General features: G+C 70.3%; 48 protein-coding genes and 1 pseudogene. 26 read left to right on the top strand and 23 right to left on the bottom strand.

Translation table 11 applies throughout. The features are described from left to right. Nucleotides 1–195 precede the first annotated feature (195 nt). Entirely contained in the window at nucleotides 196–1659 is a 1464-nt protein-coding gene (locus QMG73_RS33240; RefSeq protein WP_281902360.1) for a phytoene desaturase family protein, read from the top strand. Between the two features lie 17 nt (nucleotides 1660–1676). Here the strand turns inward: QMG73_RS33240 and QMG73_RS33235 are convergent, their stop codons facing one another. Together QMG73_RS33235 and metF are read right to left on the bottom strand one after the other, a co-directional pair. Continuing rightward, nucleotides 1677–2348, bottom strand: a complete 672-nt coding sequence (locus QMG73_RS33235) for a CDP-alcohol phosphatidyltransferase family protein (RefSeq protein ID WP_281902359.1) — start codon at nucleotides 2346–2348, stop codon at nucleotides 1677–1679. A 23-nt stretch (nucleotides 2349–2371) separates the two neighbouring features. Then, nucleotides 2372–3289, bottom strand: coding sequence for a methylenetetrahydrofolate reductase [NAD(P)H] (gene metF / locus QMG73_RS33230; protein ID WP_281902358.1), 918 nt, complete (start codon nucleotides 3287–3289; stop codon nucleotides 2372–2374). Nucleotides 3290–3550: 261 nt separating this feature from the next. Between metF and QMG73_RS33225 the strand changes: the two genes are divergently transcribed. After that, nucleotides 3551–5035 (top strand): helix-turn-helix domain-containing protein, encoded by a 1485-nt coding sequence (locus tag QMG73_RS33225; RefSeq protein ID WP_281902357.1) that lies wholly within the window; start codon nucleotides 3551–3553, stop codon nucleotides 5033–5035. Between the two features lie 111 nt (nucleotides 5036–5146). Continuing rightward, nucleotides 5147–6130, top strand: coding sequence for a polyprenyl synthetase family protein (locus tag QMG73_RS33220; protein ID WP_281902363.1), 984 nt, complete (start codon nucleotides 5147–5149; stop codon nucleotides 6128–6130). A 63-nt stretch (nucleotides 6131–6193) separates the two neighbouring features. Here the strand turns inward: QMG73_RS33220 and QMG73_RS33215 are convergent, their stop codons facing one another. Continuing rightward, on the bottom strand, nucleotides 6194–6772 hold the full coding sequence (locus QMG73_RS33215; protein ID WP_281902356.1) for a hypothetical protein: 579 nt from the start codon (nucleotides 6770–6772) through the stop codon (nucleotides 6194–6196). A gap of 77 nt (nucleotides 6773–6849) precedes the next feature. On the opposite strand from QMG73_RS33215, the gene QMG73_RS33210 reads away from it, so the two are divergent. The 7 genes from QMG73_RS33210 to bfr are packed head-to-tail and all read left to right on the top strand — an operon-like array spanning nucleotide 6850 to nucleotide 11438. Beyond that, nucleotides 6850–7194: an Rv2175c family DNA-binding protein gene (locus QMG73_RS33210; protein WP_281902354.1), complete on the top strand. Its 345-nt coding sequence runs from the start codon at nucleotides 6850–6852 to the stop codon at nucleotides 7192–7194. Between the two features lies 1 nt (nucleotide 7195). Continuing rightward, on the top strand, nucleotides 7196–7510 hold the full coding sequence (locus QMG73_RS33205) for a lycopene cyclase domain-containing protein (RefSeq protein WP_281902353.1): 315 nt from the start codon (nucleotides 7196–7198) through the stop codon (nucleotides 7508–7510). Further along, nucleotides 7507–7827: a lycopene cyclase domain-containing protein gene (locus QMG73_RS33200; RefSeq protein ID WP_281902352.1), complete on the top strand. Its 321-nt coding sequence runs from the start codon at nucleotides 7507–7509 to the stop codon at nucleotides 7825–7827. The genes QMG73_RS33205 and QMG73_RS33200 overlap by 4 nt, the downstream gene beginning before the upstream one ends. Before the next feature lie 46 nt (nucleotides 7828–7873). Further along, on the top strand, nucleotides 7874–9808 hold the full coding sequence (gene pknB, locus QMG73_RS33195; RefSeq protein WP_281902348.1) for a Stk1 family PASTA domain-containing Ser/Thr kinase: 1935 nt from the start codon (nucleotides 7874–7876) through the stop codon (nucleotides 9806–9808). Beyond that, nucleotides 9799–10653, top strand: coding sequence for a deoxyribonuclease IV (locus QMG73_RS33190; protein WP_281902346.1), 855 nt, complete (start codon nucleotides 9799–9801; stop codon nucleotides 10651–10653). The genes pknB and QMG73_RS33190 overlap by 10 nt, the downstream gene beginning before the upstream one ends. A 57-nt stretch (nucleotides 10654–10710) precedes the next feature. Then, the gene (locus QMG73_RS33185) at nucleotides 10711–10902 is read left to right on the top strand and encodes a (2Fe-2S)-binding protein (RefSeq protein WP_281902344.1); all 192 of its coding nucleotides are present in this window, start codon (nucleotides 10711–10713) and stop codon (nucleotides 10900–10902) included. 53 nt (nucleotides 10903–10955) lie between these two features. Beyond that, a complete protein-coding gene (gene bfr, locus QMG73_RS33180) occupies nucleotides 10956–11438 on the top strand; it encodes a bacterioferritin (RefSeq protein ID WP_281902342.1) in 483 nt (160 codons plus the stop codon). Between the two features lie 7 nt (nucleotides 11439–11445). Here bfr and QMG73_RS33175 read toward each other — a convergent pair whose 3' ends face one another. Genes QMG73_RS33175 through QMG73_RS33160 form a run of 4 tightly spaced genes read right to left on the bottom strand, consistent with a single transcriptional unit; the run spans nucleotide 11446 to nucleotide 15277 of the window. After that, on the bottom strand, nucleotides 11446–12462 hold the full coding sequence (locus QMG73_RS33175) for a threonine aldolase family protein (RefSeq protein ID WP_281902340.1): 1017 nt from the start codon (nucleotides 12460–12462) through the stop codon (nucleotides 11446–11448). Continuing rightward, nucleotides 12459–13850 (bottom strand): class II 3-deoxy-7-phosphoheptulonate synthase, encoded by a 1392-nt coding sequence (locus QMG73_RS33170; RefSeq protein WP_281902338.1) that lies wholly within the window; start codon nucleotides 13848–13850, stop codon nucleotides 12459–12461. Before QMG73_RS33170 ends, QMG73_RS33175 begins: the two co-directional genes overlap by 4 nt. 22 nt (nucleotides 13851–13872) lie before the next feature. Next, nucleotides 13873–14460, bottom strand: coding sequence for a TIGR03086 family metal-binding protein (locus QMG73_RS33165; protein ID WP_281902336.1), 588 nt, complete (start codon nucleotides 14458–14460; stop codon nucleotides 13873–13875). 25 nt (nucleotides 14461–14485) lie between these two features. Next, nucleotides 14486–15277 (bottom strand): DUF6807 domain-containing protein, encoded by a 792-nt coding sequence (locus QMG73_RS33160; protein WP_281902334.1) that lies wholly within the window; start codon nucleotides 15275–15277, stop codon nucleotides 14486–14488. Between the two features lie 53 nt (nucleotides 15278–15330). Here QMG73_RS33160 and QMG73_RS33155 point away from each other — a divergent pair, with 53 nt between their 5' ends. The 5 genes from QMG73_RS33155 to QMG73_RS33135 are packed head-to-tail and all read left to right on the top strand — an operon-like array spanning nucleotide 15331 to nucleotide 21432. Next, entirely contained in the window at nucleotides 15331–16365 is a 1035-nt protein-coding gene (locus tag QMG73_RS33155; protein ID WP_281902332.1) for a LacI family DNA-binding transcriptional regulator, read from the top strand. A 45-nt stretch (nucleotides 16366–16410) separates the two neighbouring features. Beyond that, on the top strand, nucleotides 16411–16821 hold the full coding sequence (locus QMG73_RS33150; RefSeq protein WP_281902330.1) for an L-rhamnose mutarotase: 411 nt from the start codon (nucleotides 16411–16413) through the stop codon (nucleotides 16819–16821). Continuing rightward, nucleotides 16818–17978 (top strand): L-rhamnose isomerase, encoded by a 1161-nt coding sequence (gene rhaI, locus QMG73_RS33145; protein ID WP_281902327.1) that lies wholly within the window; start codon nucleotides 16818–16820, stop codon nucleotides 17976–17978. Before QMG73_RS33150 ends, rhaI begins: the two co-directional genes overlap by 4 nt. Further along, a complete protein-coding gene (locus QMG73_RS33140) occupies nucleotides 17978–20008 on the top strand; it encodes a bifunctional aldolase/short-chain dehydrogenase (protein WP_281902325.1) in 2031 nt (676 codons plus the stop codon). Before rhaI ends, QMG73_RS33140 begins: the two co-directional genes overlap by 1 nt. Beyond that, entirely contained in the window at nucleotides 20005–21432 is a 1428-nt protein-coding gene (locus QMG73_RS33135) for a rhamnulokinase (protein ID WP_281902322.1), read from the top strand. The genes QMG73_RS33140 and QMG73_RS33135 overlap by 4 nt, the downstream gene beginning before the upstream one ends. 120 nt (nucleotides 21433–21552) lie before the next feature. On the opposite strand, the gene QMG73_RS33130 is transcribed toward QMG73_RS33135, so the two are convergent. Beyond that, nucleotides 21553–24645, bottom strand: a complete 3093-nt coding sequence (locus QMG73_RS33130) for a rhamnogalacturonan lyase family protein (protein WP_281902320.1) — start codon at nucleotides 24643–24645, stop codon at nucleotides 21553–21555. Between the two features lie 31 nt (nucleotides 24646–24676). Beyond that, entirely contained in the window at nucleotides 24677–25831 is a 1155-nt protein-coding gene (locus tag QMG73_RS33125; protein ID WP_281902318.1) for a Glu/Leu/Phe/Val dehydrogenase dimerization domain-containing protein, read from the bottom strand. A 128-nt stretch (nucleotides 25832–25959) separates the two neighbouring features. Between QMG73_RS33125 and QMG73_RS33120 the strand changes: the two genes are divergently transcribed. Together QMG73_RS33120 and QMG73_RS33115 are read left to right on the top strand one after the other, a co-directional pair. Continuing rightward, the gene (locus QMG73_RS33120; RefSeq protein WP_281902316.1) at nucleotides 25960–26670 is read left to right on the top strand and encodes a class I SAM-dependent methyltransferase; all 711 of its coding nucleotides are present in this window, start codon (nucleotides 25960–25962) and stop codon (nucleotides 26668–26670) included. A gap of 59 nt (nucleotides 26671–26729) precedes the next feature. Continuing rightward, nucleotides 26730–27920 (top strand): cytochrome P450, encoded by a 1191-nt coding sequence (locus tag QMG73_RS33115; protein WP_281902362.1) that lies wholly within the window; start codon nucleotides 26730–26732, stop codon nucleotides 27918–27920. 268 nt (nucleotides 27921–28188) lie between these two features. Here QMG73_RS33115 and bioD read toward each other — a convergent pair whose 3' ends face one another. Both bioD and QMG73_RS33105 read right to left on the bottom strand, forming a co-directional pair. Then, nucleotides 28189–28917 carry a dethiobiotin synthase gene (gene bioD, locus QMG73_RS33110; protein WP_407676891.1) on the bottom strand — a complete coding sequence of 243 codons (729 nt, stop codon included), beginning with the start codon at nucleotides 28915–28917 and terminating at the stop codon, nucleotides 28189–28191. Continuing rightward, nucleotides 28914–30050: an 8-amino-7-oxononanoate synthase gene (locus QMG73_RS33105; RefSeq protein ID WP_281902313.1), complete on the bottom strand. Its 1137-nt coding sequence runs from the start codon at nucleotides 30048–30050 to the stop codon at nucleotides 28914–28916. The genes bioD and QMG73_RS33105 overlap by 4 nt, the downstream gene beginning before the upstream one ends. A 42-nt stretch (nucleotides 30051–30092) precedes the next feature. Here QMG73_RS33105 and bioB point away from each other — a divergent pair, with 42 nt between their 5' ends. Further along, a complete protein-coding gene (bioB, locus tag QMG73_RS33100) occupies nucleotides 30093–31088 on the top strand; it encodes a biotin synthase BioB (protein ID WP_281902311.1) in 996 nt (331 codons plus the stop codon). Continuing rightward, nucleotides 31082–31270, top strand: a pseudogene (gene bsaP / locus QMG73_RS33095) (biotin synthase auxiliary protein BsaP); the annotation flags it as partial. The gene bioB and the pseudogene bsaP, both read left to right, overlap by 7 nt. Before the next feature lie 126 nt (nucleotides 31271–31396). Here bsaP and QMG73_RS33090 read toward each other — a convergent pair. Continuing rightward, a complete protein-coding gene (locus QMG73_RS33090) occupies nucleotides 31397–32230 on the bottom strand; it encodes a GGDEF domain-containing protein (RefSeq protein WP_281902308.1) in 834 nt (277 codons plus the stop codon). 311 nt (nucleotides 32231–32541) lie between these two features. On the opposite strand from QMG73_RS33090, the gene QMG73_RS33085 reads away from it, so the two are divergent. Beyond that, a complete protein-coding gene (locus tag QMG73_RS33085) occupies nucleotides 32542–32748 on the top strand; it encodes a DUF397 domain-containing protein (protein ID WP_281902306.1) in 207 nt (68 codons plus the stop codon). A gap of 6 nt (nucleotides 32749–32754) precedes the next feature. Here the strand turns inward: QMG73_RS33085 and QMG73_RS33080 are convergent, their stop codons facing one another. The 5 genes from QMG73_RS33080 to QMG73_RS33060 all read right to left on the bottom strand — a co-directional run bounded on the left by QMG73_RS33080 (nucleotide 32755) and on the right by QMG73_RS33060 (nucleotide 38902). Continuing rightward, nucleotides 32755–33567: an SAM-dependent methyltransferase gene (locus tag QMG73_RS33080; RefSeq protein ID WP_281902304.1), complete on the bottom strand. Its 813-nt coding sequence runs from the start codon at nucleotides 33565–33567 to the stop codon at nucleotides 32755–32757. Further along, nucleotides 33564–34337 carry a helix-turn-helix domain-containing protein gene (locus QMG73_RS33075; RefSeq protein WP_281902302.1) on the bottom strand — a complete coding sequence of 258 codons (774 nt, stop codon included), beginning with the start codon at nucleotides 34335–34337 and terminating at the stop codon, nucleotides 33564–33566. The genes QMG73_RS33080 and QMG73_RS33075 overlap by 4 nt, the downstream gene beginning before the upstream one ends. 163 nt (nucleotides 34338–34500) lie before the next feature. Then, the gene (locus tag QMG73_RS33070; protein WP_281902301.1) at nucleotides 34501–36861 is read right to left on the bottom strand and encodes a glycoside hydrolase family 9 protein; all 2361 of its coding nucleotides are present in this window, start codon (nucleotides 36859–36861) and stop codon (nucleotides 34501–34503) included. Between the two features lie 225 nt (nucleotides 36862–37086). Continuing rightward, complete coding sequence (locus QMG73_RS33065; protein WP_281902299.1) at nucleotides 37087–38148, bottom strand: GNAT family N-acetyltransferase; 1062 nt, start codon at nucleotides 38146–38148, stop codon at nucleotides 37087–37089. 16 nt (nucleotides 38149–38164) lie between these two features. Continuing rightward, complete coding sequence (locus QMG73_RS33060; RefSeq protein ID WP_281902298.1) at nucleotides 38165–38902, bottom strand: ACT domain-containing protein; 738 nt, start codon at nucleotides 38900–38902, stop codon at nucleotides 38165–38167. Between the two features lie 569 nt (nucleotides 38903–39471). Between QMG73_RS33060 and QMG73_RS33055 the strand changes: the two genes are divergently transcribed. Beyond that, nucleotides 39472–40278 carry a hypothetical protein gene (locus tag QMG73_RS33055; RefSeq protein ID WP_281902297.1) on the top strand — a complete coding sequence of 269 codons (807 nt, stop codon included), beginning with the start codon at nucleotides 39472–39474 and terminating at the stop codon, nucleotides 40276–40278. Between the two features lie 1219 nt (nucleotides 40279–41497). Here QMG73_RS33055 and QMG73_RS33050 read toward each other — a convergent pair. The 6 genes from QMG73_RS33050 to QMG73_RS33025 form a co-directional block, all read right to left on the bottom strand. Further along, nucleotides 41498–42544, bottom strand: a complete 1047-nt coding sequence (locus QMG73_RS33050) for a LacI family DNA-binding transcriptional regulator (protein WP_281902296.1) — start codon at nucleotides 42542–42544, stop codon at nucleotides 41498–41500. 85 nt (nucleotides 42545–42629) lie between these two features. Beyond that, complete coding sequence (locus QMG73_RS33045) at nucleotides 42630–44039, bottom strand: GH1 family beta-glucosidase (RefSeq protein ID WP_281902295.1); 1410 nt, start codon at nucleotides 44037–44039, stop codon at nucleotides 42630–42632. Next, complete coding sequence (locus QMG73_RS33040; RefSeq protein ID WP_281902293.1) at nucleotides 44036–44899, bottom strand: carbohydrate ABC transporter permease; 864 nt, start codon at nucleotides 44897–44899, stop codon at nucleotides 44036–44038. Before QMG73_RS33040 ends, QMG73_RS33045 begins: the two co-directional genes overlap by 4 nt. A 13-nt stretch (nucleotides 44900–44912) precedes the next feature. Continuing rightward, nucleotides 44913–45788 (bottom strand): carbohydrate ABC transporter permease, encoded by an 876-nt coding sequence (locus tag QMG73_RS33035; protein WP_281902361.1) that lies wholly within the window; start codon nucleotides 45786–45788, stop codon nucleotides 44913–44915. Nucleotides 45789–45991: 203 nt separating this feature from the next. Further along, nucleotides 45992–47302: an ABC transporter substrate-binding protein gene (locus tag QMG73_RS33030; RefSeq protein ID WP_281902291.1), complete on the bottom strand. Its 1311-nt coding sequence runs from the start codon at nucleotides 47300–47302 to the stop codon at nucleotides 45992–45994. A gap of 345 nt (nucleotides 47303–47647) precedes the next feature. Continuing rightward, nucleotides 47648–48193 carry a plasmid pRiA4b ORF-3 family protein gene (locus QMG73_RS33025; protein WP_281902288.1) on the bottom strand — a complete coding sequence of 182 codons (546 nt, stop codon included), beginning with the start codon at nucleotides 48191–48193 and terminating at the stop codon, nucleotides 47648–47650. Between the two features lie 173 nt (nucleotides 48194–48366). On the opposite strand from QMG73_RS33025, the gene QMG73_RS33020 reads away from it, so the two are divergent. The 5 genes from QMG73_RS33020 to QMG73_RS33000 all read left to right on the top strand — a co-directional run bounded on the left by QMG73_RS33020 (nucleotide 48367) and on the right by QMG73_RS33000 (nucleotide 55625). After that, on the top strand, nucleotides 48367–49110 hold the full coding sequence (locus tag QMG73_RS33020; protein ID WP_281902287.1) for a pyrimidine reductase family protein: 744 nt from the start codon (nucleotides 48367–48369) through the stop codon (nucleotides 49108–49110). Between the two features lie 66 nt (nucleotides 49111–49176). Continuing rightward, nucleotides 49177–50922, top strand: coding sequence for an ATP-binding protein (locus QMG73_RS33015; protein ID WP_281902285.1), 1746 nt, complete (start codon nucleotides 49177–49179; stop codon nucleotides 50920–50922). Between the two features lie 16 nt (nucleotides 50923–50938). Then, nucleotides 50939–52090, top strand: a complete 1152-nt coding sequence (locus QMG73_RS33010) for an exonuclease SbcCD subunit D (protein WP_281902283.1) — start codon at nucleotides 50939–50941, stop codon at nucleotides 52088–52090. Next, a complete protein-coding gene (locus QMG73_RS33005; protein ID WP_281902281.1) occupies nucleotides 52087–54660 on the top strand; it encodes an AAA family ATPase in 2574 nt (857 codons plus the stop codon). The genes QMG73_RS33010 and QMG73_RS33005 overlap by 4 nt, the downstream gene beginning before the upstream one ends. Before the next feature lie 11 nt (nucleotides 54661–54671). After that, nucleotides 54672–55625, top strand: coding sequence for a hypothetical protein (locus QMG73_RS33000; protein ID WP_281902280.1), 954 nt, complete (start codon nucleotides 54672–54674; stop codon nucleotides 55623–55625). The last annotated feature ends 335 nt before the right edge of the window (nucleotides 55626–55960 follow it).

The following is a 55960-nucleotide window of genomic DNA, read 5'->3' as shown; positions in this document are numbered from 1 at the left end:
CGCCCTCACCCGCCTACACCTCGGCGGCTACCAAACCCCACTACCCGGCCGCAACTCTCCCACCTGACCCACACATCAGACAGGAGAGCCAAAAACACGTGGTTGGATCTCCTTTCCGCGTGCGTTTGCCCTTGATCGATGCGAATGCCCTTGATCGGCGTCCGCGCCCGCGGCGTCCGCGCGTAGGGTGCCAGCGTGCGGGTGGTTGTCGTCGGGGCTGGTGTCGGTGGGTTGGCCACCGCCGTCCGGCTCGCGCTCGCCGGGCACGACGTCACCGTGTTCGAGCGCTCCGAAACCGTCGGGGGCAAGCTCGGGCGGTACGCGCGGGACGGGTTCACCTTTGACACCGGGCCCAGCCTGCTGACGTTGCCGCAGGTGTTCACCGAGCTGCTCGGGCCGCTCGATCTCGTGCCGCTCGACCCGATCGTGCGGCACGCGTTTGCGGACGGGACGGTGCTGGACTCGTGCCGTGATCCAGACGTGTTCAGCGAGCGGATCGGCGCGTCGCTCGGTGCCGGTGCCGCACGCGAGTGGGCGGGGCTGTGGCGGCGTGCGGAGCGGGTGTGGGGCGCCGCGTGGCGAGACATCCTGCGCGCCGATGTCGGCTCCCCGCTGGCTCTGGCACCGCTCGCCTGGCGGCTGCGGGACCTGTGGGCTGTCCGCCCAGGTCAGACGCTACGCGGGCTGGGGATCGCCGATCGGCGGCTGCGGATGCTGGTCGACCGGTACGCCACCTATGCGGGCGCCGATCCCCGTCGGGCGCCGGCCGCACTGCTCGCCGTGCCGTACGCCGAGCTGACCTTCGGCGGCTGGTACCTGCGCGGCGGGCTGGCCGGGCTGGCCGACGCGCTGCTGGCCCGCTGCCTCGACCTGGGCGTCGTCGTGGAGACCGGCGCGCGGGTGACCCGGATCGAGGCGGCCGGTGGCCGGGTACGCGGCGTGCGGGTGGGCGGCGCGTCCGTGGCGGCCGACGCGGTCATATCCAATGTGGATGCCCTGACGACGTACCGCGAACTGATGCCCGCGCCGAGCCGCCTGGCCCGGCTCGCCGACCGGAGCCTGGCCGGGTTCGTGCTGCTGCTCGGCGTGCGCGGTGAATCCGGTGCGGCGCACCACACCGTCTACTTCCCGCGGGACTACGACGACGAGTTCGACGCGGTGTTCGGCGGGCCGGGGCGGCGCGCTCGACCAGTACCCGATCCGGCTGTCTATGTCACCGTGGCCGACGATCCGTCGGTGCGGCCGCCGGGGCACGAGGCGTGGTTCGTCCTGGTGAACGCGGCCCGGCACGGCACCGCGGCGGGTGCGGTGGACTGGCGCCGGCCGGGACTGGCCGAGGCGTACGCCGACCGGATCCTGGACGTACTCGCCGAGCGCGGTGCCGACGTGCGCGACCGGCTGGTCTTTCGCGAGATCCGCACGCCCGCGGACCTCGCCGACGGCGCGCACGCCCCCGGTGGCGCGATCTACGGCACGGCCGGCAGCCTGATGCGCACCCCGAACCGCGGCCCCGTGCGCGGCCTGTACCTGGTCGGCGGCTCCACGCACCCGGGCGGTGGCCTGCCGATGGTGCTCCTCTCAGCGGAGATCGTCGCCCGCGCGCTCCTCCGTGATCAGGGCGTCCCTCAAGTCGCTCTAACGACTTCAGGGACGCCCTGATCACGGCCCGAACCACGTCAGCGAAGCGCTTGCCTGACCGCCGCGAGTAGTTGAGCCAGCCCGAACACCGCCAGCGTCAGCCAGATCGCGCTCACCACGGTGATGACACCCGCGGGCAGATCGTGCTGTACCAGGCCGGACGCCCCGGCCAGCAGCAGCCCGGCGACGGCCAGGACGACGCGGGTGGGCCGCTCCCCGACGGTCACCACGCCGATCTCCCGCATGCCGGCGGCCGCCGCCCGTGCCCGCACGTACTCGTGCAGCCAGCACACCGCCCCGACCAGCACGACGAGCGGCGCGGACGCGCCCACCACCCAGAACGCCACCAGCCAGCACGCCTCGCTGATCCGGTCGGCGAGCGAGTCGTACAGGTACCCGAGCCGCGAGGTCCGGCCGGAGATCACCGCCACCGCGCCATCGACGCTGTCTGCGACCGCCGAGAGCAGCACGAACACCGCCGCCACCACGAGCCGCCCGGTCGACTGGCCGGCCAGCACCGGTACCGACACGGAGAACGCCAGGCCCGCGCCGGTCACCGCCGCCGGTGGTATCCCGGCACGCGCCAGCGCGGAGCCCATCGTGTACGCCGAGCGCAGCCACCGGCGCACCGCCGGACCGGCGCGGCGCGGGTCGAAGCCGCCGTGCAGGCGAGCCCACTCGACGGCGTAGCCATCCCAGTTACCCACCATCGATCAACCGATCAAGCGGGCTGTCAGATACGAGCACCGACCTGGAGGTGTTGCCAGACCTCGCGGGTCGCCGTCGACCTGTTGAGTGTGATGAAGTGGATGCCCGGCACGCCCTCGGCGAGCAGCCGCGCGCACATCTCGCTGCACTGCTCGATGCCCAGCTGACGCACCGCGTCGGGGTCGTCTGCCACCCGCTCGAACCGCGCCAGCAGCGCCGGCGGGAACGGCGCGCCCGATAGCTGCTCGGAGCGCTCGATGGTGGCCATCCTGGTCACCGGCATCACGCCCGGCAGGATCGGGGTGTCGCAGCCGACCGCGGCGACGCGGTCACGCAGCCGCAGGTAGTCGTCGGCGTCGAAGAACATCTGCGTGATCGCGAAGTCAGCCCCCGCGCGACACTTCGCCACGAAATGCTGGGTATCGGAGGCGATGTCGGGTGAGCGCGGATGCTTGTACGGGAATGCGGCCACACCCACGCAGAAGTCGCCCGACTCCTTCACCAGGCGCACCAGATCGTCGGCGTACAGGACGCCGTCGGGGTGCCGCACCCACTCGCCCATCGGGTCACCCGGGGGGTCACCCCGAACGGCGAGGACGTTGCGCACACCCACCCCGGCCAGCCGGCCGATCACGTGCCGCAGCTCGGCCACCGAGTGGTTGACCGCCGTCAGGTGGGCCATCGGCAGCAACGTGGTCTCGGTGGCGACCCGCTCGGTCACGGCCACGGTGGTGTCGCGGGTCGTGCCGCCCGCGCCGTAGGTGATCGAGACGAACGACGGGCGCAGCGACTCCAGCTCGCGAATCGCCTGCCAGAGCAGGCGCTCCCCCTCCGCCGTCTTGGGCGGGAAGAACTCGAACGAGAAGGTCGGCCCGCCGTCGCGGATCAGCTCGCCGATCGACGGCTGCGATCCGGGGAGGATGGAAGGGAGTCCGAGTGCCACGATGCGACTGTATCGGCTCTCGCCATCGCGACTCGCCCGCATCTCAGCTCGTGGCCCGCCGCCCCCGAAAACGTCGTACCCCCGGCGTAGAACTACGACCAGCACGGGGAGTCACGTCCGGCCCACGCGAAGGCCGGCCGTGATGGCGCGTCAACCCGTGCGGCAGCAACACGGGGGCGTCCGGCGGCGCTTCGATCGAAGCGCCGCCGGACGGTCGTGGGGTCAGCACCATCGAGCACATCGAGGCTGCTGGAGATGCACGTGTCCGATCGACAACATGTTCCCGACCCTGACGGCACACAATCCATCGCGCCGGAGATCTTCGGCGCTCGGCTGGCCGCCCTGCGCATGGGGCGCGGCTGGTCACAACTGCGCCTCGCCGAGCAGCTCTGTGCGGCGGCTGGCGTGCCCACGGTCAGCCGGCACGAGGTCTCGCGCTGGGAGCGCGGCGAACGCGTGCCCGGTGAGTTCTGGCTGGGCTGGCTCGCCGTGGTGCTCGACTCGCCGCACGCCGAGCTTGTCGCGGCGGCGGCGAGGGCACGCCGGAGACCGACACGCCGGCCGGCAGGCGGTTCCGGCACCGGCGGGCAGGCCGAGCTGCTGCGGCTGGCCCGCGCCTGGCTGGTCGACCCGGGTGGCTGGCCCGGGCCCGCCGACCGGTGGCCGGCCATCGAGCCACACGCACCCGCCGCGCGTCTCGCCGCCGTCGCGGTAGGGCTGGCGCGCGGGCTCGCGCCCATCGAAGCGCCGTCCGAAGGGCCGTTCGAAGGGCCGACCCAGGCGCCCGCCGCACCACCCTCGGGGGCGCCGGCCGAGACAGCCGGTGGCCTGGGCGCGGCCGTGGCCGAGCTGCGCCGCCTCGACGATCTCGTCGGGGGTGCCGACCTCGCCGGTCCGGCCAGCCGCCGGCTCGACGGCGTGCTCGCCACCATGGTCGAGGATGGCGTCACCCCAGCCACTCGGCACGGCCTGCTCGCACTGGTGGCCGAGGCCGCGCAGCTGACCGGCTGGGTGGCGGCCGACGCCGGCGACGTCGCGGGGGCGTTGTCGGCGTACCGGATCGCGCTGGTCACCGCTGGTGCGGCGGGTGACCGGCCGCTCGGGGCGCACGTGCTCGGTTCGGCGAGCCATCTGCTCGCGGCGAGTGAGCCAGGTGACGCGCTGCTCCTGGCCCGCATGGCACTGGCCGGCGCCCGGCGTGGCGCGTCCGCGTCCCTGCGGGCACTCCTGCTGCACAGGTTGGCCATCGCCGCCACCGGCTGCGGCGAGCGGCGCCTGGCACACGCGGCGCTCGCGGCGGCCGAGACCGCGAGGCGGCGGCGTGATCCGCGCCACGATCCACCCTGGCTGTACTGGCTGGGCGACACCGAGCTGTCCGCGCTGACCGGCCGTTGCCTGGCGGCGCTCGGCCGACCGCTGCGGGCCGAGCCGCTGCTCACCGCCGCGGTCACGGGTGCGACCGGCCCGCGGTCGGCCGCGGTCTACGGCGCCTGGCTGGCGCGGGCCTGCCTCGACCTCGGCGAGGTCGAGCGCGCTTGCGAGGTCGCGGGTGGCGCGCTGCTCGACGCGATCCGGTCCGGCTCCGCGCGGGCCGCGACAGAGGTCGATCGGGTACGCGTGCCGCTGGCCGCACACCGCCACCTTCCCGAGGCACACGCATACACCGAGTTCGTGGCCGTGTGCCGGCCGTACCTGCCGACCGCCGTGATCGGCACCACGCTCGCGGGTAAGGGGGTGAACGTCTAGCGTCATCGTGTGCGGGCAAACCAAAATTCGGCGGCGGCCGCCGACCTGGCCGGCGTGCGGTCCCGCGTCGACAAGGCATTGGCGGTGTTCCTCGCGCGGCGGCGCGAGTGGATGACCGCCGTCGATGACGCGCTGCGGCCGGTCGCCGACGCCCTCGACGATTTCGTACTCGGTGGCGGCAAGCGTCTGCGCCCGGCCTTCGCGTACTGGGGGTACCGCGGGGCCGGCGGAGTCGACTCCGACCAGGTCGTCGCCACCGTTGCCGCCCTGGAGCTCGTACAGGCCAGCGCGCTGATCCACGACGACCTGATGGACCGCTCCGACACCCGGCGCGGCCAGCCGGCGACACACCGGCGGTTCTCCACGCTGCACCGGGAGGCGAGCTGGCAGGGCGACCCGGACGGCTTCGGCGACTCGGTCGCGATCCTGCTCGGCGACCTGTGCCTGGTCTGGTCCGACGAGCTGCTCCACACGGGCGGGCTGCCGCCGGATACGCTCGCCCGGGTCCGCCCGGTCTTCGACGAGATGCGCACCGAGGTCACGGTCGGCCAGTACCTCGACGTGCTGACCCAGGCGACCGGCGACACGTCGTTCGAGCGGGCGAGCAAGGTGGCGCGGCTGAAGGCCGCCAAGTACACGGTCGAGCGGCCGCTGCTGCTGGGCGCCGCCATCGCCGACGCGCCCGCCGCCATCGTGGCCGGCTATTCGGCGTACGGGCTGGCGATCGGCGAGGCATTCCAGCTGCGCGACGACGTGCTTGGGGTCTTCGGCGACCCGGCGGTCACCGGCAAGCCGGCCGGCGACGACCTGCGCGAGGGCAAGCGCACGTACCTGATCGCGGCGGCCTTCGACGCCGCCGGCCCCCACGAGCGCGAGGTACTGGCCACGCGGCTCGGTGAACGCACGCTCGACGACGCCGGGGTGGCCGAGCTGCGCGAGATCATCACGGCGTCCGGCGCCCTCGACCGCACCGAGCGCCGCATAGCCGACCTGACCACCGAAGCCCTGGAGTCACTGGCATCCACCCCCGTCGCGCCAGACGCCCGCGAGCCGCTGATCTCGCTGGCGGCGGCCGCAACCGCCCGCCGCGTCTAGTGATCAGGGCGTCCCTGAAGTCGTTAGAGCGACTTGAGGGACGCCCTGATCACGAAGTGGGGGTCAGGGGGTTGGGGTGGGGTCGGGGTTTGGCGACTCCGTCTGCTGGGGTGTGGTCGGCGTAGGGCTCGGGTCCGGGCTGGTGACCACCGGCGGCGGCGACGTCGGGCGCGGAACCGGCGGGGTCACGCACGCACACGTCGGGCTCGGAACCGGCCGTGCCACGCCACCCGGCCCTGGCCGCACCGGGCGCGGGCTGGGCTTGCGTGGAGTGACGGTCGTCGTGCCCACCTGCGCGGTCGCGGGCGGCGTGCCGGGCCTCGCCGCCGGCTGCTGCGGCAGCTCCGTCTCGGATGACGACGGTGCCACGGCCGGAAGGGCATGAGGCTGGCCGGCCGGCTCGTCGGCGGGTAGCGCCCCGAGCCCGGTCACGACCGCGAAGTACGTGCCCGCGGCACCGGCCAGGGACAGCGCCCCGAACGTCGTCGCGGCGAGCAGCTTGCGCCGCGGGCGTTCGGTCGCCTCGTACTCTGGGTAGAGCACGTCGGTCGTCACGTCCGCGGATGCCGACTCCGGCCGCCGCGCCATGTCGTACTGCAGCGAACGCCAGGCGCCCGCCACCTCGCGGCCAACTCTCCTCACGGTCTCTCCTGTCGTAGAGGCGCACCCGGATCGGGGGTTGCTGGTGCCGGCCTCACCCCACGTGGCAGGGTGAGCGGGTGAGCGAACCCTTGCCGCCAACGGACTGGCTGACCCTGCCCGAGGTCGCCGAGCGCCTCGAGCTGACGATCAGCAAGGTCAACCAGATGGTCCGGGATCACACGCTGCTGGCGGTCCGTCGCGACGGCGTAAAGCGAGTGCCCGCTGAGCTGGTGGCCAACCACACCGTGCTCAAGCACCTCCCCGGCGTCCTCACGTTGCTGCGCGACGCTGGGTACAACGACGAAGAGGCGTTGCGGTGGCTGTACGAAGCCGATGACACGCTTCCGGGGGTACCGGCCGTGGCGCTCGGCACCCATCGCGCCACCGAGGTGAAACGGCGCGCGCAGGCGCTCGGATTCTGACGTGCGCCACCTGACGTACCTGGCCGTCCTCGCCGGCTGCCTCGGCGCCGCGCTGTGGCTGGAGCCGGTGCTGCGGGTGGGAGTACTGCGCCAGTGGCGGCGCCTGCTGCTGACGCTGCTGCCGGTGGTGGCGATCTTCGTGGCGTGGGACCTGGCCGCGATCGCCGCCGGCCACTGGACCTTCGACCCGGAGCAGACGACCGGTGTGGTCCTGCCCGGCGGGCTGCCCATCGACGAGCTGCTGTTCTTCGTCGTGGTGCCGGTGTGCGCCGTACTCGGGTTCGAGGCGGTACGCAAGGTGCTGCGAGACCCGTGACGTACACGGTGGCGGCGCTGCTCGGGGTCGCCGGTGCGCTGGTCGTCGACCTGTTCGTGCTGCGTACCCGGCTCGTGCGGCGCCTGGTCTTCTGGGCGACGTACCCGATCGTGTTGACCTTCCAGCTCCTGTCGAACGGGATCCTGACCGGGCGGGACGTCGTGCGGTACGACCCGGACGCGATCATCGGGCTCCGGATCGTCTACGCGCCCGTCGAGGACCTGTTCTTCGGGTTCGCGCTGGTGCTGCTGACCCTCTCGATCTGGACACGACTGCGCCCCACGGGCTCCGCCGGGACACGGAAGGGCGGCTGGTAGAGGTGGCTGGCGCGAACGGGCGACGGAAGACATAGACTGCCTGCCGATGGAGATACAGGTCGCCGACACCCTCTTGGGCACGCTAGTCGACGGGCGCTACCGCATCCGCGGTCGCGTGGCCCGTGGCGGCATGGCGACCGTATACATGGGCGTCGACGAGCGCCTGGAGCGCACCGTCGCCCTCAAGATCATTAACCCGGCCCAGGTACGCGAGGCCCGCTTCGTCGAGCGCTTCACCGACGAGGCCAAGACCATCGCGCGTCTCACTCACCCGAACGTGGTAGCCGTTTACGACCAGGGCACCCACGGCGGCCTGCCGTACCTGGTGATGGAGTTCGTCCGCGGCCGCACGCTGCGCGACGTGCTCGCCGAGCGTGGCCGGCTCAACCCGGGCGAGGCGCTCGCGATCATGGAGCAGATGCTCTCGGCGATCGCGGCGGCCCACCGGGCGGGCCTGGTGCACCGCGACGTCAAGCCGGAAAACGTGCTGGTCGCCGAGGCACCGAGCGGCGGCTCGACCAACCTGGTCGACAGCGTCGTCAAGGTCGCCGACTTCGGGCTGGCCAGGGCGGTCGAGGCGAGCGCCGACGACGAGGCCGGGCAGCTCATGGCCACCGTGGCGTACGTGGCACCGGAGCTGGTCACCAACGGTCACGCCGACGCGCGCACCGACGTGTACTCGGCAGGGATCGTGCTCTTCGAGATGTTGACCGGGCGCGTGCCTTACGACGGCGACCAGCCGGTACAGGTGGCATGGCAGCATGTCGACCGCGACGTGCCGCCGCCGTCCGCGCTGGTGCCCAGCCTGCCCGTGGTCCTGGATGATCTGGTGGCGCGGGCCACGCGCCGCGATCCGGGCGCCCGCCCGACGGACGCCGGCGCCCTGCTCGCCGAGGTGCAGCAGGTGCGCGACGACCTCGGCACCTCGTCGAACGCAAGCACCGCCGTCCTCCGCCAGGTGTCCGCGCCCACCCAGGTGATCTCGTCGGTGGCCACCGAGCGCCCGCAGTGGACGCGCCTGCCGGAGCAGAAGCCTGGCCGGCGCCGCGCGGAGACCCAGCAGGGCTTCGGCGCGAAGGCGCGGGCGCTGCGCGACCAGCTCATGGCGCAGAAGCGCGGCCGCACCGCTGTCGCGGCCGCGATCGTCACGCTCGGCCTGCTGGCCGTGGTGGGCGGCTGGTGGTTCGGCATGGGGCGCTACACGGTGGCGCCGCAGTTCACTGGCATGGCGAAGGCCGAGGCCGACGCGCAGGCCGTCAGGGGCGGCTTCACGATCAAGTACGCCGACGGCAGGTACGACGAGCAGGTCGCCAAGGACATGGTGATCTCGCAAGACCCGCCGGCCAGCGCCCGGATCGTCAAGGGCGGCACGATCACGCTGGTGCTCTCGCTCGGCCCGGAGCGCTACAAGGTGCCCGACGTGGTGGGCACCGACCTCACCCAGGCGAAGGTCGACCTGGAGCAGGCGAAGCTGGTGGTCAAGGAAGGCCCGAAGAAGTTCGACGACTCGCTGCCCGAGGGCGTCGTGATCGCGGTCGACCCGAAACCGGGCACCGAGGTCAAGGCGGGCAGCACGGTCACCGTGACGGTGAGCAAGGGCAAGGCGCCGATCACCGTGCCGAACGTGATCGGTAAGAACATCAACGAGGCCCGCACCATCCTCCAGCAACTCGGCCTGACGGTCGTCGAGCAGTACAAGGACTCGGATCGCGGGAAGGACGAGGTGATCGCGCAGAGCCCGACCGACGGCGCGGGTGTCGAGCGCAACGCCGAGATCAAGCTCGAGGTCAGCAAGGGCCCGCCCGCGATCATCGTGCCGCGCGTGGTCGACCTGCCCTGCCCGCAGGCGCAGCAGGTGCTCCAGCAGCAGCAGCTCAACTCGCGCATCGAGGGCAACCCGAACGGCGTCGTCCGGTTCCAGAACCCGGGGGAAAACAACCAGGTCGCACCCGGCACCGAAGTCGTACTGGGATGCTTCTGAGACGGGTCGGCTCGCACACTCCCACGGCTGGCGGTCTGGCGAAGGCGGCGCTGCCGTACGTCGACGGAGCCGGCTCCGAGGTCGCGCAGATCTTCGTGTCGAACCCGCGCGGCTGGGCGCTGTCTCCCGGCGACCCGGCGCAGGACGAGGCGTTCATCGCGGGCTGCGCCGAGCGTGACCTGCCCGTGTACATCCACGCGTCGCTGCTGGTCAACCTCGGCTCGCCGACACCGGCGACGGTGGAGAGGTCGACGGCGACGCTGGCGCACGCCCTGGACCGTGGAGCGGTGCTCGGCGCCTCGGGGGTCGTGTACCACGCCGGCAGCGCGGTGGACGAGGGGCACGCGACGGCCGCGCTGCGCCAGGTGCGCGAGGCGCTGCTGCCGCTTCTCGACAAGTCCGCCGCCAGCGGCGGCCCGAAGCTGCTCGTCGAGCCCAGCGCGGGCGGCGGCCGATCACTCGCCGCGCGTGTCGAGCAGCTGACGCCGTACCTGGAAGCCGTCGACTGGCACCCCTTTCTGGGCGTGTGCCTGGACACGTGCCACGCCTGGGCGGCCGGCCATGATCTCGCGGTACCGGGCGGCATGTCGGCGACGCTGGAGGCGCTGGTGGCCGCCGTCGGCCCGGACCGGCTCGGGCTGGTACACGCCAACGACTCCCGCGACGCCTGCGGCTCCACCCGCGACCGGCACGAGACCGTCGGCAAGGGCATGATCGGCGAAGCCGCGTTTGCCGAGCTCATGACGCATCCGGCCACCGATGGCGTGCCGGTGGTGGTGGAAACGCCCACCGAGGGTTTTGTCGGGCACGATGCCGACATCACATTGCTGAAGCGCTTGCGCTGACCCGCGCCTTTAGGGCACCCTTACTCAGGCCAGGCTAACCACAGTAAGGGCTTCCTCATGTACGTCTGCATCTGCGCTCGGGTTCGCGAGGGCGAAGTTCGCACCGCGATCCGCTGCGGCGCGCGTAGCGAGGAGTCCGTCGGCGACGCGTGCGGCGCCGGCACCGGCTGTGGCACCTGCCTGGACCGCATCTGTGACCTGATCGACGAGGAGAACGCCGCCGACACGCTGCTACCGATGGCTGCCTGACCAGCTCAGGGCGTAGGCTCACCCCCACACGTACTCATGTGGGGGTCTTCGGCATGCAAGGCGACGCTCGCGTCATCGAATTTCTCAACGAGCAGCTCACGGCTGAGCTGACCGCGATCAACCAGTACTTCCTGCACGGCAAGATGCAGGAAAACTGGGGCTACACCAAGCTCGCAAAGCACACCAAGCACGAGTCGATCGACGAGATGCGCCACGCCGAGGTGCTGACCGACCGCATCCTCTTCCTCGAGGGCCTGCCGAACTACCAGAAGCTCTTCGCGCTTCGCATCGGCGAGACCGTCAAAGAGCAGTTCGAGTGCGACATGAAGATCGAAGAGGAAGCGGTCGAGCGGCTCCGTCGCGGCGCCGAGTACATGCGCTCGATCGGCGACATCACGTCGGCCCGGATCTTCGAGGACATTCTCGCCGACGAGGAGCACCACATCGACTACCTGGAGACTCAGCTCGCCCTGATCGAAAAGCTGGGCGAGGCGCTGTACCTCCAAAACGTCACCGAACACCCCGAGGCCGGCTAGCTCCTGATCACGAGAGGACGCGGGTAAGGACCTCGGTCGCACGATCGAGAGCGGCGTCGTCGAGGTCGAGGTGCGTGACCAGGCGCGCGGTTCGTGGCCCGAGCACTGATACGAGTACGCCTTCCTTCCGGGCCGCGGCCGCGATGGTGGGCGCGTCGTAAGGCGCCTTCGTGAGGTCGAGCGGCACGATGTTGGTGCGCACCGCCCCGGCGACCACTCCGAACGGGGCCAGCGCCTCAGCGAGCCGCGCCGCCCGAGCGTGGTCGTCGGCGAGCCGCCCCAGGTGATGCTTCAGCGCGTACCGGCCCGCCGCCGCCAGCACACCGGCCTGCCGCATGCCGCCGCCGAGCCGCTTGCGGATGACCCGCCCGGCCGCGATCCGCTCCGACGTGCTGATCACCAGTGATCCGACCGGTGCGCCGAGCCCCTTGGACAGGCACACCGACAGCGTGTCGAAGAGCGCACCGTACTCCGCCAGCGCCACCCCGTCGGCCACGTGCGCGTGCCAGATCCGGGCGCCGTCGCAGTGCAGCCGCAGCCCGGCGTCGTCGGCGATCCGGCGCAGCTCGCGGAGCGTGGCCAGCGGGATCACCCCGCCACCGCCCCGGTTGTGGGTCTGCTCGACCGCGATCGCCGTGGTGGGCACCGCGTGGTACCCATCGGGCCGCACCATCGCGGCCACCTGCTCGGCGTCGATCGTGGCACCGACCGCCGGCCAGGTGCGCGTCGAGATCCCGCCCAGCGCGGCGGCCGCTCCGGTCTCGTACGTCACCACGTGCGCGTCGGCGTCGCACAGCAGCTCGGTGCCGCGCGGGGTCACGAGCTGGAGGGCGATCTGGTTGGCCATCGAGCCGGTGGGTGTGAACAGCGCCGCCTCGTGCCCGAACAGCGCCGCCACCTCGGCTTCGAGCGCGTTGACGGTCGGGTCCTCGCCGTACACGTCGTCGCCGACCTCGGCCTCGGCGATCGCCTGCCGCATGCCAGGGGTCGGCCGGGTGACCGTGTCTGACCGGAGATCGATCATCCCCGGAGCATCTCCGCGACCAGGAACGCCAGCTCCAGCGACTGCTGGGTGTTGAGCCGCGGGTCACACGCCGTCTCGTACCGGTCGGGCAGGTGCACGTCTTCGATCGCCTGCGCCCCGCCGAGGCACTCGGTGACGTCTTCACCGGTCAGCTCGATGTGCATGCCACCGGGGTGCGTGCCCAGGTTGCGGTGCACCTCGAAGTACCCGAGCACCTCGTCGACGATCCGGTCGAAGTGCCGCGTCTTGTACCCGTTCGACGACTCGATCGTGTTGCCGTGCATGGGGTCGCACTGCCAGACCACCTTGGCGCCGCTGGCGTGCACCTTCTCCACGATCGGCGGCAACGAGTCGCGCACCTTGTGGTTGCCCATCCGCGCGACAAGTGTGAGCCGGCCCGGCACGTTTTCCGGGTTCAGCTTCTCGCACAGCTCGATGGCCTGCTCGGGCGTGGTCGTGGGGCCGAGCTTGACGCCGATCGGGTTGGCGATCCGCGAGATGAAGTCGATGTGCGCCCCGTCGATCTGCCGGGTGCGCTCGCCCACCCACAGGAAGTGCCCGGACAGTCCGTACGCCCGGCCGCCCGCCACCCGCGTCAGCGCCCGGTCGTACTCCAGTGCCAGCGCCTCGTGCGAGCAGTACAGCGTGACCGTGCGCAGGGCCTCTTCGTCCTGCATGCCGCACGCCTGGATGAACGCGAGCGCCCGGTCGATCTCGCGGGCGATCGCCTCGTATCGCTCGCCGGCCGCCGACCGCCGGACGAAATCCTTGTTCCAGTCGTGGACGGCGTGCAGGTCGGCGAGGCCACCGCCCAGGTACGCCCGGAGCATGTTCATCGCGGCCGCCGAGTTCGCGTACGCCCGGATCATGCGCTGCGGGTCGGCCACCCGCGCCTCGGGCGTGGCGTCGAGCGAGTTGATCATGTCGCCGCGGTACGCCGGCAGCCCCAGCGAGTCGGTCGGCGACGAGCGCGGCTTCGTGTACTGCCCGGCGACCCGGGCGACCTTGACCACCGGCAGCGACGCGCCGTAGGTCAGCACGACCGCCATCTGCAGCAGCGTGCGCGCGTTTGCCGACAGGTGGCTGTCGGTGTTGTCGGCGAACGTCTCGGCGCAGTCGCCGCCCTGCAGCAGGAACGCCTCGCCCGCGCACACGAGCGCCAGCCGCTCCCGCAGCCGGTCGACCTCGTAGGGCGCCACGACGGGCGGCACGCTGTCGAGAACGGCGCACACCTCACCGACGACCGCCGGATCCGGCCACGGCGGCGTCTGGGCGCGCGGGAGCTCTCGCCAATTGTCGAGCCCAAAGGCCCTGACCTCGGCGGAGTCGTCGGTGGGCCGGCCGATCTCGAGCCCCGGATTACGAACCTGGTGCCACTCCTGGCGCATGCAGAAAGCTTAGGTCCCCCACCTAGCTCTTCGCTGGCTGCCCCCAGTCGGGATCGCGGCCGAAGGCGGCCACCAACCGCTCAAGCTCCCCCGGCGCGCTCCCCGACTCGACCCGCGGGGCGATCATGCCGGCTTCGCGGTACATCTGCTCCTGGCCGGCGAACCACTGCGCGCACGCGCGCACCACGTCGGCGTCCATGCGGGTGTCGGCGCCGATCGCCACGGCCAGGTCCCACCCGTGCACGACGTGCTCGGCGATGAGCTGGTTGACGTACTCCGCGATCGGCGTGTCGCCGTACGACAGGTGCACGGTCCGGTCCAGGGCGCCGGGCGCGGCGAGTTCGCGTACCGAATCGTCGCCCGCCTCCCGAGCGTTGCCGGCGGGGTCGGCGCCGAGCACGTCACCTTCGTAGCGGTCGCCGACCTCGGCGATGGTCGCGCCCTGGAAGAGCGGCGACGCCCACCGGTCCTCGTACACGACGTGATTGACCAGCGTGCGCACGTCCCAGTCGTCACAGGGGGTGGGCGCCTTCCATTGATCGTCGCGGACCTGCGACACCCGGCCCGTGAACTCCGCGACGCTGCGCCGGTAGACCTCCAGCAGTTCCATACGCAGATTGTTCACCCGCGACCGTTCATTGAATGGTTTCAGGCTCCAGAACGCCGTCCGCGACCAGCACGCGGTACCGGCGCCGCAGGGTCGTCCCCGCCGGGACGACCAGCGGCCGATCCCACGCGAGCGCCGCGCAGACGCCCGGGTAGCCGCTCACCCGGACGAACCAGTGGTCGTCGTCCGCGATTCCGGAAAAGACCAGCGTGTACTGGGAGCCCCGCACACCCACCCATGGCTCGACGCTGCCGTGTGTCTTTTCCTCGCCGTCCACTGTGGCCGTGAAAACCTCAGGCGTGCCGAGCGGAAGCCGCCAGAAGAAACCGCCATAGCCCGCGTTTCCGGGGCGCCCATTGGTGGCTGGGCTGCCGAGCGCGATGTCGCGCCCTTCCGGCGCCGTGAGCGTGAACCCGAAATCCAACGTCCAGCCCTGCGGGGCGGGCGCCGCCTCGATGACGCGCTCCTCGTTCAGCAGCGTCTCGCCGGCCGGGTCGAGCCACCGCAACCGGTGCGCCAGCTTCGAATCGGTGCGCTCGATCCAGCCGTCGTGCACCATGCGCCCGTGGTCTTCGAGCCACGTGTATCCGGCGTCCCGCACGTAGGTGCGGCCACCCCAGATGTTGGTGCCCGACACGTCCTGCACGGCGAGGCCGGCGCCGAGGTGCCAGCGGTGGTCTTCGGGAAAGACGTCGGTGACCGTCACACCGCCGAGCGTCCGGACGGGGTGCAGGTACGGCCGGGGCGACAGCTTCGGGTCGATGTCAGGCTCCAGCACGTACTCGGCCACCGTCTGTCCGGCTACCAGCAGCTCAGTCATCCGGACAGCGTACTGGGGCTCAGGTACGCTGCAGCTTTCGGAAGGTGGTGGCGGTGCCAGGACCAGCGGTGAGCATCCGCGATGTGGCAAACCACGCGGGCGTTTCAGTGGGCACGGTGTCCAATGTGCTCAACCGCCCCGACATCGTGGCGCCCACCACCCGCTCGCGCGTGCTCGCCGCGATCAGCGAGCTTGGTTTCGTGCCCAACGACGCCGCACGGCAGCTGCGCCGTGGCCGGGGCCGCACGCTCGGTCTGGTCGTGCTCGACGTGTCCAACCCGTTCTTCACCGACGTGGCCAAGGGCGTCGAAGACACCACCGGCGCGGCCGGCATGGCGGTCATCTTCTGCAACAGTGACGGCGACCCCAACAAGGAAAGTGCGTATCTCGACCTGCTGGAAGAGCAGCGGGTCCAGGGTGTGCTCATCACGCCGATCGACGACGCCAACACCCGCCTGGTCCGGCTGCGCGATCGAGGCGTGCTGGTGGTGCTTCTCGACCGCCGCTCGCCGCGCCCCGACCTGTGCTCGGTATCGGTCGACGACCGGCTGGGCGGCGAGCTGGCCATGCGGCACCTGATCGAAAACGGGCACCGGCGCATCGCGTTCGTCGGTGGCCCGCACCGGTTGGAGCAGGTGCGCGACCGGCACGATGGCGCGATGCGGGCGATCGCCGCGGCCGACCTCGCCCCGGAGGTGCTGCGCCGGTTCGACACCCCCGGCACCACGGTCGCCGCCGGCCGCGACGCCGCCGCCCGCATCCTCGGCATGCCGCGCTCCACGCGCGCCACGGCGGTCTTCTGCGCCAACGACCTGCTGGCCCTCGGCGTGCTCCAGGGCCTGACCCGCCAGAGGGTACGGGTGCCAGACGACATCGCGCTGGTCGGATACGACGACATCGACTTCGCGGCCGCCGCGGCGGTGCCGCTGTCGTCGGTACGCCAGCCACGGCAGCGCCTCGGGCAGACCGCCGCGACCCTTCTGCTCGAAGAGGCCAACAGCCCAGACATCCACCGCCACCAGCAAGTGATCTTCGAGCCGGAGCTGGTCGTGCGCGAATCAAGCCAGTTCGTCCGTAGCGGCGGCTGACTCAATTCTTGACACGCTCACCGCAACGCTCCTATGTTATAACCGTTGAAACGGTTCACAACCGCTCTCGGAGGCGGCATGCGGCGCGTCTGCTTCATCTTGCGGGTCAAGCCGGACCGGCTGGCGGAGTACCGGGAGCGGCACGCTGCCGTCTGGCCCGAGATGCTCGCCGCCCTGCGCGACACCGGCTGGCACGACTACTCCCTCTTCCTGCACGACGACGGCCTCCTGGTCGGGTACTTCATGACCGATGACCTGGCCGCCTCGCTCGCCGGCATGGAGCGCGCGGAGGTCAACGCGCGCTGGCAGGCGGAGATGGCGCCCTTCTTCGAAAACCTCGATGGGCGGCGGCCCGACGAGGGCTTCGTCGTCCTCGAAGAGATCTTCAATCTTGACGCCCAGCTTGCCTCATCACTCCCCACCCCCCAACCCCCGCACACGGAGGCCCTTCAATGACCGACCACGTACGGGCGGCCCTGCGTGCCCAGCAGATCGAGGTGCCCTCGTGGGCGTACGGGAACTCGGGCACCAGGTTCAAGGTGTTCGCCCAACGGGGCGTGCCGCGCAACCCGCAGGAGAAGATCGCCGACGCCGCGCAGGTGCACAAGTACACCGGCATCTCCCCGATCGTGTCGCTGCACATCCCGTGGGACAAGGTCGACGACTACGAGGCGCTGGCCAAGTACGCGGGTGACCTGGGGGTGCGGATCGGCGGCATCAACGCCAACGTCTTCCAGGACGACGACTACATGCTCGGCAGCGTGACGAACCCGGACGCCCGGATCCGGCGCAAGGCGCTCGACCACCTGCTGGAGTGCGTCGACATCATGGACGCCACCGGGTCGCGCGACGTGAAGCTGTGGTTCTCCGACGGCACCAACTACCCGGGGCAGGACTCGATCCGGGCCCGCCAGGACCGCCTCGCCGAGGCACTCAGCGCCGTTTACGACCGGTTGGGCGAATCCCAGCGCATGCTGCTGGAGTACAAACTCTTCGAGCCCGCCTTCTACACCATGGACGTGCCGGACTGGGGCACGGCGTACGCGCACTGCCTGCGGCTCGGCCCCAAGGCGCAGGTGGTCATCGACACCGGCCACCACGCTCCGGGTACCAACATCGAGTTCATCGTGGCGTTCCTGCTCCGCGAGGGGAAGCTGGGCGCGTTCGACTTCAACTCCCGCTTCTACGCCGACGACGACCTGATGGTGGGCGCGGCCGACCCGTTCCAGCTGTTCCGGATCATGCACGAGATCGTGCAGGCCGACGCGCTGCGAAACGACTCGGGCATCAACTTCATGCTCGACCAGTGCCACAACATCGAGCCGAAGATCCCGGGCCAGATCCGCTCGGTGATGAACGTGCAGGAGGCGACCGCCAAGGCGCTGATCGTCGACACAGCCGCGCTAGACGCCGCGCAGCAGAACGGTGACGTACTGGGCGCCAACGCGGTGCTGATGGACGCGTACAACACGGACGTGCGGCCGCTGCTCGCCGAGGTGCGCGCCGAGATGGGCCTGGACCCCAACCCGATGGCGGCGTACGCCCGATCGGGTTACGCCGACAAGATCGTGGCCGAGCGGGTCGGCGGCCAGCAGGCCGGGTGGGGTGCCTGATGTCCACGTCCGAAGAACTGATCGCCCGCTCCAACCGGCTCGGCGCCGATCCCCGCAACACCAACTACGCCGGCGGCAACACCTCCGCCAAGGGGTCCGATGTGGACCCGGTGACGGGCCAGCCCGTCGACCTGTTGTGGGTCAAGGGTTCCGGCGGCGACCTGGGCACGCTCACACCCGCCGGGTTGGCCGTGCTGCGCCTCGACCGGCTCCGCGCGCTCGTCGACGTGTACCCCGGTATCGAGCGTGAAGACGAGATGGTGGCCGCCTTCGACTACTGCCTGCACGGGCGGGGCGGGGCGGCGCCGTCGATCGACACGGCCATGCACGGCCTTGTCGACGCCGCGCACGTCGACCACCTGCACCCCGACGCGGGCATCGCGTTCGCCACCGCTCTCGACGGTGAAGCCCTGACCAAGGAGTGCTTCGGCGACCGCGTCGTGTGGGTGCCGTGGCGCCGGCCCGGTTTCCAGCTCGGGCTCGACATCGCCGCCGTCAAGGCCGCCAACCCGCGCGCGATCGGTGTGATCCTCGGCGGGCACGGCATCACCGCGTGGGGCGCCACGAGCGAGGAGTGCGAGGCCAACTCGCTGGAGATCATCCGTGCCGCGCAGGCGTTCATCGACGAACGCGGGCGCACCGAGCCGTTCGGGCCGGTTGTCGAGGCGTACACAGCCCTCCCGGAAGCCGAGCGGCGCGAACGCGCCGCTTCGCTGGCCCCGGTGATCCGTGGTCTGGCCTCCACCGACCGGCCGCAGGTCGGCCACTTCACCGACAGCGACGCGGTTCTCGACTTCGTGTCCCGCGCGGAGCACCCGCGGCTCGCCGCGCTCGGCACCTCGTGCCCGGACCACTTCCTGCGCACCAAGGTCCGCCCGCTGGTGCTCGACCTGCCGCCCACCGCGCCGCTCGACGAGACGGTGGCCCGGCTGAAGGAGCTGCACGCCGCCTACCGCGACGCCTACCGCGCGTACTACGACCGGTTCGCCACCCCCGACTCGCCGCCTATGCGCGGTGCCGACCCGGCGATCGTGCTCGTGCCGGGCGTCGGGATGTTCTCGTTCGGGGCCAACAAGCAGACCGCCCGGGTGGCCGGCGAGTTCTACGTCAACGCCATCAACGTGATGCGCGGCGCCGAGGCCATCTCCAGCTACGCGCCGATCGACGAGTCGGAGAAGTTCCGCATCGAGTACTGGGAGCTCGAAGAGGCCAAGCTGCGCCGCATGCCCAAGCCGAAGCCGCTCGCCACGCGGGTCGCGCTGGTCACCGGCGCCGGCTCGGGGATCGGGCGGGCCATCGCGCTCCGGCTGGCCGCCGAGGGCGCCTGCGTGGTCATCGCCGACCGCGACGCCTCCTCGGCGGCTGCTGTGGCGGCCGAGATCGGCGGCGCCGACGTGGCCGTACCGTGCACTGTGGACGTTACCGACGAGGCGGCCGTACGGGCGGCGATCGACGCGACCGCGCTCGCGTTCGGCGGCGTCGACCTGGTCGTCAACAACGCCGGCCTGTCCATCTCCAAGCCGCTGCTGGACACCACCGAGGCCGACTGGGACCTCCAGCACGACGTGATGGCTCGCGGATCCTTCCTGGTAGCGCGGGAGGCCGCGCGCGCGATGGTGGCGCAGGGCATGGGCGGCGACATCGTCTACATCTCCAGCAAGAACTCGGTGTTCGCCGGCCCCAACAACGTCGCCTACGGCGCCGCCAAAGCGGATCAGGCCCATCAGGTACGCCTGCTCGCCGCCGAACTCGGCGAGCATGGCATCCGGGTCAACGGCGTCAACCCCGACGGCGTGGTGCGGGGCTCGGGCATCTTCGCGGGCGGTTGGGGCGCGAAGCGGGCGGCCGTTTATGGCGTACCGGAGGAGGAACTCGGCGCGTACTACGCCAAGCGCACGCTGCTGAAGCGGGAGGTCCTGCCCGAGCACGTGGCGAACGCGGTGTTCGTGCTGACGGCCGGCGAGCTGTCACACACGACCGGGCTGCACGTGCCGGTCGACGCCGGCGTGGCCGCGGCATTCCTGCGATGAGCACACCGGTCGCGGCGGTCGACCTCGGTGCGTCGAGCGGGCGGGTGATGGTCGCCAGCGTCTCGCCCGACGCGGTGACGCTCGACGAGGTGCACCGGTTCGACAACGGCCCGGTCAGCCTGCTCGGCCGGCTGCACTGGGACGCGCTGCGGCTCTACAGCGAGATCGTGGCCGGGCTGCGGGCCGCCGCGGCCCGGCGGCCCGACCTGGCCAGCGTCGGCATCGACTCGTGGGCGGTCGACTACGGCCTGCTCGACCGCGATGGCGCGCTGCTCGGCAACCCGGTGCACTACCGCGACTCCCGCACCGACGGCGTGATGTCCACAGTGGTCGGAAAGCTGGGCGCCGAGTCGCTGTACGAGACGACCGGGCTGCAACTGCTGCCGTTCAACACGCTGTTTCAGCTCGTGGCGGCCGGGTCGTTGGAGGGCGCGGAACGCCTGCTCCTCATGCCGGACCTTATCTCGTACTGGCTGACGGGTGTCGCGGGTACCGAGGTCACCAACGCCTCCACGACCCAGTTGCTCGATGTGCGTACCCGGGAATGGTCCTCCGATCTGATCGCCCGCGCGGGCCTGCCCGCGCGGCTCTTCGGTGACCTGCGGCGGCCCGGCGACCCTGCCGGCACGCTGGTCCCGGAGGTGCTCGACCGCCCGGTGCCGGTGACCGCGGTCGGCTCGCACGACACCGCGTCGGCCATCGTGGCGGTACCGGCCGACGGCGACCGGTTCGCGTACATCTCCTGCGGCACCTGGTCGCTCGTCGGCGTGGAACTGCCTGAGCCGGTGCTCAGCCCAGCCAGCCGCGAGGCCAACTTCACCAACGAAGCGGGCGTCGACGGCACCGTGCGGTACCTGCGGAACGTGATGGGGTTGTGGCCGCTCCAGGAATGCCTGCGCGCCTGGCCCGGTGCCGACCTGCCCACCCTCCTCGGGGAGGCAGCCGAGTTGCCGCCGCTCCGTGTCATCGTCGACGTCGACGACCCGGCCTTCCTACCGCCCGGCGACATGCCCGCCCGGATCGCCGCCGCCTGCGCCGCCACCGGCCAGCCCGTGCCCGGCTCCCCCGCCGAGTTCACGCGCTGCATCCTGGACAGCCTGGCGCTCGCACACCGCCGCGCCGTCCACCAGGCTCAGGAGCTGAGCGGCCACTCAGTCGACGCGGTGCACATCGTCGGCGGCGGCGCCCGGAACGCGCTGCTGTGCCAGCTCACCGCCGACGCCTGCGGCCTCCCCGTGGTCGCCGGCCCCGTCGAGGCGACCGCCCTCGGCAACGCGCTCGTGCAGGCCAGGGCGCTCGGCGTGGTGAGCGGCGGGCTCGGCGAGCTGCGCGCGCTGCTGCGCCGTACCCAGAAAATCGATGTCTTCCAGGCAAAGCCAGGAGTGGAGGCCGCGTGGCGCGCGGCCGAACGCCGGTTACGCTGACGGGGTCTTCGCGGCTCGGGGTGCTCGCGGAGACCCGGGGCGCTGCGCCTTCGTGCGGTAGGCGCAGCGCCCCACCACCCCTTTCCCGTGATCAGGGCGTCCCTCAAGTCGTTAGGACGACTACAGGGACGCCCTGATCTCGGTTTGGAAGGAGCGGCCGTCCAGGAGGTGGCCGGTCAGGGTCAGCGTGACGCGGCCGTCGTAGCCCCGTAGGGCCTCCTCGATCGCGTCGCGGTCGAAAACCAGCAGCAGGCGGTTGCCTACTGCCGCGTGCAGGCCGGGCCGCGGGGCGAGCAGGGTGCCGTTCGCGAAGAGGCGCACGGTCGCGACCGCCGCCTGCGCCGCGTCCACCGGCAACTCGACCACCGCGAGCGACCCGCCCAGCAGCGTCGCCGAGGCCGCCAGCGCCGGCCCCGTCCGGGCATCGGGTGCGGGCGCCGCCGGCATGCCACCGCCGAGGTAGTACGAGGTGTGTGGCGGCTGGTTGTACCCGGAGTTCTGCCACGCGACGCCCAGCCGGTAGATCGGGTCCTGCATGAGGGTGACGAACCGGTGCTCGGTCGGCGCCGCCGTCGCGTACAGCCGCAGTGCGCTGCTGTCTTCGGTGCGCCAGAGCACCTCCTCGCGCCAGTCGCCCATCAGGTCGGCTTGGAGCGACGGGTTGCCCTTGGTGCCGTTGTTGCTGAGTGTGCCGGTGGCGGTGAGCAGGTTCGTGGTACTCGATGCGGCCGGATCCCATTCGCCGATGGTGCCGATTCCGCGCCCCGCGTTCGCGTCCCAGGTGTGGTCGAGGATCTCCCGCTGGAGGTCGCCGTCCCACCAGATGGCGAAGTTCGCGGCCGGGATCCGGTCGCCGATCAGTTGGCCACCAGCGGTGTAGAGCCACCCGGTCGAGCTGTCGAACTCGCCACCGACCGCCCACGCCTCGGCGCCAAGGTGAGCCGGGTCGATGTCGGCTGAGGTGCCGCGCCCCGTGTCCTTGCCGGTCCGCTGCCCCCAGATCAGCGAACCAGTGCGGGCGTCGCGCATCTCCAGGCCGTACGCCGCCGACGTGTTCTCGTGTACGCCGAAGACCTCCAGCCCTGGCCGTGCCGGGTCCAGATCGGACAGATGCATGGCGTCGCCGTGGCCGAGGCGCGTGGTGTAGATGCCGGTGCCGTCGTCGTCGACCGCCATCGCGCCGTACGTGATCTCGTCGCGCCCGTCTCCGTCGACGTCGCCGACGCTCATGTTGTGGTTGCCCTGGCCGGAGTACCCCCAGTTGCCGGGTGCCTCGCTGTCGAAGACCCACCGCTGGCGAAGCTGACCGTCCCGCCAGTCGAACGCGGCGAGCACGCTGCGGGTGTAGTAGCCGCGCGCCATGACGATGCTGGGCCGCACTCCGTCGAGGTACGCGACGCTGGCGAGGAACCGGTCGGACCGGTTGCCGGACGAGTCACCCCACGACGAGGCGTCCCCGCGCTGCGGCACGTACTCCGTCGTGGCCAGCGCGGCACCGGTGCGCCCGTCGAAGACGGTGAGGAACTCGGTGCCACCCATGGGGCGACCGTTGCTGGTCCGGTGGTCGACGGTCGGGTCGCCGATGACAGTGCCCTTGCCGTCGACGGTGCCGTCCGCGGTCTTGACCACGACATCCGAGCGGCCATCACCGTCGAAGTCATAGACGAGGTACGGGGTGTAGTGCGCGCCGGCGCGGATGTTGCGGCCCAGGTTGATGCGCCACAGCCGCTCACCGTCCAGTGTGTACGCGTCGAGGATGACCTCGCCGGTGTACCCGCCCTGCGAGTTGTCCTTCGAGTTCGACGGATCCCACTTCAGCACGATCTCGTACTGCCCGTCGCCGTCGAGGTCGCCGAGGCTGGCGTCGTTGGCGTTGTACGTGTAGACGCCGCCGACCGGGGTGACCCCGTCTGCCGGCCGGTCGAGCGGGATGTCGCGGTGGTTCGCGGCCCACGGCTGGACGGCGGCGGTGCGCGCCCGCTCCCGCCCAGCCACGATCGGCGCGACCTGATATTTCGCACCTCGCTCCGGATCGAGGAAGTTGGTGCCGTCGAGCACCGCGATCCGCCGGCCATCGCGGTACAGGGCGAATCTCACGCTCTGCGGATCAGAGGCGAGCAGCCGCCAGCTCACGAGCGTGCCACCGTCGGCCGGCACCGCCACGAGACCGCGGTCGAGGCGTTCCGCTTGCCGCCAGGCGCGCACGGTCACCGGAGCGGCGACAGTGGCGGACGCGGCTGAGCGGCCGCCCGCCCCGACGGCGTACACCCGGTAGAAGTAGTGGGTCGCCGGTGGCGTCGGGTCGGTCCAGCCGGGCTTGGAAACGGTGGCCCGCTTGGTGAACGGCCCGTCCGTGGACTCTCCCCTGTGGACCTGGTACTCGACGGCGCCGCGGACTGAGCGCCAGGTCAGCTCCACCGACGAGGTCGTGGCGGCAACCAGCCTCGCACCGGTCGGTGCCGAGGGCGGCGGCACCGTCTCGTCGTAGACCGCCACGCGCAGCGGGTCGCTCGCCGCCGACTCCAGCCCGGTGGCGGTGACCTGACTGACCGAGTAGTCATACGTGTCACCGAGCGCGGCCGATGTGTCCACATAGGAGGCTTCGGTGGTCGACCCGATCAGGACTCCGTCGCGATACACCCGGTAGCTGGCACCGGTCGGCGTCCACGCGAGTTCGACAGGCGTGCGGGAGACCAACCGGAGCCCCGCGGGCGCCGCCAACGGGGTGATTTCCAGCGCGTTGACCCGCCCGTCCTGCCCGAGGTCGAGGTTGAGCTGCCCATCGGCGAGGCGCACGCCGAAGCCCAGTACCGCGAAGGAAGCCGTGGGTGACAGGGCCGTCCCGCGCACCACGCCCTCGGCCGCCACGGTCGTGGAGTTGGGCGCGATCTGGTCGCCGGACAGCACCGACACGTGGTAGTCGCCGTTCGGCAGGTCGACGGCGAACGAGTACTGCCCGGTGGTGAAGTCGCGGCGCAACGCGTCGGGCGCGCCCCGGTCGCGCACGGCCGGCCGCCTGTCGAACCCGTACCCGCGCTCCGATGTGTACAGCATCGTGTCGGCCACCCGCAGGTAGCCCTCGGCCAGCGGGCTGGTCGCCGTGCCGAAGTCGAACTTGAGGCCGGTACTGGGATCCAGCGGAGCCGCCTGGGCTGGAGCCGCCAGCGCCGAGGCGCCGAGCACGAGAGTGACCACGACCGCGACACGCTTCATGAAACGATCCAAATAGAACCTCGTGGAGGTGTCAAGACCGCGCCGCGGCAGCTCGCTCCCGCGCCATCGCGAGTGCGGCTACGCGGGGCGCTCCGGCCTGCGGCGCCGCGCGTTCCAGCATCTCCACGACAAGCCCTCGCAGCGTCGTGGATATCTTCCGGAACGCCGCGTCCGCCGTGGGCGGGATGTCGCCGAACAGCGTCCACCACCACCAGGCGTTCGTGGCCACATTGGCCACGAAGTCCGGGATCACGGGTACGCCCCGGGCGGTGAGCGCCGCCTCGGCGGCGGCTGTCGTGGGGGCGTTCGCCGCCTCCACCACGAGACTCGCGCGCACCTGGTCCACGTTGGACTCGTTGAGCACGTACGACAGCGCGGCCGGCACCAGGATCTCGGCGTCGACAGACAGCCACTCGTGGCGCGGCAGTTGCCGGTCACCGGGGCGCAGCGCCGACCGGTCCACCCGCCCGTACTCGTCACGCGTGCGCAGCAGCGCCTCCACGTCGAGCCCGTCCGGGTGCCACACCACCCCGTCGGCGTCGGCGATCCCGACCACCGGCACGCCCGCCCGCACCAGGAACCGTGCCGTGGCCCCGCCCATCGAACCGAAGCCCTGCACCATCGCCCGTAGATTGTGGAGCGGCAGGCCCACGTACTGCGCGGCGGCGAGCGCGGTCTCCGCCACCCCGTACCCGCCAACGAGGTCGGCCAGGCTGATCCCGTCGACCAGTACGGCGAAGCCGGCGCGCACCCGGCCCAGCGCGGTGCGCGGCTCCGGCACCAGGCGCAGGGCGGCCTCGATCGTCGAATCGAGCCCCGCCTCGGCGGCCACCTCTTCGAGCACGCTCTGCCGTACGCCGAGGTCCTCCCCTGCCGACCAGTACTCCTTGAGCAGCGGCTTCATCGCGGCCACGTACCTGGCGAGGACGCCCCGCGCGTCCGGATCGTTCGGCGGGCAGTCGATGCCGCCCTTGCCGCCGCCGAACGGCACGTACGCGTCCTTCGGCGAGTAGACCACCGCCTCCTTCAACGTCATCGCGCGCGCCAGATCGCGTACCTCGTCCAGCGTGCAGCCGTCGCGCATCCGCACACCGCCGCTCGCCGCGCCCCGTACCAGCCGGTCTATCACCAGGTAACCGCGTCGACCGCTGACGTCGTCGGTCCAGATGACTTCCAGAAAAGACATGTCGCCTCTTTACTGACTGATGACTCAGTCAAACGGAGCTTCCCCAGGATGGTTCGATCGTGCCGGTACCCGCTCACCGATTGAGTCGGACAGCGGTCAGCAAAACGGTCAATAATAAGATTCCACGCGTGACCGACCCGGAATCGTTCATCCGGAAACACACCCGTCTCGCACCCGCCCCCTTCGTACCCGAAATCCACCTACACCAGGCCGACGAGGCCATCGCCCTGTGGGAGGAGACCGAGGGCGAGGCGGCCGGGCCGCAGCCGCCACCGTTCTGGGCGTTCGCCTGGGCCGGCGGGCAGGCTGTCGCCCGGTACGTGCTGGACAACCCGGACCTCGTGGCGGGCCGGCGCGTGCTCGACCTGGCCGCCGGATCCGGGCTGGTCGCGATAGCGGCCGCCCAGGCCGGCGCCGCCCACGTCACCGCAGTGGAGATCGACCCGCTCGCGGTCGCCGCCATCGCGGTCAACGCCGCGGCCAACGGTGTCACCATCACCGCGACGCTCGCCGACGTGCTCGACACCGCACCCACCGACGACGTCATCCTCGCGGGGGACGTCTTCTACAGCCGCGAGATGGCCGGCCGCATGCTCGCGTACCTGCGCCGGGCCGCAGCGGGCGGAGCCCGCGCGCTGGCGGGCGACCCCGGCCGCGCCTACCTGCCGAAGGCCGACCTGCGGGAGGTCGCCGTCTATGAGGTACCGGTCGTCGCCGCCCTCGAAGACGCGGCTGTGAAACGCACGACGGTATGGGAGGTCATGCGCCGCCTCCCGCAGCCGCCACCAAGCGGAGGGAGCGCAGCGACCGGAGCGACTGGCGGCTACAGGGAGGCATAAGGGCGCATGACCCGCGCGAGCGCAGGGAGCGCCAGTTGGCTCAGCCCAGCACCGGTAGCCTGACCGGCGTGCTCTTCCGGACCTGGCTGGACACCGCCGACCGGCCCGACGTTCTGACCGTCGCCGACCACACCGGCACCGAGCACCTCGTCGTCACCCGGCACGCGCTGGTCCGCGAGGTGCTCGCCGACCCCCGCACCTACCGGCCCGACAACGCGCTCGACGCGGTCACGCCCATCCCGGTCGCGGCCCTGCGCGTGCTCACCCGATCCGGCTTCCGGCTGCCGCCCACCCTCGCCAACAACGGCGGCCCCAGCCACCCCGCCATCCGCGCGATCGTCGCCGACGCGCTGCACCCGCACCGCGTCGAGGCGCAGCGCCCGTGGCTGACGGCCGTCGTGCGCGAGCGCGTCGACCGGCTCGCGGCCACGCTCCGCACGGGCGAGACCATCGACGTGTACGCCGACCTGGCGGCCGATCTTCCGCTGCTGGTACTGGCCCGCCTCGTCGACCTGCCCGACGCCAAGGTCGAGGTGGTGAAGGAGTTCGCGCGGGCCGCCTTGGAGCTCTTCTGGGCACCCGTCGACCTCGACCGCCAACTCGCACTCGCCGAGACGGTGGGGCGGTTCCACGCCGTACTGCGCGAGTTCGCCGCCGGCGCCCCGGGACTGCCGGCGCGCCTGCGTGAGTACTCAGGCAGCCTGGACGTGACCGTCGGCGCCCTCTTCTTCCTCCTGGTGGCCGGCCAGGAGACCACGTCTCAGTTCTTGACCCTGCTTTTGCACCGCCTGACCGGCGAGCCCGCGATACTCGACGGCTTGGCCGCCGGCACCATCTCCCCCGCCGACGTCGTCGAAGAGGGCCTGCGCCTGGAGCCCCCGATCGTCACGTGGCGCCGCGTGGCCGCTCGTGACACGACTCTGGGCGGCACTTGCGTCGCTCGCGGCACCAGCATCGTCCTGTGGTTAGCGAGAGCCGGCCGCGACCCGGCATTGGTGCCTGATCCCCACACCTTCCGCCCCGGCCAACGCGGCTCCCGCCGCCACCTCGCCTTCGGCTCCGGTGCCCACCGCTGCGTAGGCGCCCACCTGGCCCGCATGGAGTCCGAAGTCGTGGTGACCGAGACCGCTCCGCTGTTACGCGGCGCCAGGGTCGTCCGCGCCCCCTGGACCCCCGACAACCTCTCCTTCCGCCTCCCCGACACCTTCCAAATCACCGCTTCCGCGGACGCGGCGCGCGACGGGCCATGATCGGTGGGCTACTGCCGGGCAGCGGGCAGGGCGCAGGCTCACAGCCCGCCCTCCCCGTCCGAGGTCCGACCGCCACCGCGGACCGCAGGCGGCCCGAGCGTGCCGGCGGTGATTATCTGCCTCGCCGATCAAGGACATCTCCACCGACCAAGGGCAAACGCACGCGGAAAAGAGATCCAACCACGTGCATTCGCCCTTGATCGGCGGCAAAAGGCGGCGCGGCGCGCCGCGCGACAGCGCGCGGCGCGGGAGCCGGGAGGGTGGGTGGTTAGGAGACTTCCTCGGCCCAGGTGCGCCAGTCGTCGAGGACGCCGTACAGGGGTGGGGTGAGCCAGCCCGGTGCGGAGCGCTGGAAGACGCCCGGGTCCATCGCGCCTGCCCCGTCGGGCAGGGCGCCGACCATCGTGGGGAGCAGCTCGCTCAGGTTTTCCCAGTGGACCAGCTCGGGCTCCGGCGGCCACGCACCCAGTATCACGCCCGCCGACACGCCGCGCCGTTCCAGCGCCTCCAGCGTCAGGGCGGTGTGGTTGAGCGTGCCGAGGCCGGCGCGCGACACCACCACGGCTTGCGCGTCGAGCGTTACGGCCAGGTCGGCCACGGTCCACGGGGAGCCGGAGGGGCGCAACCCCATCGGCACGAGCAGGCCGCCGGCGCCCTCGACCAGTACCAGGTCGTGCTTTTCGGCCTCGGCGCGCACCTCGTCGACGACCGTGTACAGCTCCAGTGGCGGCAGCTCTGCCACGCGGGCGGCGGCGAGCGGCGCCAGCGGGTCGGGGTACACGGCCAGGGTGCGCGCGGTCGCGGGGGCGGCCAGCCGGTTGACGACGTCGATGTCGGACAGCCCGCCCGGACCGGTACCGGCTTGACCTGGTTTTAGCACGGCGACCCGCAGCCCCGCGGCCTGTGCCGAGGCGGCGATCGCGGCGGTGACGATGGTCTTGCCGACGTCGGTGTCGGTGCCGGTCACCAGCACCGGACCGCGCCATTCCGAACTCATGGTGCGCACTCCACGATCACTTCGAGAGCCCTGTCGAAGTCGACCCGCGGCACGCCAGCGTTCAGGGTGAGGCGCAACCGGGCTCGACTGTCCGGAGTGGATGGCGGACGGAAGCAGCCTACGGCCACGCCGCGTTCCCGGCACGCCGCCGCCCACGCTACGGCCTCCTCGGGCCCGGGTGCGGTCACGGAGACGACGGCGCCGTCCGGTGTGGACACCTCGAATCCGGCGGCACGCAGCCGGCGTACCGCATCATCCGCGCGCTGGCGGAGCTCGGACCGCAGCGGGTCGGCGGAGCGCGCCAGGCGGAGCGCGGACAGCGCGCCGGCGACGACGGCCGGTGGTGGCGCGGTGTCGAAGATGAAGGTGCGGCCGGTGTCGACGAGGTGCCGGGCGAGCGCCGCGGGGCCGGCGACCACCCCGCCCGCCGCGCCGAGCGACTTGGACAGCGTGGCCGTCACGATGACGTCCGGCTCCCCGGCGATGCCCGCGGCCGCGACGCCGCCCGCGCCGTCGGGGCCGAGCACGCCGAGCGCGTGCGCGTCGTCGACGAGCAGCAGCGCGCCGTGCTGCCGGACGACCGCGTGCAGGGTGGCGAGCGGCGCCAGATCGCCGTCGACGGAAAAGATCGACTCGGTGACGACGACGGCGGCGCGGCCCTCCACGGATGCAAGCGCGGACGACACCGCCGAGACGTCGGCGTGCGGCGTCACGACCGTCTCGGCACCCGAGATGCGGCAACCGTCGATGAGCGAGGCGTGGTTGTGCGCGTCGGAGATCAACACCGTGCGGGGCTGGACCAGCGCACGCACCGCGCCGAGGTTGGCGAGGTACCCGGACGAGTACACCAGCGCGGCCTCGGCACCCATCCAGGTCGCGAGCTCCTTCTCCAGCTCGTGGTGCGCGTCGGTCGAGCCGCGCACCAGCCGCGACCCGGTCGCGCCCAAGCCGTACTCGGTCAAGGCCCGCTGCGCCGCCGCGATCACCTCGGGGTGACCGGACAGGCCCAGGTAGTCGTTGCCCGCGAGGTCGACCATGCCGCCCACCGGGCCGCGCGGGCGCAACTCGCGCGCCAGGCCGGCCTTCGCGCGCAGTTCGGCACGGCGTATCAGCGCCGCCTGCCAGCCGTTCATCTCGCCCCCCGCAATACGCTTTGCGCCTTGTAGGGTACGACCATGCCAGAGATCCTCGACCTCGCCCGGAACCAGGTACTGGACCGGGGCGTCGGCCTCGACGAGGCGGGCGTGCTCGCGGTGCTGCGGCTGCCCGACGAGCACATCTCCGACGCGCTCCAGCTCGCCCACGAGGTCCGGATGCGCTGGTGCGGGCCGGAGGTCGAGGTCGAGGGCATCGTGTCGCTCAAGACCGGCGGCTGCCCGGAGGACTGCCACTTCTGCTCCCAGTCGGGCCTGTTCACCTCGCCCGTGCGGTCGGTGTGGCTCGACATTCCCTCCTTGGTCGAGGCGGCGAAGCAGACGGCGGCCACCGGGGCGACCGAGTTCTGCATCGTGGCCGCCGTACGCGGCCCGGACGAGCGGCTCATGAAGCAGATGCGCGAGGGCGTCGCCGCGATCAAGGCCGCGGTCGACATCCAGGTGGCCGCGTCGCTGGGCATGCTGAGCCAGGCGCAGGTCGACGAGCTGGTCGAGATGGGCGTGCACCGGTACAACCACAATCTGGAGACGTGCCGCTCCTACTTTTCGAACGTGGTCACCACCCACACGTGGGAGGAGCGCTGGGACACCCTGCGCATGGTGCGCGACTCCGGCATGGAGGTGTGCTGCGGCGGCATCCTGGGGCTCGGCGAGTCGATCGAGCAGCGGGCGGAGTTCGCGGCGCAGCTGGCGGCGCTCGACCCGCACGAGGTGCCGCTCAACTTCCTCAACCCCCGGCCGGGCACGCCGCTCGGTGACCGCCCGGTCGTCGACGGCAAGGACGCGCTGCGGGCGATCGCCGCGTTCCGGCTCGCCATGCCGCGCACGATTCTCCGGTACGCGGGCGGGCGCGAGATCACCCTTGGTGACCTGGGTACCCGAGACGGGCTGCTCGGCGGCATCAACGCCGTGATCGTCGGCAACTACCTCACGACGCTGGGGCGGCCCGCTGGCGAAGACCTGGCCCTGCTCGACGAGCTGAAGATGCCGGTCAAGGCCCTGTCCTCGACGCTATGAACCCTTGGTGCGATCGCTGCGGCGGCCCGCTTACAGAAGGTGACCACGCGGCGTGCGATGCCGCCCGGCGCCTGGAGCCGCCCCGCTTCTGCCCGGAGTGCCGCCGCCGCATGAAGGTCCAGGTCCTACCCGCAGGCTGGTCCGCGTCGTGCGTAGAACACGGAACCCGCCGCTCGCCCTGACCTCGTGATCAAAGCGTCATTCAAGTCGCTCTTACAACTTGAATGACGCTTTGATCACAGCAGAAGGGCGAAGGGGTGGCCGCGCGCGGCCGGGGGGTGCCGCGCGCGGCCGAGGGGTGGGGCGTACTAGGCCGCCGGGGCGCGGTCCAGGTGCGGGTCGGCTTCGTCCCGTACTCCGAGCCAGCCGACCGGGATCGTGTCGACGACCGTGCCAGACGCGTCGGAGCAGCGGAAACGCACCAGTGCGGCCCAGTCGGAGGCGCTCTCGACGACGCCGGCACGCCGTACGCCGTTGCGGTTGACCCAGACCGTGTCGCCGCGCCGGTACGGGCCGCCCGGCGCCGACGAGCCCCCGTCGACCGCCACTATCCACGCGGTGCCGGGGCGGCCCGTGCTCCTGGTGCGCCGCTTCGCCTGGTACATCGCCTGGTCGGCGCGGCGCAGCAGGTCTGCGACGTCGGTGGAGCGCCCGGCCGGGACGAGGCCGATCGAAGCACTCACGCTGAGGGTGTGTCCGGCCACGGTCATCGGTGGCGAGATGGCGTCGCGGAGCGTGGCGGCGGCCGCCTCGCAGTCGGCGGAACGGCCGGTGAGCAGCGCCGCGAACTCGTCGCCGCCGAACCGGGCGACCAGGCTGTCGGCGCCCAGGCAGGAGGCGATCCGCCCGCCGATGACGCAGAGCACCATGTCGCCGATCTCATGGCCGTACGTGTCGTTGATCGGCTTGAAGCCGTCGAGGTCCAGGATGAGCACGGTGGCGTGGAGGTTGCCACTCAACAGGGTCGGCGCGAGTGCGTGAAAGAGCCGCCGGTTGGCGAGGCCGGTGAGCGCGTCGTGCCCGGCCATCCACCGCAGAGCCGCTCGTTCGCTTTCCAGCCGGGCCACGTGCGCCTCGAGCTGGTCCACCCGCGCCTGTAGCCGCGCGGTATCAGCCGCAGCGGTGGGGTGGAGGACTTCCATCGGCCATCCCCTCGTTACTACGGCGGACCGGGTGGTAGCCGGTGATGAAGGTCTCCCCTCAGCACATCTGAATCATGACAGCATCTCGGGGCCCGTGCAAGATTTCACGGCGACAACTGTCAAAACGAGATCGTGCATGCCGGCCGGTTTCGGCTACGCTAGGTGCGTCAAACTTTCGCGGTGAAAGAAAGGCCGAGGGCGGCGACAGACGCGTCTGCCTCCCACGGTGCAACGGGATCACGCGCCTGGCAATGGCTCAGGCCAGCCCGACTACAGACAGCTAGGTCGCCAGACGTACAAGGGAGTACCCGATGAACAGCAACACCAGCTGGATCATGTCCAGCAGGTCAACCGGCAACGGCGGCAGCTGCGTCGAAGCGCGCCGGCACGAGGGTCACGTCGAAGTGCGTAACAGCAAGGCGCCGGAGGCCGGCACCGTGCGGTTCACCACCGAGGAGTGGGACTCGTTCCTCTTCGGCGCGAAGCGCGGCGAGTTCGACGGACTGCTGGTGGACTGAAGCTCTTTACGGGACGCGCGCGACGCCCGCCAGCATCCGGGAACGCTCCGGCTCGGCGTCGAAGTCGCCCTGCTCAGCAGGGTTGGGCCGCCACTCCGGCTGCCACACCAGACCGGGCTCGACCAGGTCGAGCCCGTCGAAGAACCGCGCGATCTCCGCGTGCGAACGCATCTCCAGCGGCGTCGCGGTCTGCCGCCGATACACGTCCTGAGTGGACTTGAGATCGCCCTCGCTGAACGCCTTGCCCTCCAGCGTGCCGTGTGACAGCACGAGGTGGCTGCCGGGCGCGAGCGGGGCGAGCAGGTCGGCGACCGCGGCGTACGCCTCGGCGTTGTCGGGCACGAAGTAGAGCACACCAACCAGCAGCAGCCCGATCGGCTGGTTGAAGTCGAGCAGCTTGCGGACCTGCGGCGCGTCGAGCAGGCTCCGCGGGTCGCGCAGGTCACCGCGGATGGCGGTGGCCCACTGGTTGCCGTCGAGCATCTCCTGGCTCTCGGCCACCGCGACCGGGTCGATGTCCACATAGACCACTCGGGCGTCGGGCACGTCGGCCTGGGCCACCTCGTGGACGTTGCCCACGGTGGGGATGCCGGAGCCGATGTCGAGGAACTGCTTGACGCCCACGCTCGTCAGGTATCGCACCGCGCGGCCGAGGAAGGCCCTGTTGGTACGCGCGATGGCCTGGATCGACGGCGCCCTGCCCATGATCGCCTTCGCCGCGTCCTGGTCTGCGGTGAAGTTGTGGATGCCGCCGAGGAAGTAGTCGTAGATGCGCGCAGCGGTCGCGGGCTTCTGGTTGGCACCCGGTATCCCGGTCATCGGTACTCCTCCACCGGCACAGCGTCCTTGCTGATCAGGTCGAAGATCCGGCGATACTCGTCTACCTCGGCCTGCTCTTCCAGGTACAGGGCGCCCACATGGGACTCCAGGTAGACCACGTCCGGATCGTCGGGGTCGTCGAACTCCAGTATGCGGAACGCTCCCGCCATCGCCGCATGCGCCCCCACCGCGAACGGCAGTACCCGGATGTCGACATTGTCCTGAAGGGACAGCCGGCACATGTGCTCGATCTGGGCCTTGAGCACCTCTTCGCCGCCAACGGGCCGGACCAGCGCGCCCTCACCGAGCACAGTGACCAGTCGAGGCGGCGGTGTGCGGCCGAAGAGCGTCTTCTGCCGCTGGATGCGCAGCTTGATGTGCCGCTCGGCCGGCTCGGACTCGTGCGGCTGCTCGGCGCCGAACACGGCTCGGGCGTACTCCATGGTCTGCAGCTCGCCGGGCACGACCTCGCCGTCGTAGCTGTACATCCGCGAGGCCGACGCCTCCAGCCCGACGTACAGCTTGAACCACTCCGGGATGACCGGGCTGGCGTCCCACCACTCCGCCTGCGATGTGCCGAGCGCGAGCTCGGCCAGCGCGTCCGTGACGCTCTGATCGGCGCCGTACAGCCAGCAGAGCGCGCGCACGTTGGCCGCCGTGACCGGGACCTTGCCGGTCTCGATCCGGTGGAGCGTCGGCTCGGAGATGCCCAGCCGCGCCTCGGCCACCTCGCGGCGGCTCATGCCGGCGCCGGTGCGCAGCCGCGTCAACCGCCGCCCAAGCGTCCGTCTGACGACGCGCTGCCCTGTGACCGGCACACCCCACCTCCGCCCCGCGCTCCGGTCTCGACGAATGTGACGCCGAATACCGTACCCGCAACACGGTGTCGCCGACAGGCGACCCGCAGTGGAGGTGGGGTGTGTCCGCCCATTCCTACGCGACTGTGCAGGTCGCGCCGTTGATCGTGAATGACGTTGGCCGCTGGTTTGTCCCAGAGTGTGTGGCGTTGAACCCGGCACTCACCGTCCCGCCGGCCGCCACCGCCCCGTTGTACGACTCGTTCACGGCGGTGACCGCCGCGCCGGTCTGCGTCCAGCGCGCGCTCCACCCCTGGCCGATCCGCTGGCCGCTGGGGAAGGTGAAGGCGAGCGTCCAGGACTGCCACGCCGTCGTGCTGGTGTTCCGGATGGTGACGCTGCCCGTGAACCCGGTCGACCAGTCATTTGTGGTGTATGTGACGGAGCAGGGACCACCGGGTGCGGGGGTCGTGGGAGCCGGGGTCGTCGGCGCCGGCGTGGTGGGGGCGGGCGTCGTGGGACCGGGGGTGGTCGGCCCAGGAGTCGTCGGGCCGGGCGTGGTCGGGCCCGGGGTCACGGTGCCGGGGACGTCGCCCCAGAGCTTCACACCGTTTTCCCAGAGCGGAACGGCCCGGTTCGGCCCGGTCGTCGCGAGATACGACGGGTCGTTGGCCGAGTTCCAGGTGCCGCCTTCCGGTACCCCGACCTTGAACTGCACCTCCATCCGGTGCTGCGACTGACCCGCGGGCGCGATCGAGTACCCGTTGCAGTTCACCTCGACGTACCAGATGTCGCCGGAGTACTGCTGCGCGGTCGTCGGCGACGGGCAGCCCTGCGTGTACCCGGGAGTCACCACCGGCGCGGCCGTGCCCTCACGGGTGAAGTAGTACCGGAACACCGACTTCGTCAGCGCCCTGGCCGGGAACGCGGACTTGTTGTAGATGATGGCTTTGATGCCGGTGGCCCGCGGCTCGTTCTGCATCGCCGTGGTCTCCACAGTGAACTGATCGATGTCCGGTGTCTCCGCCTGCGGGAAGTTGGCGAGCGGGCTGCCGCCGTACTCCTGGTAGAGCCGCGCCACCGCCGACGTGAAGCCGGCGTTGTAGTCGGTGGCGACCTCGTTCATGACGTAGTCGTTGCGCTCGTCCTTGTACGCGTCGTCGGGCGAGGACGGGCCGCCGACCAACGCTCCATACAGGACATGCCGGGTGTTGGTGGGCACCGTCATGTTGTCCCACCACGAGCCGTGGGCGGTGCGGTGGTGCGGATTCTTCGGATGGTTGGCGCCGAACCCGATGACATAGCTGGAGCTACGCGGGTTGTCGCCGAGCGCGTAGTTGACTTGCCGCACCGCGAAGTCGTGGTATCGCGTCTTTCGCGCGGCGTCGGACGTCTTGTCACTGTAGACAAGCGCCACGAAGGCCGTGTTGGCCGCGTATCGCAGCGCGCCCCAACTGTCCACGACCACCATGCCGCCGGGCGAGGTGCGCACCTTCTCGCCGTTGACCCCGACGGTGAACCAGTCGAGCCAGCGGTTGGCGTCGTCGATGTACTTCTGCTTGCCCGTGAGGTTGGCCAGCAGCACGTAGTTGCCGTACTGCTTGTTGTCCCACGAGATCGTCCACTTGTACATCTTGGTGTTGGTCTGGTTCTCGTTGCCCTGCGCGTCGTAGCCGGCTTCGGCCTTGGCGAGGTAGGCCACCTCGCCGGTGGCCCGGTGCAGCCAGATGGCGCCCCAGACGAGTTCGTCGGCGAATCCGCTCCAGGAGCGGTAGAAGCTCGTCACGTCGGTGATGCACTCGTGGTACATGCGCTTCACCGTCTCGGCGAACGTGTAGAGCTGCCGCGCGTGGCTGAGCAATGTGTTCGCGTAGGCCGCGTCCGTCGGCCGGAAGACCATCGAGGAGGCCGCCATCGCTGCCGCCGTCTCCGCCGCCAGGTCCGCGCCGCCGCAGCTCGCGTCTATCTTGTACGCGGGCCGCGCCATCGGCAGCACCTCTGCCGGCCCCCACCACTTGTGGTCGTCGTCGCCCTTGCCCACCTGTCCATAGAGGACGTTGGCGGACGGGTGCGCCTTGATGAAGTAGTCGTTGGGCACCCGCAGGTTGTTGAGCAGGTGGGTCAGCTGTCCGGAGCCGGCGTACGCCTCGCGGTACTCCACCGCGCCCCACGCCAGCATCGTCGTGGTGAACGCCATCGGGAAGCCGAACTTCACGTGGTCGCCCGCGTCGTACCAGCCGCCCGTCAGGTCGAGCCCGACATCTGAGCCGTCGGTCAGCGCCGAGTCGGCGCGCCAGGAGACCCTGTTCCACGCCGGTTTGCGGCCGGACACCTGGGCCTCGTAGAAGAGGATGGACTTCTGGAGTACCTCACCGTAGTTGTACGGGCCGGCGGCGGCGCCCGACTGGGGCGCGGCCCAGATCGCGGCCCCGGCGGCCAGAATCGCGGCTGCCGTCGCCGCGACCGTTCGTCGATACCACCTGGTCCTATTTGCCACTAGAATCGCTCCTGTCCGTGGAGCCGCGCGCGACCACGCGTAGTGGAGGGGACATCGAGAGGCGGATGTGGGCGCATCCGCCTCTCGTCTTGTCCGGGTGCGCGGGAGGGTGTGGAACTATGTCAAAATGGGAGCGCTCCCATATATGAGCAACAATGTTCCCACACTGTTTCCCGTTTGTGAAGGCGCCCGAAAGCGCAGCTCACACCGTCGCGCCGGTGGTGATCAGGGCGTCCCTGAAGTCGCTCTAACGACGTGCGGGATGCCCTGATCACTGGACAGGGGAAGGGTCACCGTCAGGAGGGCGCCGTCGCGGTCGACATCGCCGAACGGGCCCAACCGCCGCAGCGCGCTCAGCATCGGCCGGTTGTCGGCGTACGTGTGCGCCACCAGCGCGGCGTATCCCGCCCGCGTGCCGTGCGCGACGAGCCGGCGCAGCAGTGCGGTGCCAAGGCCGCGCCGCTGCCAGGCGTCTTCGACCAGCACCGCCACCTCGCCGAGGTCGCCCTCCGCCACCAGGTTGGCCATGGCGACCAGCCGCCCGTCGTCGGCGAGCGCCACCAGGGTCACGCCGCGGGTGGGGTCGGTGAGCCGGGCGAGCTGCGACGGGGACGGTCCCGCCGTGGCGGTGAGGTACCGGCGCTGGCGGCTCCGGGATGAGCAACGGCCGTGCATGGCGCTTATCGCGGTCAGGTCGTCGGCCACGGCTGGCCGGACCCGTACCTCGGTCGCGTCGGGCAGCACCAGCGTGACCTGGTCGGCGGCGTGCCGCACCACGGTCGCCGCGAGGTCGACGAGCGCCTGCGCGCGGGCGTACTCCGCCGGGGTGAACGCCGGAGCCGGCCGGCTGATCTCGTACGCGCCACCGGCGGGGTCGACGAGCCGCATCCCGCCCCGGTCGGCACCGTACCGGTTGTGGCCCGGCGCGGGACGCCAGATCACCGCGTCGGCTCCGAGCAGGGCGGACAGGGCGTCGCCGAGCGAGTCGGGGTCACGCACCAGCCGGCTCGCGAGGCCGAGCGCCCGGGTGGGCAGGTCGGCGAGGTCACGCGCCTCGGTCCGGCCGACCCAGGCGTCGCGCCCCCGGCCCCTCTCGACGGCGGCCACCAGGTCGGCCTCGGTGAGGGCGTCTGGCGCGTCGACGAGGAAGTCGTCGATGGCGCCCGCCTCCGTGGTGTGCACCTGGACCGCGAGGATGTTGACCGACTTGAGCGCCAGGCTGGCGGTGAGCACCGACAGGTATCCCGGCCGGTCGTCCACCGTCGCCCTGATTCGCCACAGCGCCATGATTCGAAGCCCCCCTTTATGTTCGAGAAGCCAGCGGTGGTGCGGTGACCAGATCGAGCCGGTCGCCGAGGATCACGGCGGCCGCGCGGACGAGCTGCGAGATGCGGTCGACCTCGGTCACGTGGAACACGGGCGCGGGCAGGTCGAGGTCGTCGGTGTCGGCCCGGGCCACCATCAGTACGAGGCCGGCGCGGCCGAACGGCGCGACCGCGTACCGGACACCGTCGGGACCGGTCAGCGGGCGGGCCCGCAGCGGGGTCACCTCGGGCAGCCGCAGCGGGGTGGGCGCGCGCCAGCTCGCGTACGCCACCGCGGGCTCGCCCCCGGTGGGCACCGACGCGTCGGGCGCCCGCGCGCCGCTGCGTGCGGCCCAGTCCGCCGGCACGACGGCCGCGGCGGCCCAGTCGGCGGCCAGCAAGCCGGGCATCGCGTCGACGAGCGTGGAGAGGCCGTCGGCCGGGTTGGCGGCGACCTGGGCGAGCAGCTCGGCGTCGTGACCGCCGGAGACGGGCGCACCGATCGCCCGCCAGATGCCATCGAGATGTACTCCCGGGATGGCGGCGAGGCCCGCGCGGAGCCGCTCGACTCGCGATGCACCCGGCCACACGACGGTGAAGTCGTCGACGGCCCGGCCACCGAGCCGCTCCAGCACCACCACCTGGACGATGTCGGCACCGGCGACGCCGAGCGTGCGGGCGACCTGGCCCAGGGCACCGGGCCGGTCAGGCAGAGTCACCCGAACCCGCAGCAACATGACAAGCCTCCCGTCGGCACGCCGACGCTCCCGCGCCGGTTACCAGTCAGGATGCCCGATGACCATTTCGTCCCTGTTGCGGCGCCGTGACTCGGCCGCAACAGGACTCCCACTGATGCCAGCGCCCGGGGGCCCTGCGCCGGACTCGGCGGGCAGGCCCATAAGATGGTCAATCCGCAACCAATCACTACACTTTCCAAGACAGGGGCAAATCCTGCTGCAGGGCAATCATTCGCGAATGCCGTCGGCAGATCGGTGCAAATTTAAGACAATGATTGACTTAAAGTAGAGGCTTAGATACGCTCGTAACGTAGCTTGTTGCGGACCACACGCCACTCTTTGGCGTGTTTTTTGTCGCGCCTGGGTTGAGTCAGCTGCATTAAGGTAACCGCTTGAGTACCACACGGGGGTAGCAGAGGCAAAAATCAACTGCTAACAACTGGCTGCTTAAGTCTGAAATGCGGCCCACCGACGCTCGCCTCAAACAAGTAGTCGGTGGGCCCACTCCCAATGAAGGAGCGTGCGCAATGATACCACGTCGTGTGGGTTGGTTGGCGAGAGTAGTCGCCATGGCGCTGATCTCGGGCACAATGAGCGTCGTAACCAGCGGAACCCCCGCTGCCGCATTCGAGGGATGCCCCTCGGCAGACCCAGAGGCCATAAATGAGTTCTTGGCGGAGATGGCCACGTCAGGCTTGCCTGCGGATGGCGCAGATGCGGCAATTACGCAAGAGTTTTGTAGTCTGACGCCGGTTGGCGATTACAATGACATCGTCCCGCAGCCGATGAGCAGCCCGTCGAACGTCGATTGGTACAACATGTCGATGTTCTACGACAACGCCGTCGGATACTATGTGGCTACGTCGACCTGGAAATGGGTCAACCAGGGGTTTATCGACGACGACATCGTCGTCTGCGTCAACAATAACGTCGGCGGAAACGACGCCGTGGGGATCCGATTTAGCGGAGGCGGCATGCAGATTATCGGTCGGTCTGCAACCGCGTGGGGGAATCCCGCCAAGGATGGCTACCAGAACGACTTCGGTTTCGCCACTATGGCTAATTCGCAGGTAAGTGATTCTGGCGTCGGTATGGTGAAGCAAGATACGGCGGTCAAGCTGAAGTCGGAACCGCTCGGCAGTTGTACCGACGGTCAATACGACTACAACATGTGGGGAGGCTCGGCCACCGTCACCTTCCGTAACCTCAACGGGTGCCGGAACGTGCAGATGTATCCTGGCTACGTCCATACATGGAACAGCACGAGCGTCACCTCCATCGGCGCGGGGCCATACCAGTTCTCCATCGGTTGGTCTAGTGCCGGTGAGAGCTGGGTCAAGGAAGAAGCTGGTCCAACGGCAAACATATGTGATTGATCGTGGGGTAATGAGGCAGGTCAAGGTCGCTCTTACCAGGGTGCGGCGAATCCGCACCCTGGGCTGGGTCGTTGGAGTCGTCGTACTTCTCATCGGAGCCTGGATCGGGCTGCGGTCCGTCGCTTGGGCGAAGATATCAGTTCGAATAGAGGGCACATACGCCGTCAGGCCACTCGACGAAACGGCGGCTCAGCAGATCTGGCAGAAGCTGCGCGCTGGGCCAGACTCGATCATCCCTCCGGGACCTAAGACTCTTGTAGAGGTATCTTGGAAAGATCGACAACATGTTCATTGGCCAGCCTCACAGTGCGACTTCATCGTCCTCCTGACACACAGTATGCATGGCACGGTTATTGGGTTCGAGGACAGCAACCGCTTCGCAATGGGATCTGCGGGCGTATTGGAAAAGGTACTTGAGAGCTATCCGGACATTCCGACACGGCACAACGACGCCGGAGAGCCGGAACTCGACGGCACAGCATTCTTTATCGACTCGCAGCAAGGTAGGCCAACGCTTTCAGTACTGTTGTCCTGGGACACTCCGAAACCTTCACTATTCCCAGTTCGCGCCGGCGTTGCCTTCGCTTGCGACAACCGATTTATCGATTTCCACTGGCTCTCTTCCACGCGTTCCCCATAGTTTGGGACCACGGTGGAGCCTATGGTGATCACGATATTGATATGCAATGATCGAGTCGTCTCGGCGTTAATGTCAGACTCCACAGTCGAAATTCGTCGATAGGAGGTTCTCTGATGCGCCAAGCAAATTTGGCACGTCTGACCGCAACACTGGCGATGCGGATCACTACCGTCAGCGCTTTGGCCCTTGCCAGCGTACTGACAGTCGCACATCCGGCTCAAGCATTCCCACAAAATTGCTCTAGCTGGGCGATCGGCGAGGACGGAGTCGAGAATGGCGCGGTTGGCCAGTGCTTGTCCGGCACGGGGACGCATCGCATAGCAATTCATTGTTCGAATGACAGCGATTACTACGGGGACTGGAAGAATACCGGCTCGCTCATCACCAGGCGATCGTCCCGGGAGTGCCCACTCGGGCACATTCTCCGCTACAAGTGGCAGGAACTCCGCGGTTAACTTGGCCTTTCTTAGAAGCCGCCCACCCCGTGCTTAGACGAACTCCCGAACCACGGTCGAGCCGGCCACACACGCTGGCCGGCTCGACCGTGGCCTAGCCGGGTTCGCGTCCCGGTCATATCAGTCAGGCTGAGGCTCGCTCCACCATGTGCGTGTCCAAGAGCACGTACGGAAGGTCGAGCTCGTCGCGCCGGATGAGCGACAGCAGCAGGTGCGCCATGTGCCGCCCCATCTCCTCCACCGGCTGGTAGACGGTGGTGAGGGGCGGGTCGGACTGCCGGGCGAGCTCGTTGTCTTCGAACCCGACGACCGCGACATCGTCAGGCACCCGTCGGCCGGCCTCCCGGAGCGCCCGCAGCGCGCCCAACGCCATGACGTCGGACGCCACGAACACCGCGTCGAGGTCGGGGCTCACGTCGAGCAGCCGGCGCATCGCCACCGTGCCGCTGGCCTCGCTGAAGTCGCCGTACGCGATGAGGTCTTCGGTCACCGCGCCGCCGTGCGCCCGGATCGCCTCCTTGTATCCGACGAGCCGGTTGATGCCCACACCCATGTCCTGCGAACCGGTGATCGTGGCGACCCGGCGGCGTCCCTTGTTGATCAGGAACTCGACCGCCTGGCGGGCGCCACCGGCGTTGTCGACGTCGACGAAGTTGGCGTGCTGGGCATCCGGCGCGAGCATCCTGGCCGGACGCCCGCCGAGCACTGTCGGCAGGCCGCGCTGCTCCAGCAGCGTCGGCAGCGGATCGGCGTCGTGCAGCGACAGCAGCAGTACGCCGTCGACGTGCTGGCTCGTCAGGTGGTGCTCGACCTTTTCACGCTCGGCCGGCGACTGCGCCAGCGCGAGCCAGAGCTGCATCGGCGTGTCGAGCAGCCCGGCGTGGATGCCCCGGACGATGCCGGCGAAGAACGGCTCGCCGAACAGTCGCTCCCCCGACTCGGAGATGACCAGGGCCACCGAGTCGGTCCGCTGCGTGACCAGGGCGCGCGCCGCCCTGTTGGGCACGTACCCCAGTTCCTCGATCGCCTGGTTCACCGCCGCCCGAGCCTCCGGGCTGACCTGCGGCGAGCCGTTGACGACGCGGGACACGGTGCCCCGGCCAACCCCGGCGCGGGCAGCTACCGCATCAAGGGTGGGACGGCCGAGCGACCGCGTGCGCTGCGTAGTCATCGTGTGCTCCTCGGACGGCGGGCGGGCCGGTGCCGGTACCTGGTGGGGTCCGTTGCCCCGGCCCCTCCATAGTGGCTGACCACAACTATTGTGCGACCAAACCGTTGTTTCGGATCACCGCGGCGTACCATTTGGCGCTCGACTTCGGGATTCGGGCCTGAGTCTCGTAGTCGACATAGACCATGCCGAAGCGCTTCGAATATCCCCAAGCCCATTCAAAGTTATCCATGAGCGACCACGCGAAGTATCCACGTAGCGGCACGCCAGAGGCTATCGCCTCGTGGCAAGCCCGCAGGTGGGAATCGAAGTAGGCGAGCCGATCGGCGTCGTGCACCTCACCGTCGACGACCTCGTCGATGAACGCCGAACCATTTTCCGTGACGTAGAGCGGAAGCTCCGGGTACTCGCGGTGCACCCGGGTCAGCACCTCGACCATTCCGGGAGCGTCGATCTCCCAGTTCATGTCGGTGACCGGAAGGCCCCGGTCGCCGAACGTGACGTGCTCGCTGCCCGGCCAGGTGGACGGCTTGCGCCAGTGCGGACCGGGCTCCTCCCCCTCGGGCGGGGCACCCACGACGTACCGGCTGTAGTAGTTGACGCCCAGCACGGACAGCGGCGTGGAGATCACCGCGAGGTCCTCGTCGCGGACGTGCGCGAAGTCGGTCACGTCGCGCAGGTCGGCGACTACGTCAGCGGGGTACTCGCCGCGCAGGATCGGGTCGAGGAAGAAGCGGTTGGCCAGCCCGTCGATGCGGCGTGCGGCGTCCGCATCGGCGGGCGAGCCGGTCAAGGGCGAGATCGCGTACAGGTTGAGCGTGACGCCCACCTCGAGATTCGGCCGTGACGCCCGGATGGCCTGCGCCGCGAGCCCGTGGCCCAGCATCAGGTGGTGCCCGGCTCGCACCGCGTCGGCGCCGTCGCTGCGACCCGGGGCGTGCACGCCGGAGCCGTAGCCGAGGAACGCCGAGCACCACGGCTCGTTGAGCGTCGTCCAGTACCGCACCCGGTCACCGAGCGCGCCGACGGCCAGTTCGGCGTACTCGGCGAAGCGGTCGGCGGTTTCGCGCGCCGGCCAGCCGCCGGCGTCTTCGAGTGCCTGGGGCAGGTCCCAGTGGTAAAGCGTGACCCAGGGCTCGATGCCGTGCTCGTGCAGGTCGTCGACCAGCCGGCTGTAGAAGTCCAGGCCCGCCTGATTGGCCGGCCCGGAGCCGCCGGGTTGGATGCGCGGCCAGGAGAGCGAGAACCGGTACGAACGCAGTCCGAGCTCCGCCATGAGCTTCACGTCTTCGGTGACGCGCCGGTAGTGGTCGCATGCCACGTCGCCGGTGTCGCCGTTCCGGACCTTGCCGGGCGTCCGGCAGAACGTGTCCCAGATCGACGGTGCGCGCCCGTCTTCCGCGGCGGACCCCTCGATCTGGTACGCGGCGGTGGCCGCACCCCAGAGGAAGTCCGCCGGGAAAATCGGATCTGTGAGCTCGGACTGGTCGTTCGTCACGCTTTGACCGCACCTTCCATGATGCCGCTGATGATCTGACGGCCGAACAGGATGAACACGATAGCCAGGGGCACCGTTGCGAGCGCCGTACCGGCGAAGACCTGCGAGTAGTCCGTGTAGTACGCCTGGTTCAGGCTACGCAGGGAGATCTGCACGGTGGGATTCGCGGGGTCCTGGAGCACCGTCAGCGGCCAGAGGAAGTCGTTCCAGGTCTGCATGAAGATGAACAGACCCAGCACCGCCGCGGCCGGGCGGAGCGCCGGCATCACGATGCTCCAGTAGATCCGCCAGGTGGAGGCGCCGTCCACCCGGGACGCCTCGATCAGCTCGTCGGGCACGGTCTGGCTCACGTACTGGCGCATCATGAACACGCCCCACGCGCTGACCAGCGACGGCACGATGACCGCCTGGAGCTGGTTCTGCCAGCCGAACTTGACCATCATCTGGTACAGCGGGATGAGGCCGAGCTGCACGGGCACCATCATCGTCGCCAGGATGATCAGCAGCATCGCGTTCTGGCCGCGGAACCGCAGCTTGGCGAACGCGAACCCGGCCAGCGACGAGAAGAACACGACGGCGACCGTGACCACCGTGGAGATGATCAGCGAGTTCGTCAGGCCGGTCACGAACGCGGCGTTCTCGTTGTCGAGGACCCGGCCGATGTTGTCGAAGAGGTTGCCGCCCGGTGTGAGCGGCGGCGGGACGCTGCCGATCGCGTCGTTGGTGCGGGACGCGATGACGACCATCCAGTAGAACGGGAAGAACGACACGATCGCGGCCGCGATCAGCGTCACGAAGGTCAACGGGCTGGCCTTCCATAGCCGCGACGCGGCGCCCTCGGCCTTGGGCTTGCGGGCCATCACCGGCCTCCCTTCACTTCGCCGAGCCGATGCGACGGGTCAGCAGGTAGTTGATGAACGCGACGATCACGATCAGCAGGAAGAGCGCCCAGGCGACGGTCGCGGCGTACCCGAGGTTGAACCGGGTGAACATGTTCTCGAAGAGGTACATCGTCACCGTCTGGTACTGCCGCAGCGTGCCGCCGGTGTAGTTGCCGGAGCCGGAGGAGAACATCAACGGCTCGGCGAAGAGCTGCAGGCCACCGATCGTGGAGATGATCACCGTGAAGATGATCGTCGGGCGCAGCATCGGCACCGTGATCTGCCAGAACTGGCGGCGCGCCGAGGCGCCGTCGAGCGCCGCCGACTCGTACAGGTCCTTGGGGATCGACTGCATCGAGGCCAGGTAGATGAGCGTGTTGTATCCGGTCCAGCGCCAGTCGACCATGGTGGAGATCGCGATCCAGGACGCCCACTTGGTGGCGCGCCAGTCGATGTTCTCCACGCCGAACCAGCCGAGCACCCAGTTGGCGATGCCGAAGTCGCGGTTGTAGATCTGGCCAAAGATGATCGCCACGGCGGCGGTCGACGTGATGATCGGCACCGCCATGGTCATCCGGAAGAAGCCGCGCCCCCGAAGCTTCCGGTTGAGCGCGTTGGCCAGGTAGAGGCCGATCAGCAGCTGCGGGACGGTCGAGACGACGAAGATGCCGAGCGTGTTGTAGACGGAGTTCCAGAACTGCTCGTCCTTCATCAGGGCGGTGAAGTTGTCCGCGCCGACGAACTCGCCCTCGCCGCCGAGCGGCTGGTTGTGCAGCGACACCCAGAACGTGTAGACGAGCGGATAGAGCTGGAAGATCAGGAAGATCACGAAGAACGGCGCGACGTACAGGTACGGCGACGTCTTCATGTCGAGCCGGGTGCCGAAGGTACCGCGGGCCTTGCGTGGTGGTGGGGGTTGGGCGTGGCTGTGCGCGGGCCGGCCACGGCGCGTGCGGTCCGCGGTGTTGGGTGTCATCGGGGCTTCCTTCCGATCCGGGCCGGTCGGGTCGCGCGGCGGGTGGCGCCGGTGAGTTCCGGCGCCACCCTCACTGCTTTCTCGCAGGCACTCCGTTACTTGGAGGCTGCTTCACCGGCCTTGAGCGCGTCTTCCCATGCCTGGGCCGGCGTGCGCTGCCCCTGCTCGATGCTGCGGAGAGCGTTCTCGACCGCGTCCCGCACCGCCTGGTTCTTCGGGCCGAGGTACACCGGCTTGAAGTCCTTGGCGCCGGCGCCGAAGATCTCGCCGGTGGGCGCGTTGCTGAAGTAGTCGTTCTTGCTGGCCAACAGCGTCGGGTCCTCGAGAGCCTTCGGCGACGACGGCAGGTTGCCCAGCGCCTTGAACGCCTCGAGCTGCGCCTCGGGGGTGGTCAGGAACTTGGCCAGCTCAGCGGCCTCCTTGGGGTGCTTGCTCTGCTTGGGCACCGAAAGGAACGAACCGCCCCAGTTACCGCCGTTGCCGGGCGCCTTCGCGATGTCCCACTTGGCGGCGGCCGCGTCGCCCGCGTTGCCCTTGATGACACCGGTCATCCAGGCGGGGCAGGTGACGATGGCGAACTGGTCCTGCTTGAAGCCGGTGGCCCACGGGTCCGAGAAGGTCTGGAGGCCGGCGGAGAGCTTGGCCTCGATCGCCTTGACGGTCAGGTCCCACGCGGTCTTGACGTCCGGGTTCGAGCTGAGCACGAACTTGTCGGACTTGTCGTAGTACGTGTATCCAGTGCCGTTACCGGCGGTCTGCATCAGGATCGAGTTGTACGTGTTCGTCGCGGCGTCCACGAACTTGACCTTGCCGCTCTTCGCCTGGAACTTCTTGCCGGTCTCGATGAACGCGTCCCAGGTCGGCCACTGCTGTGCCACGGCCGCGCGATCGGTGGGCAGGCCCGCCTTCTCGAACAGGTCCTTGCGGTAGCAGATCGCCATGCTGCCGACGTCGGTGCCGAGGCCGAGGATCTGGTCGCCGGCCTTGCCGTCGTTCCACTTCCAGGGCAGGAAGTTGCTCTCCAGCGAAGCCGCGCCGTAGTCGCCCAGGTTCACGAAGTTCTGCTTCTGGGCCTTGAACTGGACGATCGTGCCCTCTTCGAGCGCCACGATGTCGCCAGCACCGGCACCGGAGGCCATCCACTGGGTGAGGCGGGTGTTGTAGTCACCGAGCCCCATGCCCTTGCCACGCTGCTCGATCTTGATGTTCGGGTGGTCCGCTTCGTACTTCTTGATCAGCTCGTCGTACCCGAAGCCCTGCTCACCGAAGATGTCGACAGTGAGCTTGATCTGCTCATTGCCGGAACTGCCTTCGTCGCCGTCATCGCCGCACGCGGTGGTCACGGCGAGTACCGCGACCGAAGCGAGCGCGACCGCCGCAAACCGCCGGCGCGTCGTAACGCTCATCCCTGACCCCTCTCAGGTCGTCATGTGTGTGGTGGGGGTGTGCCGGTGCCCCGCCGTCACGTCGCGACCGCACGAAAAGTGCGGCACGCAGCCGCGAAGGACGGCGTGTCTGGCGCCACACGGTGCCCGGTGTGGTCCTGACCACACCACCGCCGGGAGCGCTCCCATGAGATTGCCGGGGCGTTTCTAGGGTGTCAAGACCCAAGTGGGAGCGTTCCCATTTCGTTACTCGCTGCAGGGGCGAAGTCGGAATTAGAGAACAGAAGGGGTGAAGGGGCCCCAAAAAACGCCCACAAAACCGGTCAAACGGTCTCGGGAAACCGATCTATTAACACGAAAAGTCGCTTACGCCAAGCGGCGCAGCAGCGTGCTGATTCTCTCGGCGTCGAAGGCCGCGGGATCGAAGGCCCGGCCGATCCACAGGCGCATCGATTCATGTTCAGGGTGTGCGGGGTCGCGGACCGCTGCCAGGAACTCCGCGTATCCGAACGCGCCGCCGACGTCTTCCGGCGGGCACGCCCGCGCGCCGCCCACGCAGGCCGGGTACCGCTCGTCGGGCTCCGCGCCGAAGACGTCTTCGACCACGATCTCGTGCTCCCACCAGTCCCCGAAGTCGTACGTGTAGCCGAGCCGGGTGCCTTTGGACGCGATGGCGTCGAGACGGACGTCGAGCTCGTCGCGCAGCGCCAGCTCGCCGTCTGGATCCGGCTCGCCGTACTGGACGCCGTCGACGTCGAACGAGTGCAGGTGGTAGTCCTGCCAGCCCATCGAGTACTGGATCACGCGGTGCAGGCGGTCGAGCGTGTAGCCACCGGGAACGAGGACCCGCCGCCACACCGCCGGCCGGACATCGGCGAGCGTCACCTTGAGCTGGTAGATCTGGCGCGGCATGGCGTTGTTGTCTCCCATTCCGTAGGGTTCCGGTCTCCCATTCCGTAGGGTTTCCCCATGATTTGCAGGGCCTGCCGGGCCAAGCGTCACGAGGAGTGCCGGGGGCGGAGCTGGTGTGACTGCCAGCACCGTACCCCGCAACCGACCCCACCTGTCACGGGTCCAGCGGGGGAATGATGGATATCGCCCGGCTTTGGCCCGACCCCGACGCGGCACCACTCGACGACGCGGCCCTCACCGAGCTGTACGCCCACCGCGCCGGCCCTGACCTGCGGGTCAACTTCGTGTCCAGCGTGGATGGCGCGGTCGAGCTGGACGGGTACTCGGAAGGGCTGTCCAGCGGCTCCGACAAGCGCGTGTTCGGCCTGCTCCGGATGCTCTGCGACGCGCTCGTGGTCGGCGCGGGCACGCTGCGCCACGAGGGGTACCGGGCGCTCCGGCTGGACGAGAAACGGCGGGCCTGGCGTACGGCGCGCGGGATGTCCGAATACCCGACGCTCGTGGTCGTCTCGGGCGCCCTGGAACTCAACCCGGCGCAGGCGGCGTTCGCCGACGCCCCGGTCCGCCCGATCGTGGTCACGCACGGCCGCGCGCCGGCCGACCGCCGCGCGCTGCTCGAACCCGTCGCCGACGTGCTCACGGTGGGCGACGACCGCGTCGACCTGTCGGCGGCCCTCGCCAGGCTGCGCGAACGCGGCCTCGCGCACCTGCTCTCCGAAGGCGGCCCGCACCTTTTCGGCGCGCTGCTCGCCGAAGACCTCGTCGACGACGTGTGTCTGACGATCTCGCCGCTCGTGACCGGACCCGGCGCCGGGCGCATCGTGGCCGGCGCCCCCACACCACCGAAGGACTTCACTCTCCGTCACGCGTTGATAGCGGACGGCGCGCTGCTGACGCGATACGGCCTCGATCGGTGAACGTGGCACACCGGCACAGGTGAGTCGCACGGGACGGCGTCGTACCCGTGAGGCACGATGAGATCCGTGGCAGACAGCGAGACACAAGCGCCCGGTGAGCCGGTCGGCCGGGTGCTCGGCACGGCCGACGCCACTCCCCTGCAGTTCTGGACCGCGGTCACGCCGGGGAGTTACCTCCAGCTCGACGACGTGGTCGTCACCAAGCGTGAGCTTCCCGACCGCGAGCCGGTCACGATCGCTGGCGTGGTGACGCAGGTGCGGGCGCGGCACGAGGGTGCGCAGTTCGACTCCGACGTATTCGCGATCGCCGACGGCACGCTGCCCGCACTCGTGCAGGAGGCCGCCGAGATCACCACCACGCGGGTCGACCCGGAGCTGTACGTGCCGCCCTCCCCCGGCGCCATCGTGCACCGGGCACAGGGCGACGCGCGCGCGGCCGCGCTGCACTTCGACCGCATGGAAAAGCGCATCCCGATGGGCACGGGGCGAGACGGCATCCCGGTCTACCTCAACGCCGACTTCCTCGACGGCAGCCGCGGCGCGCACGTGTCGATCTCCGGCATCTCCGGCGTGGCCACCAAGACCAGCTTCGCCACGTTTTTGCTGTACTCGGTCTTCCGCTCCGGCGTCCTCGGCGGCGACGCGGTCAACGCCAAGGCGCTCATCTTCAACGTCAAGGGCGAAGACCTGCTCTTCCTCGACCACCCCAACGCCCGGCTCGACGACGCCACCACCGCCGCGTACGCCAAGCTCGGCCTGCCCGCCACGGCCTTCCCCGACGTGCGTGTCTACGCCCCGCCGCGGGCCGGCGACTCGTCGGGCTCACCCGACGTGAGCAGCCGCCTCGCCGGCGTCGACAGCTTCTACTGGACGCTTGGCGAGTTCTGCGAAAAGCGCCTCCTGCCGTACGTCTTCGCCGACGCCGACGACGAGCGCCAGCAGTACACGATGGTGGTGCACTCGGTCACCGCGCACCTCGCGCGCGCCGCGACGTCCACCGACGGCGGCGTGGTCGTCGAGGGCACCAGCCTGCACTCGTACCCCGATCTCGTCGACCACATCGTCGAGCAGCTCACCGACGACGAGACCCGCCACACGTGGGCCGGCAGCGCCATCAACATCGGCACCGTCAACGCGTTCGCCCGCCGGCTGATCGCGAGCAAGAAAGACCTCGCCCGGCTGATTCGCGGGGATCTCGCCACCCGGCGCCCGCACGCGGTCAACACCGCCGAGAGCGCCCAGGTGACGGTCGTCGACCTGCACAACCTGCCCGATCGCGCGCAGCGCTTCGTGGTCGGCGTGACGCTCAAGACCGAGTTCGAGCGCAAGGAAAAGGCGGGCACCGCGAAACCGCTGCTGTTCGTCGTGCTCGACGAGCTCAACAAGTACGCGCCGCGAGAGGGCTCGTCGCCGATCAAAGAGGTGCTGCTCGACATCGCCGAGCGCGGCCGGTCGCTCGGCGTGATCCTGATCGGCGCGCAGCAGACCGCCAGCGAGGTCGAGCGGCGCATCGTCACCAACTCGGCGATCCGGGTCGTCGGGCGGCTCGACCCCGCCGAGGCGTCCCGCCCCGAATACGGCTTCCTGCCGCCCGCACAGCGCCAGCGCGCGCTGCTCGCCAAGCCCGGCACCATGTTCGTCAACCAGCCCGACATCCCCGTGCCGCTGTGCCTGGAGTTCCCCTTCCCCGCGTGGGCGACCCGGGTCTCCGAGGCGGGCCAGGCGCCATCCGCGACACTCCGCTCGATCGTGCAGTCGGCCGACCCCTTCGCCGTGGTCGGCGGCCGCCCTGACGACGAGATTCCGTTCTGATTTCGGGGGGTCCACCATGAAGATCCTGCACACCTCCGACTGGCATGTCGGCAAGGTCCTCAAAGGACAGTCCAGAGTCGACGAGCACATCGCCGTCCTCGCCCAGGTGGTCGAGATCGCCCGCGACGAGCGGCCCGATCTGGTCATCGTGGCCGGCGACCTGTACGACACGGCGGCGCCGTCGCCGGAGGCGACAAAGCTTGTCACCCGGGCGCTCTCCGCGCTGCGGAGCACCGGCGCCCAGGTCGTCGCGATCGGCGGCAACCACGACAACGGGCCCACGCTCGACGCGCTGCGCCCGTGGGCCGAGGCCGCCGGGGTGTCGCTGCGCGGCACCGTCCGCGACTCGGCCGCCGAGCACCTGATCGAGGGCGAGACCGCGGGCGGAGAGCGCTGGCGACTGGTCGCGCTGCCGTTCCTGTCGCAGCGGTACGCCATACGAGCCGCCGAGATGTACGAGCTGACCGCGGCCGAGGCTTCGCAGACGTACGCCGACCACATCGGACGGTTGCTGTCCGTCCTTTGTGCTGGCTTCGGCTCCGGCACCGTCAACCTCGTCACCGCGCACCTGACCGTGGTCGGCGCCACGATGGGCGGCGGCGAGCGCGAGGCGCACACCGTGATGGGATACGCGGTGCCGTCCACCGTCTTCCCGAGCAACGCGCACTACGTGGCGCTCGGCCACCTGCACCGGTCGCAGCAGGTGGTGGCGTCCAGCCACGTGCGATACAGCGGCAGCCCGCTCGCCATCGACTTCGGCGAGGAAGACAACGCACCCTCGGTCACGATCGTCGAGGTCACCGCCGACACGGCCCCCCGGGTACGCGATGTGCCGGTCACCGCGGCCACGCCGCTGCGCACGGTCCGAGGCACGCTCGCGCAGCTGTCCGAAGTAGACCCTGGTGAGGGCTGGCTGCGCGTGTTCGTACGGGAGATGCCGCGGGCGGGGCTGCGCGAGGAAGTACAGGCGTTGCTGCCCAAGGCGTTGGAGGTCCGCATCGATCCGGACCTGTTGCGCGAGCTCGCCGAGGCACCCGGAGCGCGCGCCGCGCAGCGGGCCGGCCGATCACCGCGCGAGCTGTTCGCCGACTACCTGGAGAGCCGCGGTCACGCCGACGAGGGTGTCAAGGAGCTGTTCGACGAGCTCTACGAGGAGGTGTCCACATGAGGCCGGTCCGGCTCGACATGGCGGGCTTCACCGTCTTTCGCGACGAGACCACCATCGACTTCACCGACACCGACTTCTTCGCGCTGATCGGTCCCACCGGCTCCGGCAAGTCCACTGTGCTCGACGCCATCTGCTTCGCGCTGTACGGCCAGGTGCCGCGCTGGGGCACCAGCCGCGGCATCGCCAACGCCCTCGCGCCGTCGTCGTCCGAGGCACGGGTGCGGCTGGTGTTCGAGTCCGCCGGCGCGCGATACGTGGCCACCCGGGTGGTGCGACGCGACGGCAAAGGGCGGGTCTCCACGAGCGGGGCCGGGCTCCAGCTGATGCCGCCCGGGTTCGACCCCACCAAGCTCGACACCGGCATGACCCCCGACGACCTCGGCGAGGTACTGGCCGGCACGCCCACCGAGATGGACCAGGCGGTACTGGAAGCGGTCGGGCTGCCGTACGAGCAGTTCACGAGCTGCGTGGTGCTGCCGCAGGGGCAGTTCGCCGACTTCCTGCACGCCAAGCCGGCGACCCGGCAGCAGATCCTGGTCAACCTGCTGGGGCTCGACGTCTACGAGACGATCCAGAAGCAGGCCACCACCCGGGCGACGCAGGCCGAGGCCAAGCTGGGCACGGTCGACCAGGTGCTGCAGGGGCTCGCCGACGCCGACGAAGAGGCGGTCGCCGCGGCGGCGGAGCGTCTGGAGGCGGCCCGCGATCTGGCCAAGGCGGTCGACGCGGCAGTACCCGAGCTGCTGGAAGCCCAGCGCGACGCCGACGCCGCCCGCGCGGCGCTCGCCGGCCTGGAAACCGACCTGAAGCGCCTCTCGGGCCTGGCGCCCCCCGGCGACCTCTCCGGAGTCGCCGGCGCGGTGGCGACCGCGCGCGCGGCGCTCGCCGGCGCGGCGGCCGCCGTGGCCGACGCCGAGGAGCGCGAGGAGAAGGTGCGCGGTGAGCTGGCCGGCGCGTCCGACGCCGCCGCGCTCCGCCTGCTCCTGGAGGCGCACGCCGAGCACGACAAGCTGGCCGGGCAGGCGGCGGCGCTGGCTTCCTCCCTGGCCGACGCTTCGCAGGAGCACGCCGCCGCGGTCGACGCGCTGGAGCGGGCGCGCACAGCCGAGGCGCACGCCATCGAGCACCTGGAGGAGGCGCGCCGGGCGTACCAGGACGCGCAGACCGCCGACCGGGCCGCCGCCCTGCGCGCGCACCTGGAAGCCGGCGACGAGTGCCCGGTGTGCGCCCAGCCGGTGCCGGTCGTGCCGCCGATGCCGGCCGGCTCGGCGGTGACCGCCGCGGAGGCGGCGGGCAAGACCGCGCGCACCGCGGCCGACAACGCCAAGGCCGCGGTGACCGCTCGCGACAAGGCGCTGCGCGAGCTCGACCGCACGGTCGAACGGGCCCGCGCGCAGCACGATCAGCTCACCGGGCGACTGGCCGAACTGGCCGCCCGGCTCACCGGCTCGCCCGGCCCCGACGCGCTGCGCCGCGAGCTCAAGGCACTGGCCGCCATGCAGGCACGGCTCGACGAGGCGGGCGCCGCGGTGCGCGCCGCCCGCGAGGCGCAGCGCCGGGCACAAGCCGGCGCCGACGCGGCCGACGCCGGGGTGCGCACCGCGTGGCAGGCGTTCGACCGGGCACGCGACCAGGTCGCCGCGCTCGCTCCCCCGGCCGCCGACCGCGACGACGTGGTGGCCGCGTGGGCAGCCCTGGCGCAGTGGGCGTCCGCGCTGGCTTCCGAACGGCGCGGGCTCCGCGAGAGCGCGGCGGCTCGGGTACAGGAGGCGCAGGATTCCGTCGGCGCGCTGGCGGAGCGGATCGGAGCGCTGTTCTCCGACGCGGGCTTGCCTGTGCCTGGCGCTGGGCGGGCTTCTGCTGGCGGCGCTTCCCTCGGTGGCGTTGGCGGCGCCTCCCTGGGTGGCGTTGGCGCGGCTTCCCTGGGGGGCGTTGGTGGGGCCGACTTTCTGCGGGCCGCGGCCGTTGCTGTCGAGCGGGCCGAGGGGGCGCACGAGCGGCTGGCCGAGCGGCACGCGCAGGCCTCGGAGCTGCGAGAGCAGCGCTCCGGCCACGAGCGCACCGTCCAGGTCGCCAAGACGCTGGCCGGCCACCTGCGCGCCAACAACTTCGAGCGGTGGCTGCTCGAAGAGGCGCTCGACCTGCTCGTCGACGGCGCCTCCGGCATCCTGCGCGAGCTGTCCAGCGGGCAGTACGAGCTGGTGCACGACAAGGGTGACTTCTACGTCGTCGATCACCACGACGCGGGACTGCGCAGAGGCGTGCGCACGCTGTCGGGCGGCGAGACGTTCCAGGCGTCACTGGCCCTCGCGCTCGCCCTCTCCGAGCAGCTCGCCGGCCTGTCCACCACCGCGGCCAGCCTCGAGTCGATCGTCCTCGACGAGGGATTCGGCACGCTCGACGCGGCCACCCTCGACACCGTCGCGGCCACCCTGGAAAATTTGGCGGCCCGCGGCGACCGCATGGTCGGCGTGGTCACCCACGTGAGCGCGCTGGCCGAGCGCGTGCCCGTACGCTTCGAGGTCCGAAAAGACGCCCGCTCCGCCCGCGTAGAACGCATGGGCCTATGACCGGAGGTCCTATGAGCCGGGTCTTTGTCGACACGTGGGATCCGTCGTATGGGGCGTCGTTCGCGGCCGACGATGGCGGTCCCGCCTCTCCCAGCAGCGCGCAGGTCGACCCTTCCGTCGAGCTGGACGCCGCGGAATGGCGCCCACTGACCCCACCGCCCGGCCTGGTCGCGCCCGACGTCGTGCTCCTCGTCGACGGCGTACGCCGCATCGACGCCGGCCTGTGGACCGAGGAACCCGACGGCTCCTCGTACGCCGGCCTGGCCGCCTCCTACGCCGCCGGCGTCGTCCGGTGCGACCTCCGCCGAGGCGCCGCGGAGCTGGCCGGCGCGCGCGTCGCCCGCGGCCTGTTCACCGCCAGCCCGTCGGCCAGTGACATGGTGGCGGGGCAGATCAGGTACGAACTGCGGAAGGTGAGCGGCTCGGGCGAGTTGAGCAAGCTGCCCGCGGCGGTACAGGGTCCGCTGACCGCGCTGGAAATCGAGGTATCCGGCAGCGCCCGCACCGACGGCGACCTGCTGGTCGTCGACGGGCCACTGCGCAACAGGCGCCAACTTCCGCGCACCATCGGCTACATCAAGACACAGCACAGCCAGTACCTGCCGCCCGCGCTCGCCGGGATCGTGACCGCGCTCCGCCCCGGGCAGCGCTCGCCCGTGTTCCGCCTCGGCACCGCGTGGGGCGGCTACTCCTGGTACCTGCGCTTGCCGGGAGCCGGCGGCGCACCGTGGGCCGGCATCGTCCGCGTCGAGTGCTCTCCCGACCTGACGGTGCCGCAGGCGGTGGAGCTGGCCCACCTGTCCGTGGTCACGCTCCCTCGTTTCGCCTCCACGGCGTACAAGGATCCCCGCGCCCCGCAGAACCTGATCCCGATCGCGGGCCTGGAGCGCCGCCTCCGCGGCCTACTGGGCGACGCCCGCTTGCTACACCGCGCCCTGACCCTAGCCTCCACCCGTCTCTCCTAACTCGACCCTCCTCCCCTCTTCCACCGCGCCGGCGCCCGCGCTGCTTGGGCCGCGCGCGGCCGCCGGTTTCGGCCGCCCCCTCCCCCGCGCCGCGCCAGTGTCGCTCTGCGCGCCGATCAAGAAGCGCTGTCCCTGCGGGCCACCCGCAGGTGGGTGAAAGAGGGGGCAACCCAGCCCGCGCCCGTCCTTTCCCCGGCGCCGCCGCCCGCCCGTGACGGCGTCTCGCCACGCCCCGCACGCGGATCAAGGGCGAATGCACGGCTCTTCGCCCCGATGTGTGGGTTGGGGTCGGGTTGGTGATTGGGGCACGCCGTTGCCTGGCCTAGGTTTCGGAC

This window comes from Phytohabitans aurantiacus, from assembly GCF_027923225.1.
GTDB lineage: Bacteria > Actinomycetota > Actinomycetes > Mycobacteriales > Micromonosporaceae > Phytohabitans > Phytohabitans aurantiacus.
This window is presented reverse-complemented; position numbering and strand designations above follow the sequence as displayed.

What these genes read in the sequence shown, in the direction of transcription:
- QMG73_RS33235 (WP_281902359.1), bottom strand. Translation starts at nt 2,348, where the DNA reads ATGGTGGGTAACTGGGATGGCTACGCCGTCGAGTGGGCTCGCCTGCAC.
- QMG73_RS33220 (WP_281902363.1), top strand. Translation starts at nt 5,147, where the DNA reads ATGACCGCCGTCGATGACGCGCTGCGGCCGGTCGCCGACGCCCTCGAC.
- pknB (WP_281902348.1), top strand. Translation starts at nt 7,874, where the DNA reads ATGGAGATACAGGTCGCCGACACCCTCTTGGGCACGCTAGTCGACGGG.
- QMG73_RS33190 (WP_281902346.1), top strand. Translation starts at nt 9,799, where the DNA reads ATGCTTCTGAGACGGGTCGGCTCGCACACTCCCACGGCTGGCGGTCTG.
- QMG73_RS33185 (WP_281902344.1), top strand. Translation starts at nt 10,711, where the DNA reads ATGTACGTCTGCATCTGCGCTCGGGTTCGCGAGGGCGAAGTTCGCACC.
- bfr (WP_281902342.1), top strand. Translation starts at nt 10,956, where the DNA reads ATGCAAGGCGACGCTCGCGTCATCGAATTTCTCAACGAGCAGCTCACG.
- QMG73_RS33175 (WP_281902340.1), bottom strand. Translation starts at nt 12,462, where the DNA reads ATGATCGATCTCCGGTCAGACACGGTCACCCGGCCGACCCCTGGCATG.
- QMG73_RS33170 (WP_281902338.1), bottom strand. Translation starts at nt 13,850, where the DNA reads ATGCGCCAGGAGTGGCACCAGGTTCGTAATCCGGGGCTCGAGATCGGC.
- QMG73_RS33165 (WP_281902336.1), bottom strand. Translation starts at nt 14,460, where the DNA reads ATGGAACTGCTGGAGGTCTACCGGCGCAGCGTCGCGGAGTTCACGGGC.
- QMG73_RS33160 (WP_281902334.1), bottom strand. Translation starts at nt 15,277, where the DNA reads ATGACTGAGCTGCTGGTAGCCGGACAGACGGTGGCCGAGTACGTGCTG.
- rhaI (WP_281902327.1), top strand. Translation starts at nt 16,818, where the DNA reads ATGACCGACCACGTACGGGCGGCCCTGCGTGCCCAGCAGATCGAGGTG.
- QMG73_RS33140 (WP_281902325.1), top strand. Translation starts at nt 17,978, where the DNA reads ATGTCCACGTCCGAAGAACTGATCGCCCGCTCCAACCGGCTCGGCGCC.
- QMG73_RS33135 (WP_281902322.1), top strand. Translation starts at nt 20,005, where the DNA reads ATGAGCACACCGGTCGCGGCGGTCGACCTCGGTGCGTCGAGCGGGCGG.
- QMG73_RS33130 (WP_281902320.1), bottom strand. Translation starts at nt 24,645, where the DNA reads ATGAAGCGTGTCGCGGTCGTGGTCACTCTCGTGCTCGGCGCCTCGGCG.
- QMG73_RS33125 (WP_281902318.1), bottom strand. Translation starts at nt 25,831, where the DNA reads ATGTCTTTTCTGGAAGTCATCTGGACCGACGACGTCAGCGGTCGACGC.
- bioD (WP_407676891.1), bottom strand. Translation starts at nt 28,917, where the DNA reads ATGAGTTCGGAATGGCGCGGTCCGGTGCTGGTGACCGGCACCGACACC.
- QMG73_RS33105 (WP_281902313.1), bottom strand. Translation starts at nt 30,050, where the DNA reads ATGAACGGCTGGCAGGCGGCGCTGATACGCCGTGCCGAACTGCGCGCG.
- bioB (WP_281902311.1), top strand. Translation starts at nt 30,093, where the DNA reads ATGCCAGAGATCCTCGACCTCGCCCGGAACCAGGTACTGGACCGGGGC.
- QMG73_RS33090 (WP_281902308.1), bottom strand. Translation starts at nt 32,230, where the DNA reads ATGGAAGTCCTCCACCCCACCGCTGCGGCTGATACCGCGCGGCTACAG.
- QMG73_RS33085 (WP_281902306.1), top strand. Translation starts at nt 32,542, where the DNA reads ATGAACAGCAACACCAGCTGGATCATGTCCAGCAGGTCAACCGGCAAC.
- QMG73_RS33080 (WP_281902304.1), bottom strand. Translation starts at nt 33,567, where the DNA reads ATGACCGGGATACCGGGTGCCAACCAGAAGCCCGCGACCGCTGCGCGC.
- QMG73_RS33065 (WP_281902299.1), bottom strand. Translation starts at nt 38,148, where the DNA reads ATGGCGCTGTGGCGAATCAGGGCGACGGTGGACGACCGGCCGGGATAC.
- QMG73_RS33060 (WP_281902298.1), bottom strand. Translation starts at nt 38,902, where the DNA reads ATGTTGCTGCGGGTTCGGGTGACTCTGCCTGACCGGCCCGGTGCCCTG.
- QMG73_RS33055 (WP_281902297.1), top strand. Translation starts at nt 39,472, where the DNA reads ATGGCGCTGATCTCGGGCACAATGAGCGTCGTAACCAGCGGAACCCCC.
- QMG73_RS33050 (WP_281902296.1), bottom strand. Translation starts at nt 42,544, where the DNA reads ATGACTACGCAGCGCACGCGGTCGCTCGGCCGTCCCACCCTTGATGCG.
- QMG73_RS33040 (WP_281902293.1), bottom strand. Translation starts at nt 44,899, where the DNA reads ATGGCCCGCAAGCCCAAGGCCGAGGGCGCCGCGTCGCGGCTATGGAAG.
- QMG73_RS33035 (WP_281902361.1), bottom strand. Translation starts at nt 45,788, where the DNA reads ATGAAGACGTCGCCGTACCTGTACGTCGCGCCGTTCTTCGTGATCTTC.
- QMG73_RS33030 (WP_281902291.1), bottom strand. Translation starts at nt 47,302, where the DNA reads ATGAGCGTTACGACGCGCCGGCGGTTTGCGGCGGTCGCGCTCGCTTCG.
- QMG73_RS33025 (WP_281902288.1), bottom strand. Translation starts at nt 48,193, where the DNA reads ATGCCGCGCCAGATCTACCAGCTCAAGGTGACGCTCGCCGATGTCCGG.
- QMG73_RS33020 (WP_281902287.1), top strand. Translation starts at nt 48,367, where the DNA reads ATGATGGATATCGCCCGGCTTTGGCCCGACCCCGACGCGGCACCACTC.
- QMG73_RS33010 (WP_281902283.1), top strand. Translation starts at nt 50,939, where the DNA reads ATGAAGATCCTGCACACCTCCGACTGGCATGTCGGCAAGGTCCTCAAA.
- QMG73_RS33005 (WP_281902281.1), top strand. Translation starts at nt 52,087, where the DNA reads ATGAGGCCGGTCCGGCTCGACATGGCGGGCTTCACCGTCTTTCGCGAC.
- QMG73_RS33000 (WP_281902280.1), top strand. Translation starts at nt 54,672, where the DNA reads ATGAGCCGGGTCTTTGTCGACACGTGGGATCCGTCGTATGGGGCGTCG.